Here is a 55596-nt window from a genome sequence, read left to right on the forward strand (position 1 = left end):
GCGCTTTGCCTGGGATGGGCGGTGATAGCTGGTACGATGCGGGAACCGCCCTATGTCACCAGTCTGCGTTTGCCGGTTGCGCCTGAGCTAGTCAACGACCAAGGATTGGTCGGACGCCTGTTGGCCCTGGCTGGAGTGACCGACGCGGTAGTGGTGGCGGAAGAACAAGCCGTCTACATCAAGATCGATACTAAAATCGTCGATCGAGCGCAATTGGAGCGACTGGTAAGCCAAACGCCAGTCGCCGCTTGATCGACAGCCTCACCAGGAGATTCATATGGCCCGTGGCGTCAACAAAGTCATCCTCGTCGGCAACGCCGGCGCCGATCCCGAAACCCGTTACATGCCCAATGGCAACGCGGTGACCAATGTCACCCTCGCCACCAGTGAGAGCTGGAAGGACAAGCAGACCGGCCAACAGCAGGATCGCACCGAGTGGCACCGCGTGGTGTTCTTCGGTCGCCTTGCCGAGATCGCCGGCGAGTACATCCGCAAGGGCTCCCAGGTCTATGTCGAGGGCTCCCTGCGCACTCGCAAGTGGCAGGGGCAGGACGGTCAGGATCGCTATACCACTGAAATCGTGGTCGACATCAATGGCAACATGCAGTTGCTGGGTGGCCGCGGTGGCAATGCCGGTGGTAACGACGAATACAACCAGAGCGCACCTGCGCCCCAGCAGCAGCGTGCTCCCCGTCCGCAGCAGTCGGCACCGCAGTACGACAATGGTGGTAATGGCGGCAACGGCAACAGCCGTCCCCAGCAGCAGCCCAAGCCGCAACAGCAGCCGGCTCAGCAGGACTACGACAGCTTCGATGACGACATTCCCTTCTAAGGGACTCGTCGATCGGGCAAAGAAAAAGGGCAGCCAGTGGCTGCCCTTTCTTTTTGGTGGAGGCGGGGGGATTTGAACCCCCGTCCGCCAGCTCTCCGCTATCGGTTCTACATGCTTAGCCCTGTCTACTGAGTTAACCCATTGCGGCCCGACGGGCAGGGTGCTTTGGGCGAGCTGTATAAGTTTTAGCCGTTACGTCTACAGCGAACTTGGCGGCGATCCTGTTCTATCTGACAGTCGTTTCGGGTTTACAGGCATCCCCTAGCGACTGCTAGCCGCGTTAAGCAGCTAGAGCGTAGTTGTCGTCGTTGGCAACTATAAGTTTGCAGCAGCGAATTTACGAGTTCTGCTACCAGCTCGGCATGCCCCTCAAGTTTCGTTACCGGCGTCGAATCCTAATCGCCCCCAAAACTTGCTGGTCGTTCACTATAGGAATTCCAGCCGTCCTACGCAAGTCATTGTCGACGAAACGTTTTTCGACCGCTCTATCACTTGGCGTCCTTGCGGATGGCGCGCTGGATCTCGCGATCGGAATCGCGCTCGCGTTCGGTGGCGCGCTTGTCGAATTCCTTCTTGCCCTTGGCCAAGGCGATTTCGCATTTGACCAAGTGCTTTTTCCAGTAGAGCGACAGGGCGACGCAGGCGTAACCCTTCTGTTGCACGGCGCCGAACAGCTTGCCCAGCTCACGCTTGTTCAGCAGCAGTTTGCGGGTCCGGGTCGGATCGGCGATGACATGGGTGCTGGCCGTCTGCAGCGGGGTAATGTGGCTGCCGAGCAGCCAGGCTTCGCCGTCCTTGAGCAGGACATAGCTATCAGTCAGCTGCGCCTTGCCGGCTCTCAGGCTCTTGACCTCCCAACCTGCGAGAGAAACACCCGCTTCGAAACGGGTGTCGACGAAGTATTCGTGTAGCGCTTTTTTGTTTTGCGCGATGCTGCCGGGGGAGACTTTCTTTTGCTTGGCCATGATTCCAGGGTACAGCGAGTCGGGGGAAATGTCGCCACGCGCTTGAGCGGGTATGAGCAAACACGGACAATACCGCGGTTCTGGGCCGCGGCAGGCTGGTGCGGGAGTAAATTGCGTGCGCCGCCCTCAAATTCAAGGTCCGACACCGAATTCGCTATTCTACGAGGTTCCGATGAGCACGCACATCCAACGTTCAGCGTTGCTGCCCTATCCAGCTTCAGCGCTCTATGCGCTCGTTAATGACGTGGACCGTTATCCGGAGTTCCTGCCGTGGTGCTCGTCCGCCCAGATCCTTGAGCAGGACGAAGGCCTGATGCGCGCCGGTCTCACTGTGGCCAAGGGTGGCCTCAGCCAGCAGTTCACGACCCGCAATACCCTGGTGCCGGACGAGTCCATCACCATGGATCTGGAGAAGGGGCCCTTTAAGCAGCTGCATGGCGTTTGGTCATTCAAGGCACTGGGCGACAAGGCCTGCAAGATCTCGCTGGATCTTTCCTTCGAATACGACAGCGCCATCGTGCGCGCGACCTTGGGGCCGCTGTTCAATCAGGCGGCCAATACCATGGTGGATGCCTTCTGCCAGCGTGCGCGAGCCCTCTATGGCTGAGCGCCTGCCCATCGAAGTGGCGCTGGCGCTACCGGAACGGCAGTGGCTAGTGAGTGTGCAGCTGGATGAGGGTGCCACGGTCGAGCAGGCGGTGCTGTCTTCGGGGCTGCTTGAGAAATTGCAGCCCGACCAGCGCGCGCAGTGCCAAGTCGGCGTCTTTGGCAAGCGTGTCATCAACCCGTCTGAGCGAAGGCTGGAAAAAGGAGATCGGGTGGAGATCTATCGCCCGCTGCTTGCCGACCCCAAGGAGAGTCGCAAGCGGCGCGCAGAAAAGGCCAGGTCGAAGGCCGGCCTCTAGTCGAGAATCACTGCCCTTCGGTACGGATGCGCTCGGGCGTCGGGACATCGGCCGGACGAGCACTGTCGATCTCTTTCTGGATGCTGTCTTCGGTCGAGCCGGGGATCGCGGGCGTTTCCGGCGCTGCCGCAGGTTCAGTAGGTTGCACCGGCGCAGTGGAGTCCACTGTGGTGCCGCTGTCAGTGCCCATGATCCGTTGTTCGCGACTGGTGCCCGGCATGAAGTCACCAGCCAGGCCGCTCAACTGATTGTCGCCATTGAACACCAGGCTGACACGCTCCTGCTTACGCTGGCCACCGGCGGCCTGCAGGCTGTACAGATAGTCCCAGCGATTGGGATGGAAGGTGTCCTGGATCAGTGGCGAACCCATGATAAACCGGACTTGTTGTCGGGTCATTCCGGGGCGCAACTGGTCTATCATGTCCTGGGTGACGACGTTGCCCTGTTGGATGTCGATCTTGTAAACCCCCGGCAGAGAGCAGCCGGCGAGCATGGCTAGGCCCATCAGAGAGAGCCCGGTCAGCGTTTGCTTGAGGTTTTGCATCGGTGGGAGACTTCCACTATCTTGCTGGGCAACGAAGCACCGATCATACCCGTATTCCCGAGGGCTGCGAAAGCACTCGGCACCGAGAAAGAGCATGGTAGAGAACAACGAACTCCGCAAAGCGGGTCTGAAAGTGACCCTGCCGCGCGTCAAGATATTGCAGATGCTGGACACCACCGAGCAGCGCCACATGAGCGCTGAAGACGTTTACAAGGCGCTGATGGAAGCAGGCGAGGACGTAGGGCTGGCAACGGTCTACCGGGTCCTCACCCAGTTCGAGGCGGCTGGTCTGGTAGTGCGTCATAATTTCGATGGCGGCCATGCCGTGTTCGAGCTGGCTGATACCGGTCATCATGATCACATGGTGGATGTGGATACCGGCGAAGTCATCGAGTTCACCGATGCGTCGATCGAAAAGCGTCAGCGCGAGATTGTTGAAGAGCACGGTTTTGAGCTGGTCGATCACAACCTGGTGCTGTACATCCGTCAGCGCAAGTGAAGATCCAGACATGAAAAAGGCGACCCGGAGTCGCCTTTTTCATGTCTGGTGCTGTGGACGGCTAGCGGCTGACCACCAGCTTGCGGGCGTGGGCGAGGGATTCGCGGGTGAGGTCGACGCCGCCGAGCATGCGCGCCACCTCTTCCACGCGCCGCGCCCGGTCCAGCTTGGCGACCGCAGTGCGCGTCTCGTCGGTGCCGCGCTCCTTGTGCACGAACAGATGCTGGTGACCCTGGGCTGCGACCTGGGGTAGGTGGGTAACCGTCAGCACCTGGCCACGCTCACCCAGTTGCCGCAGCAGTTGGCCGACCACCTCGGCCGTCGGGCCGCCGATACCGACGTCCACCTCGTCGAATACCAGGGTCGGGGTGCGCGAGGTCTGGGCGGTAATGACCTGGATGGCCAGGCTGATACGTGACAGCTCACCACCCGAGGCGACCTTGGCCAGTGGGCGCAGGGGTTGGCCCGGGTTGGCGCTGACGCGAAATTCGACGCCCTCGTTGCCCAGTGGCTGGGGTTCACCGGTACTGCCCGGCGTGAGCGTGATACTGAAGCGGCCGCCCGGCATGCCCAGGCGCTGCATTTCCGTCTCGACCGCTGCTGCGAGCTCTGGCGCGCGCTGCTCGCGCAGGCGACTCAGTTCGCCAGCCTTCTCCTGGTAGTGGCGCTCGAAGGCGGCCAATTCTTCTTGCAAGCGCTCCAGCGCGACATCGTCGGCGTCCAGGGATTGCAGCTCATTGCGCAGTTGGTCGTGCAGCTCCAGCAGGGCTTCGGGCTGCACCCGATGCTTGCGGGCAAGACTGTAGACGCTGTCGAGACGCTCCTGCACGGCCTGTTGGCGCTCCGGATCGGCTTCGAAATGATCGACGAAGCGATTCAATTCATTCATCGCCTCCTCGATCTGGATCTGGGCGGAGGCGAGCAGGTTGCTGGCTTCCTGGATCTGCGCAGGCGGGCGGTCGAAGGCAGTCAGGCGTGCCACGCTGGCATTGAGCGCTGACTGGGCGTTGCCCTGCTCGTTCTCGGTACAGAGGTCCATGGCCTGGCGGCAGGCCAGCAGGATGTGCTCGGCGCTCGCCAGGTCGCTCTGCTCCTGTTCCAGTGCCTGCAGCTCTCCCTCGGCCAGGGCGAGATTGTCGAGTTCTTCCAGCTGATAACTGAGCAACTGGTGGCGAGCGCGCTGTTCGTCACCGTTGCGGGTAAGACGCTCCAGGGTCTGGCGCACCTGGCGCCAGCGCTGGGCGGCGAGCTGGACCTGGCGAACCAGTTCGCCCGCGCCCGCGTATTCGTCCAGCAGCCGGCGATGGGTGTCGAGACCGAGCAGCGACTGGTGTTCGTGCTGGTTGTGGATGTCGATCAGCAGGCCGCCCAGGGTCTTGAGGTCGGCCAGTGGGCAGGGCGAGCCATTGATATAGCCGCGCGAGCGTCCTTCACGGGTGATGACGCGGCGCAGCAGGCAGGGGCCGTCCTGCTCCAGGTCTCGCTCGGCGAGCCACTGGCGCGCCTCGGGGATGTCGGTGGTGTCGAAGCTGGCCAGGACATCGGCCTTGTCGGCACCAGGCCTGACCGCATCGCTGTCGGCGCGGTCGCCAAGGGTGAGGCCGAGGGCGTCGAGCATGATGGACTTGCCGGCGCCGGTTTCGCCGGTGATCACGGTCATGCCGCGCTCGAGGTCGAGGTCGAGGTGTTCGACGATGGCGTAGTTGCGGACGGACAAATGCACCAGCATGCGACGATCTCCGGAGGCGGTTTTCTGGTTGTTTATACAGTGCCTCTCGGGCACTGGCAATCCATACAGCTCTTGAAGCGCCGGCCGGCGGCCCCATATAGGCGCCATCGATCAAGGCGTCGTCCATTAGAGGGCGCGCCCACCGGCATTATCACAGGAGGACTCCATGGCCGACGAACAGAACTCCCAGACTCCCGAGCACGAAGCAGCCGCTCAGGGCGACGTCCAGCACGAGGATCTCGCTGCCCGCGTTGCCACGCTCGAAGAGCAACTCGCCGCTGCCCAGGATCAATCGCTGCGCAGCGTCGCCGACCTGCAGAACGTGCGTCGTCGCGCTGAGCAGGATGTGGAGAAGGCGCACAAGTTCGCGCTGGAAAAATTTGCTGGCGATCTGTTGCCGGTACTCGACAGCCTGGAGCGTGGCCTGGAGCTGTCCAATGCCGCGGACGAAGCCTTGAGGCCCATGCGCGAAGGCATGGAGCTGACCCTGAAGATGCTACAGGACACGCTCAAGCGCTATCAGGTCGAGGCCGTCGATCCCCACGGCGCGCCTTTCAATCCGGAACACCACCAAGCCATGGCCATGGAAGAGAGCGCCACCGCCGAGCCGGGCAGCGTGCTCAAGGTGTTTCAAAAGGGCTATCTGCTCAATGGTCGCCTGCTGCGGCCGGCGATGGTGGTCGTGAGCAAGGCCCCTGCCGCACAGCAGCCGAGCATCGACGAAAAGGCTTGAAATTCTTTCGCTCGGCCCCATCTGGTAGGCAAGCGAACATCAAAGGCCCCCTGAGCGGGCCGCGCGGAATCTGAGATTTCTGGAGAAGACTACATGGGCAAGATTATCGGTATCGACCTGGGGACCACCAACTCCTGCGTCGCGATCCTCGAAAACGGCAACGTCAAGGTACTGGAAAACGCCGAAGGCACCCGTACCACGCCGTCCATCATCGCCTACACCAACGATGGCGAGACCCTGGTTGGCCAGCCGGCCAAGCGCCAGGCGGTGACCAATCCGCAGAACACCCTCTATGCGGTCAAGCGACTGATCGGCCGGCGTTACGAAGAAAACGTCGTGCAGAAAGACATCCAGATGGTCCCTTACAAGATCGTCAAGGCAGACAACGGTGATGCCTGGGTCGAAGCCAAGGGCCAGAAGATGGCGCCGCCGCAGATCTCTGCCGAAGTCCTGAAAAAGATGAAGAAGACCGCCGAGGACTACCTGGGCGAGACCGTCACCGAAGCGGTCATCACCGTGCCGGCCTACTTCAACGACAGCCAGCGCCAGGCCACCAAGGATGCTGGCCGGATCGCCGGTCTGGACGTCAAGCGCATCATCAACGAGCCCACCGCGGCAGCCCTGGCCTATGGCCTGGACAAGGCCAAGGGCGACCACACCGTGATCGTCTATGACCTGGGCGGCGGTACCTTCGATATCTCGGTCATCGAGATCGCCGAGGTCGACGGTGAGCATCAGTTCGAGGTGCTGGCCACCAATGGCGACACCTTCCTGGGTGGTGAAGACTTCGATATCCGCCTGATCGACTACCTCGTCGAAGAATTCAAGAAAGAAAGCGGCATGAACCTCAAGGGCGATCCGCTGGCCATGCAGCGCCTGAAGGAAGCTGCCGAGAAGGCCAAGATCGAACTGTCTTCGGCTACCCAGACCGACGTCAACCTGCCGTACATCACTGCCGATGCCAGCGGTCCCAAGCACCTGAACGTCAAGGTCTCCCGCGCCAAGCTGGAGTCCCTGGTGGAAGAGCTGGTCGAGCGCACCATCGAGCCGTGCCGTACTGCCCTGAAGGATTCCGGCCTGGACGTCTCCGACATCCACGAGGTCATCCTGGTGGGCGGTCAGACCCGCATGCCGCTGGTGCAGAAGCGCGTTGCCGATTTCTTCGGCAAGGAAGCGCGCAAGGACGTCAACCCGGACGAAGCCGTCGCCATCGGTGCCGCCATCCAGGGCGCCGTGCTGGCCGGTGACGTCAAGGACGTGCTGCTGCTGGACGTTACCCCGTTGACCCTGGGCATCGAGACCATGGGTGGCGTGATGACCGCGCTGATCGAGAAGAACACCACCATCCCGACCAAGAAGTCGCAGGTGTTCTCCACTGCCGACGACAACCAGGGCGCCGTGACCATCCACGTGCTGCAGGGCGAGCGCAAGCAGGCCGCGCAGAACAAGTCGCTGGGCAAGTTCGACCTGGCCGAGATCCCGCCGGCGCCGCGTGGCGTGCCGCAGATCGAGGTGACCTTCGACATCGACGCCAACGGTATCCTCAACGTGTCCGCCAAGGACAAGGCCACCGGCAAGCAGCAGTCCATCGTCATCAAGGCATCCTCCGGTCTGTCCGAGGACGAGATTCAGCAGATGGTGCGTGACGCCGAGGCGAATGCCGACGAGGATCGCAAGTTCGAAGAGCTGGCCGCGGCTCGCAACCAGGGTGATGCCCTAGTGCACGGCACTCGCAAGATGCTGACCGAGGCGGGCGACAAGGCCACGGCCGAAGAGAAGAGCACCATCGAGAAGGCCATTGGCGAACTGGAAGTCGCCGTGCGCGGTGACGACAAGGACGCCATCGAAGCCAAGATGAATGCTCTGTCCCAGGCCTCCGCGCCGCTGGCCCAGAAGCTCTACTCCGAGCAGGGCGCTGCGGCAGGTGCCGAAGGCGCCTCGGCCAAGGCGGACGGTGATGCCAAGAAGCCCGGTGACGACGTGGTCGACGCCGAGTTCGAGGAAGTGAAGGACAACAAGTAAGCCCCGTGCTTACCGCACCTGACGGGCTTCGGCCCGTCGGATCCGCCACGCGGGAGCCTGCTCCCGCGTTGGCGTGTCTGGAGGGTGAGAAAATTTAAGGTGCAGAAAGTCTATGGCCAAACGTGATTACTATGAGGTGCTCGGGGTCGAGCGCGGCGCCAGCGAAGCCGAGCTCAAGAAAGCCTACCGACGCCTGGCGATGAAATACCACCCGGATCGCAATCCGGGGGACGCAGCTGCCGAAGAGCAATTCAAGGAGGCCGCGGAGGCCTACGAAGTGCTGTCCGATGCGGGCAAGCGCTCGGCCTACGACCAGTACGGCCATGCTGGCGTCGATCCGAGCATGGGCGGCGGCGGTTTCGGCGGCGCCGCAGGGGGCGCGAACTTCTCCGACATCTTCGGCGACGTCTTCAGCGACTTCTTCGGCGGGCGCGGTGGTGCCGGTGGCCGCGGCGGTCCGCAGCGCGGTGCCGATCTGCGCTATACCCTGGATCTGGACCTCGAAGAGGCAGTGCGCGGGACCACGGTCACCATTCGCGTGCCCACCCTGGTCGAGTGCAAGGTGTGCGACGGCAATGGCGCCAAGCCAGGTACCTCGGCGTCCACCTGCCCCACCTGTGGCGGCATTGGCCAGGTGCGGATGCAGCAAGGTTTCTTCTCGGTGCAGCAAACCTGCCCGCGCTGCCACGGCAGCGGCAAGATCATTCCCGAGCCCTGCACGGCCTGTCATGGCCAGGGTCGCGTGGAAGAGCAGAAGACCCTGTCGGTCAAGGTGCCGGCGGGCGTCGACACGGGCGACCGCATCCGTCTGACCGGCGAAGGCGAAGCCGGGACCCTGGGTGGTCCCAGTGGCGACCTCTACGTGGTGGTCAATGTGCGCGAGCACTCGATCTTCCAGCGTGACGGCAAGCATCTCTATTGCGAGGTGCCGATCAACTTCACCGACGCCGCCCTGGGTGGTGAACTGGAAGTGCCGACCCTGGATGGCCGCGTCAAGCTGAAGATCCCCGAAGGCACTCAGACCGGCAAGATGTTCCGCCTGCGCGGCAAGGGCGTGACGCCCGTGCGTGGAGGTGGCGCTGGCGATCTGATGTGCAAGGTGGTGGTGGAGACCCCAGTCAACCTGAGCCGGCGTCAGCGCGAGCTGCTCGAGGAGTTTCGCAACACCCTGCAGAGCGACAGCTCCCATTCGCCCCGGGCCAGTGGCTGGTTCGACGGCATGAAGCGCTTCTTCGACGACCTCTAAACCGGCAGGGGCGCCGTCGCGAGGCGGCGCCCGGCCAGCAGCCTGGAGCTGATGATGCGACGTATAGCTGTAATGGGCGCCGCGGGGCGCATGGGCAAGACCCTGATCGAAGCGGTCCAGCAGACCCAGGGCGCTGCCGGCCTGACTGCTGCGGTGGATCGTCCCGAGAGCAGCCTGGTGGGTGCCGATGCCGGCGAACTCGCCGGCATCGGCCGTAACGGAGTGATGCTGTCGGGTGACCTGGCGCGGGTGCTAGATGACTTCGATGTCGTCATCGACTTCACCCATCCCAATGTGACCCTGCAGAATCTGGCGCTCTGCCGCAAGGCCAGAAAGGCCATGGTGATCGGCACCACCGGCTTTACCGCCGAGCAGAAGCTGACCCTGCTGGAAGCGAGCAAGGAAATCCCCATCGTCTTCGCCGCCAACTTCAGCGTTGGCGTCAATCTCTGCCTCAAGCTGCTGGATACCGCTGCCCGGGTACTGGGTGACGAGGTCGATATCGAGATCATCGAGGCGCATCACCGGCACAAGGTCGATGCGCCCTCAGGTACCGCCCTGCGCATGGGCGAGGTCGTGGCTCAGGCGCTGGGGCGTGATCTGGAGGAGGTCGCCGTCTATGGCCGGGAAGGCCAGACCGGTGCGCGGGATCGCCAGACCATCGGCTTCGCCACCGTGCGTGCCGGGGACGTGGTGGGCGATCACACGGTATTGTTCGCCAGCGAAGGCGAGCGGGTCGAGATCACCCACAAGGCGTCCAGTCGCATGACCTTCGCCAAGGGCGCGGTGCGTGCAGCCCTGTGGCTGAAGGACAAACAGCCAGCGCTATATGACATGCAGGACGTACTGGAGTTGCGCTGATCAGCTCGCAGGGGTGCAAGCCGTGATCAATTCGTGTACAATGCAGCTTTAGTGTATCCACTAAAAGCTAGCGCAGAATGAAATCACAACATTAAAACGGGATGACTCTTCGAGATGTCATCCCGTTTTTTTGCACCCTGCGTTTGCCCGCCAAGGCTTGATTTTCGGAGGTCTTCTTGACTAAGCCAGCCATACTCGCACTTGCCGATGGCAGCATCTTTCGCGGTGAATCCATCGGTGCCGACGGCCACACGGTCGGCGAAGTGGTGTTCAACACCGCCATGACCGGCTACCAGGAAATCCTGACCGATCCTTCCTATGCGAAGCAGATCGTCACCCTGACCTATCCGCACATCGGCAATACCGGCACCACGCCGCAGGATGGCGAGGCCGCTCAGGTCTGGGCTGCCGGGCTGATCATCCGCGACCTGCCGCTGCTGGCCAGCAACTGGCGTAACAAGCAGTCGCTGCCCGACTATCTCAAGGAAAACGGCACCATCGCCATTGCCGGGATCGACACCCGTCGACTGACCCGCATTCTCCGCGAGAAGGGCGCTCAGGATGGCTGCATCCTGACCGGCGAAGACGCCACCGAAGAGCGTGCCCTGGAATTGGCTCGTGCCTTCCCTGGCCTCAAGGGCATGGACCTGGCCAAGGAAGTCAGCGTCAAGGAACGCTACGAGTGGCGCTCCAGCGTCTGGTCGCTGGAAACCGACAGTCACGCCGAGATCCCCACCGAGCAGCTGCCCTACCACGTGGTGGCCTTCGACTATGGCGTCAAGCTGAACATCCTGCGCATGCTGGTGGCCCGCGGCTGCCGCATCACCGTGCTGCCGGCCCAGACCCCGGCCAGCGAAGCCCTGGCGCTGCAGCCCGACGGCATCTTCCTGGCCAACGGCCCGGGCGATCCCGAGCCCTGCGACTACGCCATCAAGGCGATCCAGGATGTTCTGGAGACCGAGATTCCGGTATTCGGCATCTGCCTGGGCCATCAGCTGCTGGCTCTGGCCTCCGGCGCCAAGACGGTGAAGATGCCCAACGGTCACCACGGCGCCAACCATCCGGTGCAGGATCTCGACAGCGGCGTGGTGATGATCACCAGCCAGAACCACGGTTTTGCCGTGGACGAGGCCAGCCTGCCGGCCAATGTGCGTGCCACCCACAAGTCGCTGTTCGACGGCACCCTGCAGGGCATCGAGCGTACCGACAAGGTCGCTTTCAGCTTCCAGGGTCACCCCGAGGCGAGCCCTGGCCCGCACGACGTGGCACCGCTGTTCGACAAGTTCATCCAGGCCATGGCCGCGCGCCGCTAAGGTTAGAGGAGGGTAGAGCCCATGCTGGCGAATCTGGGTGTCATCGACTTCTGGACCTATGTGGTCGGGACCCTGTTCGTCATCCTGTTGCCCGGTCCCAACTCCTTCTTCGTGCTCGCCACCAGCGCCCAGCGCGGCATCCGCAGCGGTTACCAGGCGGCTTCCGCCGTGTTCCTTGGTGACGCCGTGCTGATGCTGCTCTCGGCTCTGGGCGTCGCCTCGCTGCTCAAGGCCGAGCCGCTGTTCTTCCAGGTCCTCAAGTATCTGGGTGCGGCCTACCTGTTCTACCTCGGCTGGGGCATGTTGCGCGGCGGACTCAAGTCCTGGCGCAGCCCGGCCCAGGGCCAGGCCGAGGCGACCCTGCGCGAAGACGTCCATCAGCCGTTCCGCAAGGCGCTGCTGCTGAGCCTGTCGAATCCGAAGGCGATCCTGTTCTTCGTCTCCTTCTTCATCCAGTTCGTGGACCCCGGTTACGCCCATCCGGCGCTGTCCTTCCTGGTGCTGGGCGCGGTACTGGAAGCGATCAGCTTCTGCTACCTGTCGTTCCTGATTTTCTGCGGCGTTCGCCTGGCGGCCTGGTTCCGTCAGCGGCGTCGCCTCAGCGCAGGCGCCACCGGCGGCGTCGGCGCCCTGTTCGTTGGTTTCGGTGTGAAGTTGGCCACCGCGACCCTGACCTGATTACCTGCATTCGAGAAGCCCATGCCTAAGCGTACAGACATCAAGAGCATCCTGATCCTCGGAGCCGGCCCCATCGTCATCGGCCAGGCCTGCGAGTTCGACTATTCCGGCGCCCAGGCCTGCAAGGCCCTGCGCGAGGAAGGCTTCCGCGTCATCCTGGTGAACTCCAACCCGGCCACCATCATGACCGACCCCTCCATGGCCGATGCCACCTACATCGAGCCGATCAAGTGGGCGACGGTGGCCAAGATCATCGAGAAGGAGCGTCCCGACGCTCTGCTGCCGACCATGGGTGGCCAGACCGCGCTGAACTGCGCCCTGGACCTGGAGCGTCACGGCGTGCTGGAGAAATTCGGCGTCGAGATGATCGGTGCCAACGCCGACACCATCGACAAGGCCGAGGATCGCTCGCGCTTCGACAAGGCCATGAAGGACATCGGCCTGGCCTGCCCGGTCTCGGGTATCGCCCACAGCATGGAAGAAGCCTACGGCGTGCTGGAGAAGGTCGGCTTCCCCTGCATCATCCGTCCGTCCTTCACCATGGGCGGCACCGGTGGTGGCATCGCCTACAACCGCGAAGAGTTCGAGGAGATCTGCAACCGTGGTCTGGACCTGTCGCCGACCAACGAGCTGCTGATCGACGAATCCCTGATCGGCTGGAAGGAATACGAGATGGAGGTGGTCCGCGACAAGAAGGACAACTGCATCATCGTCTGCTCCATCGAGAACTTCGATCCCATGGGCGTGCACACCGGTGACTCCATCACCGTGGCTCCGGCTCAGACCCTGACCGACAAGGAATACCAGATCATGCGCAACGCCTCCCTGGCGGTGCTGCGCGAGATCGGCGTCGAGACCGGCGGCTCCAACGTCCAGTTCGGCATCTGCCCGAACACCGGGCGCATGGTGGTGATCGAGATGAACCCGCGGGTGTCCCGCTCCTCGGCGCTGGCCTCCAAGGCCACCGGCTTCCCCATCGCCAAGATCGCCGCCAAGCTGGCGGTCGGCTACACCCTGGACGAGCTGCAGAACGACATCACCGGCGGGCGTACCCCGGCGTCCTTCGAGCCGGCCATCGACTACGTGGTCACCAAGATCCCGCGCTTCGCCTTCGAGAAATTCCCCAAGGCCGACGCCCGCTTGACCACTCAGATGAAATCCGTGGGCGAGGTCATGTCCATCGGTCGTACCTTCCAGGAGTCCCTGCAGAAAGCCCTGCGCGGCCTGGAAGTGGGCGTGGTCGGCTTTGATCCCAAGCTGGATCCGGCCGATCCCGAGGCAGACAGCACCCTCAAGCGTGAGCTGACCGTGCCGGGCGCCGACCGCATCTGGTACATCGGCGATGCCTTCCGTCAGGGCTACAGCCTGGACAAGGTCTTCGAACTGACTCGTATCGATCCCTGGTTCCTGGTACAGATCGAAGACCTGATCAAGGACGAGGAGCGCATCAAGACCCTGGGTCTGGCCGATCTCGACTACGACCTGATGCGCAAGCTCAAGCGCAAGGGCTTCTCCGACGCGCGCCTGGCCAAGCTGCTCGGCGTCACCGAGAAGAACCTGCGTGCCCATCGCCACAAGCTCAAGGTGCTGCCGGTATACAAGCGGGTGGACACCTGTGCTGCCGAATTCGCCACCGACACCGCCTACCTCTACTCCACCTACGAGGAAGAGTGCGAGGCCAAGCCCAGCGGTCGCGACAAGATCATGATCCTGGGCGGCGGTCCCAACCGCATCGGCCAGGGCATCGAGTTCGACTACTGCTGTGTGCACGCGGCCCTGGCCATGCGTGAAGACGGCTATGAAACCATCATGGTCAACTGCAACCCGGAAACCGTCTCCACCGATTACGACACCTCCGACCGCCTGTTCTTCGAGCCGGTGACCCTGGAGGACGTGCTGGAGATCGTCCGTGTCGAGCAGCCCAGGGGCGTCATCGTCCAATACGGCGGCCAGACCCCGCTCAAGCTCTGCCGGGCCCTGGAAGAGGCTGGCGTGCCCATCATCGGCACCAGCCCCGATGCCATCGACCGCGCCGAAGATCGCGAGCGCTTCCAGCAGATGGTGCAGCGCCTGAATCTGCGCCAGCCGGCCAACGCCACCGCGCGCAGCGAAGACGAGGCCCTGGCCCTCTCCAAGAACATCGGTTATCCGATGGTGGTTCGTCCCTCCTACGTACTGGGCGGCCGGGCGATGGAAATCGTCTACCAGGAAGAAGAACTCAAGCGCTACATGCGCGAAGCGGTGAAGGTGTCCAACGACAGTCCGGTGCTGCTCGACCACTTCCTCAACTGCGCCATCGAGGTGGATGTGGATGCGGTGTGCGACGGCCAGACCGTGGTGATCGGCGCCATCATGCAGCACATCGAACAGGCCGGCGTGCACTCCGGTGACTCCGCCTGCTCGCTACCGCCGTATTCGCTGCCCAAGCACATCCAGGACGAGATCCGCGAGCAGGTCAAGAAGATGGCTCTGGAACTCGGCGTGGTCGGTCTGATGAACGTGCAGATGGCCGTGCAGGGCGAGGACATCTACGTCATCGAGGTCAACCCGCGCGCCTCCCGTACCGTGCCCTTCGTCTCCAAGTGCATCGGCGAGTCCCTGGCCAAGGTGGCCGCCCGCGTCATGGCCGGCAAGACCCTGGCCGAGGTCGGCTTCACCCAGGAAATCATCCCGCCGTTCTTCAGCGTCAAGGAAGCGGTGTTCCCCTTCAACAAGTTCCCCGGCGTGGACCCCATCCTCGGCCCAGAAATGAAATCCACTGGCGAGGTGATGGGCGTGGGCGACAGCTTCGGCGAAGCCTTCGCCAAGGCCCAGCTGGGCGCCAACGAGATCCTGCCGAACTCCGGTTGCGCCTTCATCAGCGTACGGGACGACGACAAGCCCGAAGCCGTGCAGGTTGCTCGTGATCTGGTCGGCCTCGGCTTCGAAGTCGTCGCCACTGCAGGTACCGCGCGGGTGATCGAGGCGGCTGGTCTGCCGGTACGTCGCGTGAACAAGGTGACCGAGGGTCGCCCTCACGTGGTCGACATGATCAAGAACGACGAAGTCACCCTGATCATCAACACCACCGAAGGCCGGCAGTCCATCGCTGATTCCTATTCAATCCGCCGCAACGCGCTGCAGCACAAGCTCTGCTGCACCACTACCATTGCCGGCGGCCAGGCCATTTGCGAAGCTTTGAAATTCGGCGCCGAAAAGACCGTGCGCCGGCTGCAAGATCTGCATGCAGGAGTTAAGGCATGACCAAGTACCCCATGACCGTCCAGGGTGCTCGCGCCCTGGAAGACGAACTCAAACACCTCAAGACCGAGCTGCGTCCGCAGATCACCCAGGCCATCGCCGAAGCGCGTGAGCTGGGTGATCTCAAGGAGAACGCCGAATACCATGCTGCCCGCGAACAGCAGGGCATGGTAGAGGCGCGGATCCGCGATATCGAAGGCCGGTTGCAGAACGCCCAGGTGATCGACGTAGCTGCCCTGCCGCACACCGGCAAGGTCATCTTCGGTACCACCGTAGAGATTGCCAACACCGAGACCGACGAGACGGTGACCTACCAGATCGTCGGCGACGATGAGGCTGATATCAAGCAGAGCAAGCTGTCGGTGGGTTCGCCCATCGCCCGCGCGCTGATCGGCAAGGAAGAAGGGGACGTGGTGCTGGTGAAGACCCCGGGCGGCGATGTCGAATACGAAATTGTCGCCGTCCGTCACGTCTGATCACCGCACCGGAGGCTGGCTCGCCAGGCTGCTCGCGGCAGCCTGGCAGCTGGCCCAGGTGTTCTGGGTCGGCCCGCTGGTCGCCCTGCACCTGTGCATCCCTGTGGCGCTCGCCCAGGCGGGCTGGGCGCCGCTGCTGATCCAGTCCGGGCGCGAAGAATTGCTGCGCATGATGCTCAGCGCTGCAGCCGGGGGGGTCTTTACCCAGGTCGTGGTGCTGGTGTGGTGGGCCGGCTTCAGCGCGCTGTGGCGCGATCTGCGCGGTCAGCTGCTGCTGGCCAGTGCGCTAGCCGTGGTGCTGCAGAACGAACTGGCGCGCTTCTGGACCGGACCGACCGCCCTGGCCGGCTACCTGGTCCTGTTGCTTTGCGGTCTGATCCTGGTGCTGCAACCTGTTCCCGGGCGTGCGCCCGGGGCTCAAGCGGTATAGCGCACCACGTTGGACAGGTTGCGATTCTGTTCGCGGGCCTTGCGATAGATCAGGGCCATCTTGCCAATCACCTGCACCAGCTCGGCCTTGCTCGACGCGCACAGTTCGTCGATCAGGGCCCGGCGGTCTTCGCGTTCGGTGACGGCCAGCTTGATCTTGATCAGTTCATGGTCGTTCAGGGCGCGTTCGAGTTCACCCAATACGCCTTCGCTCAGGCCGTTCTCGCTGATGGTGACCACCGGCTTGAGTTGATGACCGATCGCCTTGAACCGCTTTTTATGCTCGTTGTTGAGCGCCATAATTCACCCCAGATAAAAGCCGAGCAGTTTATCCCAGCTGTCCGGTGCCGCCCAGCGATACAAGAAAACTTACCGTGGCCTGCGCTCAGTCCAGCGTGCATGGGCTCAGGGAACACACGGGCAACGCCTGCGTCAAGCAGGCTCGGAAGGGCGGCTGGTCAATCGCCGGAAAATTTGTGCCATCGCTTGCGAGAGACTGCCGGATGTGACATTGCCGCCGTCGCTGGCAGTGCCGGATCCGTCTGATTTACAGGGGCGATTGATGGCTATCCGCGAGGCCTTGTTATTTTCAGCAGAGCCCCCATATGAATGGCCTTGATGTGGTAGGCCAGTCCAGGGCTGTCTATCCTGGTGCGCTGGCCATGAGCCTCGTGCGCCGGGTTGGTGTCCGGGTAGGCTGTCTGATCAGGGTCTTCCAGCGAGAAGGCTGCACGAATTTCCTCAAAGAGGGGCGTGGAAGCTTCGCTGTGGAGGTCAGGTGCGCTCTTTTCGCTTCGCGGGACGTGTCGCTCCAGCAGTATCTATTGGGTCGCGGTTTCAAGGGCGATTGAGAGAATTGATGGCCGCAACATCTGCCTTGCCCTAGAGTCAAAGGCAGAAGACTCATATAGCGTTACAGACGATGTCTGCCGTGGGCCAGGCTTTGTGTAGTAACTTACCGGTCACTGCCGGTTTCGCTTCGAACGGTTTACCCACGAAACCGGCGCAGAGGGTAGTCAATTGAACGACATGGCAAAGAATCTGATCCTGTGGCTGATCATCGCCGCGGTGCTCGTCACCGTGATGAACAACTTCTCCAGCCCCAACGAACCCCAGACGCTCAACTACTCCGACTTCATCCAGCAGGTGAAGGACGGGCAGATCGAGAGCGTGACCGTGGATGGCTATGTCATCACCGGCAAGCATCGCGATGGCGACCCCTTCAAGACCATCCGTCCAGCGATTCAGGACAATGGCCTGATCGGCGACCTGGTCAACAACAGCGTCACCATCACCGGCAAACAGCCCGAGCAGCAGAGCATCTGGACTCAGTTGCTGGTGGCCAGCTTCCCGATCCTGGTGATCATCGCCGTCTTCATGTTCTTCATGCGCCAGATGCAGGGAGGTGCCGGCGGTCGCGGTGGTCCCATGAGCTTTGGCAAGAGCAAGGCGCGCCTGTTGTCGGAAGACCAGGTCAAGACCACCTTCGCCGACGTCGCCGGTTGCGACGAAGCCAAGGAAGAGGTCACCGAGCTGGTTGAATTCCTGCGCGACCCGGGCAAGTTCCAGCGCCTGGGTGGACGTATTCCCCGTGGCGTGCTGATGGTCGGTTCGCCCGGTACCGGCAAGACCTTGCTGGCCAAGGCTGTTGCCGGTGAGGCCAAGGTACCCTTCTTCACTATTTCCGGTTCGGACTTCGTCGAGATGTTCGTCGGTGTCGGAGCCAGTCGCGTACGCGACATGTTCGACCAGGCCAAGAAGCACGCTCCCTGCATCATCTTCATCGACGAGATCGATGCGGTCGGTCGCCATCGTGGCAACGGCATGGGCGGTGGTCATGACGAACGCGAGCAGACCCTGAACCAGCTGCTGGTGGAAATGGATGGCTTTGAAATGAACGATGGCATCATCGTCATTGCTGCTACCAACCGTCCCGATGTCCTCGACCCTGCCTTGCTGCGCCCCGGTCGTTTCGACCGCCAGGTCGTGGTCGGGCTGCCCGACATCCGCGGTCGCGAGCAGATCCTCAAGGTGCACATGCGCAAGGTGCCGGTCGGTGATCGCGTCGATGCTAGCGTGATTGCTCGGGGTACTCCGGGTTTCTCCGGTGCCGACCTGGCCAACCTGGTCAACGAAGCTTCCCTGTTCGCCGCCCGTGCCAACAAGCGCATCGTCGACATGCGTGAGTTCGAGCTGGCCAAGGACAAGATCATGATGGGCGCCGAGCGCAAGACCATGGTCATGTCCGAGAAGGAGAAGCGTAATACCGCTTACCACGAAGCCGGTCATGCCATCGTCGGTCGCTTGGTGCCCGAGCACGACCCGGTCTACAAGGTCTCCATCATTCCTCGCGGCCGTGCCCTGGGCGTGACCATGTTCCTCCCTGAGGAAGATCGTTACAGCCTGTCCAAGCGGGCGCTGGAAAGCCAGATCTGCTCGCTGTTTGGTGGCCGTATCGCCGAGGAAATGACCCTGGGGTTCGAAGGTGTCACCACGGGTGCCTCCAACGACATCATGAGAGCGACTTCCCTGGCGCGTAACATGGTGACCAAGTGGGGCCTGTCCGAGAAGCTCGGTCCGCTGCTGTACGGTGAGGAAGAGAACGAAGGCTACCTGGGTCGTTCCGGTGGCGGTGGTGGTGGCAACATGTCGGGCGAGACTGCCAAGCAGATCGACGTCGAGATCCGCCGCATCATCGACGACTGCTACAACACCGCCAAGCGTCTGCTCGACGAGAATCGTGACAAGCTCGAACTCATGGCTGATGCTTTGATGAAGTACGAGACCATCGATTCCGATCAGATCGACGACATCATGGCTGGCAAGGTCCCGCGTGAACCGCGCGACTGGCACGATCGCGGTGGTCCGACCGGGGATGCGCCCGCATCGCCGCAGAGTGGCAGCGACCGTCCTGAGACGCCCATCGGTGGTCCGGCTGGAGAACACTGAAACACCCATGTTCAATCCGTTTCCTTCGACCCGATTGCCTTGCGGCAATCGGGTTCTTGTTTTTGACACGCCCAAAGTCATGGGCATCCTCAACGTCACCCCTGACTCCTTTTCTGATGGCGGCCGTTACACGGCAGTGGAAAGTGCCCTGCGTCATGCGGAAGCAATGGTGGCGGCCGGTGCGGCCATCATCGATGTAGGGGGTGAGTCCACCCGGCCAGGGGCCCCAGCGGTATCCGAGGCTCAAGAGCTTGATCGGGTAATTCCGGTGGTTCAGGCGATCGCTCGGGAGCTGGATGTCGTTATTTCCCTGGATACCTCCGCGCCAGCGGTCATGCGCGAAGGCGCTCTGGCCGGTGCTGGCCTGATCAACGATGTGCGCTCGCTGAAGCGTCCTGGCGCCCTTGAGGCGGCTGCCGCTACCGGCCTGGCGGTTTGCCTGATGCACATGCGTGGCGAGCCAAGCACCATGCAGCAGGCGCCCGTCTATACCGACGTCACGGGGGAGGTCGGTGCCTTTCTCGGCGAGCAGATCGCACGTTGCGAGATGGCTGGCATCGCTCGCGAGCGTCTGGTGCTGGATCCGGGGTACGGCTTTGCCAAGACCCTGGAACACAACCTCGAACTGTTTAAGCGGCAAACCGAATTGCTCGCCTTTGGGCTACCCTTGCTGGTGGGTGTCTCGCGCAAGAGCATGATCGGCGCGGTCACTGGACGGCCCGTGGAGGGCCGCCTGGCGGGTGGGCTGGCGCTGGCGGCCCTGGCGCTGACCAAGGGGGCCCAGATCCTGAGGGTTCATGATGTGGCGGAAACAGTGGACGTGGTGAAGATGATCACTGCGGTCGAAGGCTTCAGGCAGGAACAGAACTGATGGCAAGAAAGTATTTCGGAACCGATGGCATTCGCGGCAAGGTCGGGACCTATCCCATTACGCCGGATTTCATGCTCAAGCTGGGCTGGGCGGCGGGCATCGCCTTTCGCAGCCGCGGCGGCTGTCGGGTGCTGGTCGGCAAGGACACGCGCAACTCGGGCTACATGTTCGAGTCGGCGCTGGAGGCCGGTCTGTCCGCCGCCGGTGCGGACGTCATGCTGCTCGGTCCCATGCCGACACCGGGTATCGCCTATCTGACGCGAACCTTTCAGGCCAGCGCCGGCATTGTCATCAGTGCTTCGCACAATCCTTACTACGACAACGGCATCAAGTTCTTTTCCGGCGCCGGCACCAAGCTGCCCGATGAGCTCGAGACCATGATCGAGGAGCTGCTCGATACTCCGATGACCGTGGTCGACTCGGCGCGGATTGGCAAGGTCTCGCGCATCAACGATGCGGCCGGTCGCTACATCGAGTTCTGCAAGAGCAGCGTACCGACCGGTACCAGCTTCGCTGGGATGAAGATCGTGCTGGATTGCGCCAACGGTGCGACCTACAAGATCGCGCCCAGCGTCTTCCGTGAGCTCGGTGCGGACGTCAGCGTGCTGGGCGTGCAGCCAGATGGGCTCAACATCAACAAGGACTGCGGCTCCACTCACCTGGAGGGCCTGCAGCAAGCGGTGCTCGACCAGCACGCCGACATCGGCATCGCCTTCGACGGCGACGGTGATCGGGTCCTGATGGTGGATCACACCGGGGCGGCAGTGGATGGCGACGAGCTGCTCTATCTGATCGCGCGCGATCTCAAGCGCCGTGGTCGCCTCGAGGGTGGGGTGGTGGGTACCCTGATGAGCAATCTCGGTCTCGAGCTGGGGCTGGCCGATCTGGATATCCCCTTCGTGCGGGCCAAGGTCGGCGATCGCTATGTGATGGCCGAGCTGCTGGAGCGCAATTGGGTGTTGGGCGGTGAGAACTCCGGGCACGTGGTCTGCTGCCAGTACACCACCACTGGTGACGCTACCATCGCCGCGCTGCAGGTGCTGATCGCCTTGCGCAATGCCGGTCAGACCCTGGCCCAGGCACGCATGGCGCTGCGCAAGTGTCCGCAGGTGTTGATCAACGTAAGATTCGGTGGCGGCCAGGATCCTCTGGAGAATCCGCGGGTCAAGCAGGCCAGCGCAGAGGTGACCGAGAAAATGGCCGGCAAGGGACGGGTGCTGCTGCGTAAATCCGGTACCGAGCCGTTGGTCAGAGTCATGGTCGAAGGCGAAAACGAACGTGAGGTTCGTGCCCATGCCGAAGCGCTCGCTCAATTGATAACTGAGGTATGTGCTTGATTTGCTTGCATGCCTGTTTTCGATTGAGTAACATCTGCGCCCACTTCGCTCCCTGAGGTAAAACGCATGCGTCGTTCCCTGGTTGCCGGTAACTGGAAAATGCATGGCTCGCTGCAGAGCGTGTCCGCATTGGTCGCAGGCTTGAAAGGGTTGGACGGCGTGTCTGGTGTCGATGTCGTGGTGATTCCGACATTGGTGCATCTGCCGGGGGTGGCTGAAGGTTTGGCGGCGACGTCGCTGATGGTGGGGGCTCAGACCTGTGCTCCCGTCGCTGGCGAGAAGGCCCTTACTGGCGAGGTATCCTCGACGCAGTTGGTGGAATTCGGTTGCCGTTACGTATTGGTGGGGCATTCCGAGCGGCGTGCCCTGCTGAACGAGGATGACGAGGTGGTGGCGAAGAAATTCGCGGCCATCCAGGAGGGCGGGATGATTCCCGTGCTCTGCGTCGGTGAAACCCGTGAAGAGCGGGAGGCCGAGCGTACTCTGGACGTGGTCGGTGGCCAGCTGAAGGCGGTCATCGACGCAGTTGGAGTCGCGGCTTTCACCCGTGCCGTGGTGGCCTATGAGCCTGTTTGGGCGATAGGTACCGGGCTCACGGCGACGCCGGAGCAGGCGCAAGAGGTTCATGCGGCGATTCGCGCCCTGGTGCGTGAGGCCGATGCTGAAGTCGCTGAAGGGCTTCAGCTGCTGTATGGCGGTAGTGTCAAAGCCGCCAATGCTGCCGAGTTGTTCGGCATGCCGGATATCGATGGGGGGCTGGTGGGTGGTGCCTCCCTGAATGCTGAAGAGTTCAGTGCGATTTGCCGCGCTGCAGGACGTGGATAATGTTGGAAACTGCAGTTGTAGTGATCCACTTGCTGATGGCGCTTGGCCTGATCGTGCTGGTGTTGATGCAGCAGGGCAAGGGTGCTGAAGCAGGTGCATCCTTTGGTGCGGGTGCCTCGGGTACCGTTTTTGGTAGTCAAGGTTCTGCTACCTTTCTGAGTCGTTTTACTGCTATACTAGCTGCGGTTTTTTTCGCGACTAGTCTGGGTCTGGGGTATTACGCCAAAGACCGTGCGCTGGGTCTGCGTGAAGTGGGTCTTCCCACTCAGCCAGTCCAGCAGGCTCCTCAGCCGAAGCAGGATGGTAACGATGTTCCCCTAAGCCAGCCGCGTGCTGCTCAAGGCGGTACTTCCGGGGACGTGCCCCAGGAGTCCAAGTAGGTTTCAAAGGTTTCATGCCGAAGTGGTGGAATTGGTAGACACGCTATCTTGAGGGGGTAGTGGCCACAGGCTGTATGGGTTCGAGTCCCATCTTCGGCACCAAATAGCAAAGACGTCCAACAGGACGCGGCGAGAGAGTAGGTTGACTCTTATGGTAGAGTTGAATATAATCTCGCTCCAGCTTTGACGCGGGGTGGAGCAGTCTGGTAGCTCGTCGGGCTCATAACCCGAAGGTCGTTGGTTCAAATCCAGCCCCCGCAACCAGTTTTTTAAAGCCCCTTTATAGGGGCTTTTTGTTGGCTGGACAGTTCGGGTCGCGCTTTCTTGCGCAGACCTCTTAGGGATGGGCGTAATGCCCATTTTTTATTCTCAAAAAACGCGAGGCAACCAGGTGTCGAGCAAGCTAGAACAGTTGCAGGCCTTGCTGGCCCCCGTCATCGAGGCGCTTGGCTATGTCTGCTGGGGTGTCGAGTACATCTCCCAAGGGCGGCATTCGCTACTGCGTGTCTACATCGATCATCCCAATGGCATTCTCGTAGAAGACTGCGAGAAGGTCAGCCGCCAAGTCAGTGGCGTACTCGATGTGGAAGATCCCATCACCAATGAATACACCCTCGAGGTGTCTTCCCCCGGTATGGATAGGCCCCTGTTCACGCTGGAGCAATTCGCTGCCCATGCCGGTGAGCAGATAAAGGTCAAACTTCGGTCGCCCTTCGACGGGCGACGTAATTTCCAGGGTTTGCTGCGCGGTGTGGAAGACCAGGATGTCGTGGTGCAGGTGGACGAGCATGAGTATCTGCTACCCATCGAGATGATCGACAAGGCCAACGTCGTTCCCCGTTTCGAGTGATTTGAGCGCGAGACCGCGGATCCCAAGGATTGCGAATACGAGGCGTAAGATGAGCAAAGAAGTTCTGCTGGTAGTGGAATCTGTTTCGAACGAGAAGGGTGTTCCACCCGGCGTCATCTTCGAGGCACTGGAGTTGGCTCTCGCCACGGCTACCAAGAAACGCTACGAAGAAGATGTGGATCTGCGGGTGTCGATCAACAGACACAACGGCAGCTACGAGACCTTCCGCCGCTGGACCGTGGTGGAAGACGAAGACTATCAGCTGCCCGATTCGCATCTGACGGTGGAAGACGCCCAGGAAGAGCATCCTGGGGTCAAGGCCGGTGAAGTGATCGAAGAGAAGATCGAGTCCATCGAATTCGGTCGGATCGCTGCCCAGACCGCCAAGCAGGTGATCGTGCAGAAGGTGCGCGAGGCCGAGCGGGCTCAGGTGGTGGACGCCTATCGCGAGAAGGTCGGCGAGATCATCTCGGGAACCGTCAAGAAGGTCACCCGTGACAGCGTGATCGTCGACCTGGGCAACAATGCCGAGGCGCTGCTTCCGCGTGAGCACATCATTCCCCGTGAGACCTTCCGCATGGGCGTGCGTCTGCGCGCCCTGCTCAAGGAGATCCGTACGGAAAACCGCGGTCCGCAACTGATGCTGTCGCGTACCGATCCGCAGATGCTGATCGAGCTGTTCCGCATCGAAGTACCGGAAATCTCCGAGCAGCTGATCGATGTCATGGCAGCCGCTCGGGATCCGGGCTCGCGGGCCAAGATCGCCGTTCGCTCCAAGGACAAGCGCATCGATCCGCAGGGCGCCTGTATCGGCATGCGTGGTTCGCGTGTCCAGGCGGTATCCGGTGAACTGGGTGGCGAGCGTGTCGACATCGTCCTCTGGGATGACAATCCGGCGCAGTTCGTCATCAACGCCATGGCTCCGGCCGAAGTCGCCTCGATCATCGTCGACGAAGACAGCCGTACCATGGACATCGCCGTCGCCGAGGATAACCTGGCCCAGGCGATCGGCCGTGGCGGCCAGAACGTGCGCCTGGCCAGTCAGCTGACCGGTTGGACGCTCAACGTGATGACCGAAGCGGACATCAACGCCAAGCAACAGGCCGAGACCGGCGACATCATCCAGCGCTTCATCGACGAGCTGGATGTCGACGAGGAACTGGCGCAGGTGCTGGTGGAAGAAGGCTTCACTTCCCTCGAGGAAGTGGCCTACGTGCCCATGGAAGAGATGCTCAACATCGATGGCTTCGACGAAGACATCGTCAACGAGCTGCGTACCCGGGCCAAGGATCGCCTGCTTACCCGGGCCATCGCAACGGAAGAACAGAAGAGCCCCAGCGAAGATCTGCTGACCCTCGACGGCATGGATCCCCAGCTCGCCAGCGCGCTGGCCCAGCGTGGCGTGGTCAATCGCGAAGAGCTCGCCGAGCAGTCGATCGACGACCTGCTCGACATCAACGGCATGACCGAAGAGCGTGCCGGCAAGCTGATCATGGCTGCCCGTGCCCATTGGTTCGAGTAAGCGGCGCAGTCTGAGGAGAGAAGTGCATGACGCAAGTCACGGTGAAAGAACTGGCCCAAACGGTCAATACGCCGGTGGAACGTCTGCTACAGCAGATGCGCGAGGCAGGTCTGACGCATAGCAGCGCCGAGCAATTGGTGAGCGATGCGGAGAAGCAGGCGCTGCTGACGCACCTGAAGGGGACTGCGCAGCTCGACGAGCCAAGCAAGATCACCCTGCAGCGCAAGACCCAGACCACACTGAAAGTGGCCGGCAGCAAGACCGTCAGTGTCGAAGTCCGCAAGAAGAAAACCTTCGTCAAGCGCAGCCCTGCCGAGCTTGAAGCCGAGCAGCGCCGCGAGCAGGAAGCCCAGCGTGCCGCTGAAGAGGCTGCCGCCCAGGCGCGCGCCGAGGAAGAAGCCCAGCGTGCTGCTGAAGAAGCTGCACGTCAGCAGGCCGAAGCCGCTGCCCAGGTGGAGCAGGCGCAGGCCGTCGCTACCGAAGCCGCAGCCCCGGCTGCGCCGGAAGCACCTGCCGTGGTGGCCGAGCAGCAGCCCGCTGCCGAAGCTGCCACCGAGGCCAAGAAGGCCGATCCGGCTGGCGAGCGCAAGCGCGAAGAACCGCGTCGTCCCGTGCATCCTGCCCCGAGCAGCAAGCGCGAAGAAGACGAGCGTCGTGAGCGCAAGAATGCCCAGCATCGCCCGTCGATCAAGGACAAGGTCGCAGCTCCTCGTACCGTGCGCAGTGGCGACGACGAGGAAGAGGGCTTTGGCCGGCGTGGCGGTCGCGGTGGCAAGTCGCGACTCAAGAAGCGAAACCAACACGGGTTCCAGAGCCCGACAGGACCTGTAGTGCGCGAAGTCAATCTAGGTGAGACCATCACCGTCTCTGAGCTAGCTCAGCAGATGTCGGTGAAGGCCGCCGAAGTCATCAAGTTCATGTTCAAGATGGGGTCTCCCGCCACCATCAACCAGGTGCTCGACCGCGAGACGGCGCAGCTGGTGGCCGAAGAGCTGGGCCACAAGGTCAAGCTGGTCAACGAGAACGCCCTGGAAGACCAGTTGGCCGAATCCCTCAAGTTCGAGGGTGGCAAGGCCCTGCACCGTGCGCCGGTAGTGACCGTCATGGGTCACGTCGACCACGGTAAGACCTCGCTGCTGGACTACATCCGTCGCGCCAAGGTCGCGTCGGGCGAAGCCGGTGGCATCACCCAGCACATCGGTGCCTACCACGTGGAAACTGAGCGTGGCATGGTGACCTTCCTGGATACCCCTGGTCACGCCGCGTTCACCGCGATGCGTGCCCGTGGTGCCAAGGCCACCGACATCGTCATCCTGGTCGTCGCGGCCGATGACGGCGTCATGCCGCAGACCGAGGAAGCCATCCAGCACGCCAAGGCGGCAGGTGTCCCCATCGTCGTGGCGGTCAACAAGATCGACAAGCCCGATGCCGATCCGGATCGCGTCAAGCACGATCTGGCCGGTCGTCAGGTCATCCCGGAAGAGTGGGGCGGCGATACCCAGTTCGTGCACGTCTCGGCCAAGGCCGGTACCGGTGTGGACGAGCTGCTCGAAGCCATCCTGCTGCAGGCCGAAGTCCTGGAGCTGACCGCTACGCCGGAAGCACCCGGTCGCGGTGTGGTCATCGAGTCGCGCCTGGACAAGGGCCGTGGTCCGGTCGCTACCGTGCTGGTACAGAACGGTACCCTGCGGCAGGGCGACATGGCCCTGGTCGGCGTCAACTTCGGTCGCATCCGTGCCATGCTCGACGAGAACGGCAAGCCGATCAAGGAAGCCGGCCCGTCCATTCCGGTCGAGATCCTTGGTCTGGACGGTACCCCGGATGCCGGTGATGAACTCACCGTGCTGACCGACGAGAAGAAGGCCCGGGAAGTGGCGCTGTTCCGTCAGGGCAAGTTCCGCGAGGTCAAGCTGGCTCGCGCCCATGCCGGCAAGCTCGAGAACATCTTCGAGAACATGGGCCAGGACGAGAAGAAGACCCTCAACATCGTGCTCAAGTCCGATGTGCGCGGCTCCCTCGAGGCGCTGCAGGGTTCGCTGTCCGGTCTGGGCAACGACGAAGTCCAGGTACGTGTAGTCGGCGGTGGCGTCGGTGGTATCACCGAGAGCGATGCCAACCTGGCGCTGGCGTCCAATGCCGTGCTGTTCGGCTTCAACGTCCGGGCCGATGCCGGGGCGCGGAAGATCGTCGAGCAGGAAGGCCTCGACATGCGCTACTACAACGTCATCTACGACATCATCGAAGATGTGAAGAAGGCGCTGACCGGCATGCTGGGCAGTGACGTCCGGGAGAACATCCTGGGTATCGCTGAAGTACGTGACGTCTTCCGTTCGCCCAAGTTCGGCGCCGTCGCCGGCTGCATGGTCACCGAGGGCATGGTGCACCGCAACCGTCCGATCCGCGTCCTGCGCGAAGACGTGGTCATCTTCGAAGGCGAGCTGGAATCCCTGCGTCGCTTCAAGGATGACGTGGCCGAAGTGCGTGCCGGCATGGAATGCGGTATCGGCGTGAAGAGCTACAACGACGTCCGCGTCGGCGACAAGATCGAAGTGTTCGAGAAGGTTCAGGTCGCCCGTTCGCTGTAACGGCGAGACTGCACCAGGACGGCAGGTCGCGGACCTGGCAGAACCCTGCCAGGTCCGGACTTGCCGTTCGCGTTTCCAAGGTTCATGGCTGGCAGGCCTGACGTCTGCGGCCTTTTGTACGAGAGTTTCGACATGGCCAAAGAATTCAGCCGTACCCAGCGTATCGGTGATCAGATACAGCGCGAACTGGCGCTGTTGATCCATCGCGAAATCAAAGATCCACGGCTGGGTATGGTGACCATCACCGGCGTGGACGTGGCCCGGGATCTGTCCCATGCCAAGGTGCACATCACCGTGCTGGGCAAGGACGATGACCCCGAGGCGATCAAGCAGAATATCGCCATCCTCAAGGATGCCTCCGGCTTCCTGCGGCAGCAGTTGGGTCGGGCGATGAAGTTGCGGACCGTTCCGCAACTGGGTTTCCAGTATGACGAGAGCATCCGTCGCGGCGCCCAGCTGTCGGCGCTGATCGAGCGGGCGGTCGCCGAAGATCGTCGGCAGGACGGGGAGGAGTAGGGTGGCCCAGGTCAAGCGTATTCGCCGGCAGGTGCATGGCGTGCTGGTGCTGGACAAGCCGCGCGGCTTTTCCTCCAATGCCGCCCTGCAAAAGGTCCGCTGGCTGCTCAACGCCGAGAAGGCGGGCCATACCGGCAGTCTGGATCCCCTGGCTACCGGTGTGCTGCCGCTGTGCTTCGGCGAAGCGACCAAGTTTTCCCAGTACCTGCTGGACGCCGACAAGGGTTACAGCACCGTGGCGCAGCTGGGCGTCACCACCACCACCGGCGACGCCGAGGGTGAGGTGTTGGAGCGACGGACGGTCGATGTCGATGAAGCAGCCATCCAGGCGGCGCTGCCGGCGTTTCGCGGCCAGATAGAGCAGATTCCGCCGATGTACTCGGCGCTCAAGCGCGACGGTCAGCCGCTCTACAAGTTGGCGCGTGCCGGGGAAGTAGTGGAGCGCGAGGCGCGTTCTGTTACTATTGCCCGTCTGGAACTCCTGGCGTTGCAGGAAGATCGCGCGACGCTGGAAGTGGCCTGCAGCAAGGGGACCTATGTGCGCACCCTGGTCGAAGACCTCGGCGCCCGTCTCGGTTGCGGGGCCCATGTGGCTGAGTTGCGACGTACCCAGGCTGGTCCCTTTGGCCTCGTGCAGGCCATCAGCCTGGACGAGCTGGAGGCGGCCCATGCCGAAGGCGGTGCCGAAGCGCTGGATCGCTTCCTGCTGCCGGTCGACAGCGGCCTCGAACATTGGCCGCTGGTGCAGTTGACTCAGCACAGCGCCTATTATTGGTTGCACGGTCAGCCCGTTCGGGCAGCCAATGCACCGAAATTCGGTTTGATGCGGGTGCAGGACGACCAAGGTCGTTTCATCGGCATCGGCGAGATAGATGACGAGGGGCAGGTTGCTCCCCGTAGACTGATTCGGTCCTAGACCGATACCGAGGGTGGCTGTCAGCAGGCACGGTTACACCTCTTTCCTTAAGCACGGGATCCATCCCGGCCTGTTCCTCAGAGGAGCCCTATCATGGCACTGAGCGTTGAAGACAAAGCCCAGATCGTAAACGAGTTCAAGCAAAGCGAAGGCGATACCGGTTCGCCGGAAGTGCAGGTTGCCCTGCTGTCCGCCAACATCGACAAGCTGCAAGGTCACTTCAAGGCCAACGGCAAAGACCACCACAGCCGTCGTGGTCTGATCCGCATGGTCAACCAGCGTCGTAAGCTGCTGGACTACCTGAAGTCCAAGGATACCTCTCGTTACAGCGCACTGATCGCTCGCCTGGGCCTGCGTCGTTAATACGATGCAGACCTGCTGCAAGCAGTCTGAAGCTGGAGGTCGGCTCGCGCCGGCCTCCGGCTTTTTTGCTTGAGAGGCCGACAGAATCGGCTTGCGTCACCCGGAGATCAGCGAGGGTCCGAATCCCTCTGGTCGCCTCGATTTCCCCCAAGGCAATAAAGAGAAGGAAAGACTGTGAATCCAGTAATCAAGCAATTCAAGTTCGGTGAGCAGACCTTCACCCTGGAAACCGGCCGCATCGCGCGCCAGGCGACCGGTGCGGTGCTGGTCTCCACCGATGACGTCAGCGTACTGGTCACCGTGGTCGGTGCCAAGCAGCCCGCCGTTGGCAAGGACTTCTTCCCGCTGTCCGTGCACTACCAGGAAAAGACCTACGCCGCTGGCCGCATCCCCGGTGGTTACTTCAAGCGTGAAGGCCGTCCTTCCGAGAAGGAAACCCTGACCTCGCGCCTGATCGATCGCCCGATCCGTCCGCTGTTCCCCGAAGGCTTCCTGAACGAAGTCCAGGTGGTCTGCACCGTGGTCAGCACCAACAAGAAGTCCGATCCGGACATCGCCGCCATGATCGGCACCTCCGCCGCCCTGGCCATTTCCGGCATTCCCTTCGCCGGCCCCATCGCCGCTGCCCGCGTGGGCTACCACACCGAGCTGGGCTACCTGCTGAACCCCAGCTACGAGCAGCTGCAGAGCTCCAGCCTGGACATGGTCGTGGCCGGTACCCGTGACGCCGTGCTGATGGTCGAATCCGAAGCCGACGAGCTGACCGAAGACCAGATGCTGGGCGGCGTGCTGTTCGCCCACGAAGAATTCCAGGTGGCCATCGAGGCCATCAGCCAGTTCGCTGCCGAAGCCGGCAAGCCGACCTGGAACTGGCAGGCGCCTGCCGAGAACACCGCCCTGATCGAAGCCGTCAAGGCCGAGGTCGGCGAGGCCGTGTCCCGTGCCTACACCATCACCATCAAGCAGGATCGCTATGCGGCCCTGGGTGCCCTGCGCGATCAGGCCATCGCCAAGCTGGCCGGTGAGAACGGTCAGTACAGCGAAGCCGAGGTCAAGGAGACCTTCGGTCTGCTGGAATACCGCACCGTGCGCCAAAACATCGTCGACGGCAAGCCGCGTATCGACGGTCGCGACACCCGCACCGTACGCCCGCTGCAGATCGAAGTCGGTCCGCTGAAGAAGACCCATGGTTCGGCCCTGTTTACCCGTGGCGAAACCCAGGCGCTGGTCACCGCGACCCTGGGCACCGCCCGTGACTCGCAGCTGCTGGACACCCTGGAAGGCGAGCGCCGCGACAGCTTCATGCTGCACTACAACTTCCCGCCCTTCTCGGTCGGCGAGTGCGGTCGCATGGGTAGCCCGGGCCGCCGCGAGATCGGTCACGGCCGTCTGGCCCGTCGTGGCATCCAGGCCATGCTGCCGACCCAGGAAGCCTTCCCCTACAGCATCCGCGTGGTCTCCGAGATCACCGAGTCCAACGGCTCCAGCTCCATGGCGTCGGTGTGCGGTGCCTCCCTGGCGCTGATGGACGCCGGTGTGCCGGTCAAGGCGCCGGTTGCCGGTATCGCCATGGGTCTGGTCAAGGAAGGCGAGAAGTTCGCCGTTCTGACCGACATCCTGGGTGACGAAGATCACCTGGGCGACATGGACTTCAAGGTGGCCGGTACCGCCAAGGGCGTCACCGCCCTGCAGATGGACATCAAGATCAACGGTATCACCGAAGAGATCATGGAAATCGCTCTGGAGCAGGCGCTGGAAGCGCGTCTGAACATCCTGGGTCAGATGAACCAGGTGATCTCCGAGTCGCGTGCCGAGCTGTCCGAAAACGCCCCGACCATGCTGGCGATGAAGATCGACCAGGACAAGATCCGCGACGTGATCGGCAAGGGTGGCGCCACCATCCGTGGTATCTGCGAAGAGACCAAGGCGTCGATCGACATCGAAGACGACGGCACCATCAAGATCTACGGCGAGACCCGCGAAGCCGCTGAAGCTGCCAAGCAGCGTGTCCTGGGCATCACCGCCGAGGCCGAGATCGGCAAGATCTACGTCGGCAAGGTGGAGCGCATCGTCGACTTCGGCGCCTTCGTCAGCATCCTGCCGGGCAAGGACGGTCTGGTGCACATCTCGCAGCTGAGCGATCAGCGTATCGAGAAGGTCACCGACGTGCTGAAGGAAGGTCAGGAAGTGAAGGTGCTGGTGCTGGACGTGGACAACCGCGGTCGCATCAAGCTGTCGATCAAGGACGTGGCGGCGGCGGAAGCCTCCGGCGTCTAAGACGACCCTGAGTAAAAAACCCGGCCTCGGCCGGGTTTTTTTATGGTTGGTGAACACAGGTGGTAGATTGGGTTGAGCGCAGTGAAGCCCAACATGACAACGCAGGCCAGCCTCCACTGCTTGAAAGCGGCGTGGAGCCAGGGACTGTTGGGCTTCGCTGTGCTCAGCCGCAACCTACGGGCACTACGCCTTCTCACGAATCCATTCGATGAAGCTGCGCACCTTGGGCACCTCGGCCATCTGTTCAGGATAGGCCAGCCAGTAGGCGTGGGGGCTGGCGAGGCGGTGGGGCCAGGCGAGCACCAGGCGGCCGGAAGCCAGTTCTTCGGCGACGAGGAATTCCGGCAGCAGGGCCACCCCGCAACCTTCCTGGGCGGCGCGGGCACAGAGGGTGAAGGTGTCGAAGCGCGGACCGTGATGGCTGTGCACTTCCTCCCGACCCAGGCTGGCGTACCAGTCGTGCCAGGATTCAGGGCGGGTGGTGTTCTGCAGCAGGACGAAGTCCACCAGTTGCTCGGGTCCGGCGATGCCTTCGGCGGGCAGCAGATCCGGTGCGCAGACCGCGACCATGTGCTCGTGCAGCAGCAGTTCGCATTCGGCACCCGGCCAGCTGCCGTGACCATAGAACAGCGCCACGTCGTGGCGGGGGTCGCGGAAATCCACCGGTTCCAGGGCGCTGGAGACATCCAGGTGGATGTTGGGAAAGCGCAGGCGCCAGCCCTTCAGCCGCGGGACCAGCCAGCGCTCGCCAAAGGTCGGTGGGGTGGCCACGCGCAGCACCTCGGTCTCGCCGCCATAGGATCTCAGGTAGCGCGCCGACATCTCCAACTGGTTGAGGATCTTGTCCACCTCGGCCAGGTAGAGGGCACCGGCCGGGGTGAGTTGGAGGCGGCGCCGGACCCGGCGAAACAGGCTGTGCTGCAGGAGATCCTCCAGCTGAGCGACCTGTTTGCTGACGGCACTCTGGGTCAGCGCCAGTTCGTCGGCCGCGCGGGTAAAGCTCAGATGACGGGCCACCGCCTCGAAGCACTGCATGGCGGTGATGGACGGCAGGTGGCGACGTTGCATGAGCGGACTCGCGGCATGAAAAAAGGGAATGATATGCCGAGCAAAGGTCGGTTGTCCGGCGCCGCTGGCCTGACCATACTCAGGGACGATTTCCTTTCTGCGGAGACCTCAGCATGAGCAAGGCCCTGTTGGAACGCCTCGGCGTTTCTGCCCAGCACTACACCCAAGGCGAGCATCGGGTGCATTCCCCCATCGACGGTAGCCAACTGGGCAGCGTCGCCCTGGAAAGCGCCGCCGAGGTGGAGCAGAAGATCTCCCGCGCCGACCGTGCCTTCCAGGCCTGGCGCGCGGTGCCGGCGCCGCGTCGTGGCGAACTGGTGCGGCTGCTCGGCGAAGAGCTGCGCGCGCACAAGGCCGATCTCGGCGAACTGGTGTCCTGGGAAGCCGGCAAGATCACCCAGGAAGGCCTGGGCGAAGTCCAGGAGATGATCGACATCTGCGACTTCGCCGTTGGCCTGTCGCGCCAGCTCTATGGTCTGACCATCGCCTCCGAGCGTCCGGGTCACCACATGCGCGAAAGCTGGCAGCCGCTGGGTGTGGTCGGCATCATCAGTGCCTTCAACTTCCCAGTGGCGGTCTGGTCCTGGAACGCCGCCCTGGCCCTGGTCTGCGGCAATCCGGTGATCTGGAAGCCTTCGGAAAAGACCCCGTTGACCGCGCTGGCCTGCCAGGCGCTGTTCGAGAAGGCCCTGGCGCGCTTCGGCGATGCCCCCGCCGATCTCAGCCAGGTCATCGTCGGCGACCGCGCCGCCGGTGAGGCCCTGGTGGACGATCCGCGGGTGGCGCTGGTGAGCGCCACGGGTAGCACCCGCATGGGTCGCGAGGTAGGACCGCGGGTTGCGGCGCGCTTCGGCCGCAGCATCCTCGAACTGGGCGGCAACAATGCCATGATCCTCGCGCCGAGTGCCGATCTGGACATGGCCGTACGTGCCATCCTGTTCAGCGCCGTGGGCACTGCCGGCCAGCGCTGCACCACCCTGCGCCGCCTGATCGCCCATCGTTCGGTCAAGGACGAGATCGTCGCCCGGTTGAAGACCGCCTATGCCAAAGTCCGCATCGGCCATCCGCTGGAAGGCAACCTAATCGGTCCGCTGATCGATGCGGCCAGCTTCCAGGCCATGCAGGGTGCGCTGGAACAGGCGCGTGGTGAGGGCGGGGTGGTCTACGGCGGTGAGCGTCAGCTGGCTGAGCAGTATCCCGAGGCCTACTACGTGGCCCCGGCCATCGTCGAGATGCCCGAGCAGAGCGAGGCGGTACGCCACGAGACCTTCGCCCCCATTCTCTATGTGCTGACCTACGACGATTTCGACGAGGCGGTAGCGCTGAACAACGCCGTGCCCCAGGGCCTGTCGTCCTGCATCTTCACCACCGACGTGCGTGAGGCCGAGGCCTTCATGTCGGCGACTGGCAGCGACTGCGGCATCGCCAACGTCAATATCGGGCCTAGCGGTGCCGAGATCGGTGGCGCCTTCGGTGGCGAGAAGGAAACCGGTGGCGGTCGCGAATCGGGCTCCGACGCCTGGAAGGCCTACATGCGCCGCCAGACCAACACCGTCAACTACTCCCGCGAACTGCCGCTGGCCCAGGGCATCGTGTTCGACTGAGTGGATCCGCCAGGAGCGCCGAGAATGCAGTTGCGTGAGGAGTGCCTGTGGGAGCGGCTGTATCCGGCGATGCCCGGAGCGCCGCTGCAAGGCGAGCGTGACACCGAGGTCTGCGTCATCGGCGGTGGCTACACCGGCCTGTCCACCGGGCTGCACCTGGCCCAGGCCGGGCGGCGGGTGGTGGTACTGGAGGCCCATGGCGTCGGCCATGGCGGCTCCGGGCGCAATGTCGGGCTGGTCAATGCCGGCATGTGGATCCCGCCGGACGAGGCGGTGGCGACCCTGGGACAGGAGGTTGGGGAGCGCTTGCTGGGGGTGATGGGCGATGCGCCGAGTCAGGTGTTCGGTCTCATCGAGCGCTATGGCATCGACTGCCAGCCACGCCGCGCCGGCACCCTGCACATGGCGCACAGCGCCAAGGGCCTGGCCGATCTGGGGCAACGTGCCGAGCAATGGCAACGGCGCGGTGCGCGGGTCGAGTTAATGGAAGGCGAGGCCTGCTACAGCGCCTGCGGCACGCGCGATATCAGCGGGGCCCTGCTCGATCACCGCGCCGGTACCCTGGTGCCCATGGGCTACGCTTTGGGACTGGCCAGGGCGCTGCGCCAGGAGGGCGGCGAGCTGTTCGAGCAGGGCGCGGTGCAGCGCCTGCAGCGCGTGGGTGATCGCTGGCAGGTGGAAACCTCCCAGGGGCGGGTCACCGCCGACCAGGTTGTGATCGCTTCCAACGCCTACACCGAAGGCGAATGGACCCGTCTGCGCAAGCAGTTCTTTCCTGGCTACTACTATCAGGTGGCGTCCCAGCCTCTCGGGGCGGAAGCGGACTTCATCCTGCCTCAGGGGCGTGGATCCTGGGATACCCGGACGGTGCTCAGCAGCATCCGTCGCGATGCCGATGGCCGCCTGCTCCTGGGTAGCCTCGGCAACATGGCAGGACGCCCGGCCGGTTTCATCCGCGCCTGGGCCGACCGCATCCAGCGGCACTATTTCCCCTCGCTCGAGCGGGTGGAATGGGAGTGCACCTGGACGGGCCAGATCGGTTTCACCCCCGATCACCTGATGCGGCTGTTCGAGCCGGCACCGGGGTTGCTCGCGGTGACCGGCTACAACGGTCGCGGAGTCACCACGGGCACGGTGGTGGGGCAGGCCTTTGCCCGCTATCTGTGCAGTGGCGATCGGCAGGACCTGCCCATGCCGCTGGCTTCGCTGGATTCCAACCCGGTAGGACAGTGGCGCAGCCTGATGTACGAGGCTGGCTTTACCCTCTATCACGCGGGGCAGTGCCTGCGCGTGGTGCTCTAAAGACCTTGCAGCCCGCCCGGCAACCGCTCTGGTCGGGCCCCTCAAGCGGCCGATTTGCGCATCCCAACCTGTGCAAGTCGGCCGTTTTTCTTTTGCTGTTTCGTTGATCTGGCCAATAGCCGGAACCGATTGATTCGCCTCGTTACGTCCGAAACAGACCATGGTTACTTTGGTGGCGCAGGATGGGGGCGATGTTACGTTTTGGTGCGAAACAGGTGCAACCGGGTTGCTATCTGGTAACAAACCTCTGCCTTTTACCCGTTCTACTGCTACCGCTGCAGGTCTTTATCCCGACTAATATCCTGACTAAGACGAAAGTCTAAAACGGCGACGGGTCCACTGGTTGCGGCCTTCGCCGTGGCAGGCCAGGACATTTCGCTCGCTGTCGTACCGGCAAATGGCCTTTGCGCCAGGGACACAGCTGAGTGATGGCATAGGCTTTGCTCTGGCGAGAGAGCCAACCACCCTCTGGAGCAAACCTCCCATGTCGAAGATTTACAGAAAAGGCATTCTGGCTCTCGCTATCGGTTCTGCGTTCACTCTCTCCTCCCTGGCGCATGCCGACATCGTGATCGGTGTCGCGGGTCCCTATACCGGGGCCAGTGCCGCCTACGGCGAGCAGTTCTGGAAGGGCGCTACCCAGGCGGCGGAGGACATCAATGCCGCCGGTGGCATCAATGGCGAGAAGATCAAGCTGGTGCAGGGCGACGATGCCTGCGAGCCCAAGCAGGCCGTGGCCGTGGCCAACCGCCTGGTAGACTCCGAGAAGGTCAAGGCCGTGATCGGCCACTTCTGCTCCTCCAACACCATGCCTGCCTCGGAAATCTACGACGAAGCCGGCATCATTTCCATCACCCCCGCGTCCACCAACCCCAAGATCACCGAGCGCGGCCTGACGGGCGTGTTCCGCATGTGCGGGCGTGACGACCAGCAGGGCATCGTGGCCGGCGACTACATCGTCGATACCCTCAAGGCCAAGAAGGTCGCCATCATCCACGACAAGGACACCTACGGTCAGGGCCTGGCCGACGCGACCAAGGCGCAGCTCAACAAGCGCGGCGTGAAAGAGGTGCTCTACGAGGGTCTGACTCGCGGCGAGAAGGACTTCAACTCCCTGGTCACCAAGATCCGCGCCTCGGGTGCCGACGTGGTCTACTTCGGCGGTCTGCACCCCGAGGCCGGTCCTCTGGTCCGCCAGATGCGTGAGCAGGGTGTGACCGCCAAGTTCGTTTCCGGCGACGGCATCGTTTCCCTGGATCTGGTCACCACCGCCGGTGGTCCCCAGTACACCAAGGGCGTGCTGATGACCTTCGGTGCCGATCCGCTGAAGAATCCGGCTGGCAAGACCGTAGTGGAAACGCTGCGCAAGTCCGGTTACGAGCCCGAGGGCTACACCCTCTACTCCTATGCCTCGCTGCAGGCCGTGGCCGCTGCCTTCAACGGTATCAAGGGCACCGATGGCACCAAGGCCGCCGAGTGGCTGAAGGCCCACAGCGTCAACACCGTGCTGGGTGAGAAGAGCTGGGACAGCAAGGGTGACCTCAAGGTCTCCGACTACGTGATGTACGAATGGGACGACAAGGGCAAGTACAACCAACTGCCCTGATCCTCGCGTGAACCCGCCGGCCGCCCTCTCGTCTCCGCCCCAGGACGAGGCGGTGGCTGGCGGCCCTCGTCATCCATCCAGCGCGAGACTGCAAACGTGGACGGTATCTTCCTGCAACAACTGGTCAACGGCCTGACCCTGGGCTCGGTCTACGGACTCATCGCCATCGGCTACACCATGGTCTATGGCATCATCGGCATGATCAACTTCGCCCACGGCGACGTATACATGGTGTCGGCCTATCTCGCCGCCATCGGCATCGCCCTGCTGAGCGTGTTCGGCCTGCATTCCTTCCCCGTGCTGATCCTTGGCACCCTGATCTTCACCGTGGTGGTCACCTCCGTGTACGGCTGGGCCATCGAGCGCATCGCCTACAAGCCGCTGCGCAACTCCACACGGCTGGCACCGCTGATCTCGGCCATCGGCATGTCGCTGATCCTGCAGAACTACGTGCAGCTCGCCCAGGGCGCGCGCCAGCAGGGCGTACCGACGCTGCTCGACGGCGCCCTGCGCCTGCACATCGGCGAAGGCTTCGTGATCATCACCTACACCAAGATCTTCATCATCGTGGCCTCCATCATCGGCATGGGCCTGCTCACCTACGTGATCCAGAAGACCACCCTGGGCCGCATGTGCCGGGCCACCCAGCAGGATCGCAAGATGGCGCAGATCCTCGGCATCAACACCGACCGGGTGATCTCCTACGTCTTCATCATCGGCGCGGCCATGGCGGCACTGGCCGGGGTACTCATCACCCTCAACTACGGCACCTTCGACTTCTATGCCGGCTTCATCATCGGTATCAAGGCCTTTACCGCGGCGGTGCTCGGCGGCATCGGCTCACTGCCCGGCGCCATGCTCGGCGGCATCATCCTCGGCATCTCCGAAGCCCAGTTCGCCAGCCTGGTGAACTCGGACTACAAGGACGTCTTCAGCTTCTCGCTGCTGGTGGCGATCCTGATCTTTAGGCCCCAGGGGCTGCTCGGCAAACCCCAGGTCACGAAGGTGTGAATCCATGAGTCAGACGTCTTCCTCCTTCGATCTCAAGGTCGTACTGCGCGACACCCTCATGGTCGGCCTGGTCTCGCTGATCCTGTTCGGCCCCATCGTCGGCATCGTGCTCGACGGCTATGGCTACAACGTCCAGCCCGGGCGTGTCGGCATCATGGTCGCGGTGGTCATGGCCGGTCGCTTCCTGCTCAGCCTGTTCAGCCAGACCGCCAAGGGCCGCGACTGGATCGAGTCCTTCAAACGCAACGACGGCGGCGTCCATGTGCTGCCGCCGGGGCACAAGTCCAACCTCAGGTTCATCCTGCCCATCATCATCCTGTTGGCCATCGCCTTTCCCTTCCTGGCTACCAAGTACTGGCTGACGGTGATCATCCTCTGCCTCATCTACGTGCTGCTGGGCCTGGGCCTGAACATCGTGGTGGGGCTGGCGGGGCTGCTCGACCTGGGTTACGTCGGCTTCTATGCCATCGGCGCCTATGGCCTGGCGCTGGGTTACCAGTACCTGGGTCTGGGCTTCTGGACCATGCTGCCGCTTGCAGCGGTGCTGGCCGCGGTGGCAGGGGCGATACTGGGATTCCCGGTCTTGCGCATGCACGGGGACTACCTGGCCATCGTCACCCTTGGCTTCGGCGAGATCATCCGGCTGGTGCTCAACAACTGGCTGGAAGTGACCAAGGGCCCCAACGGCATCGCCGCGCCCTCGCCGACCTTCTTCGGCATCGAGTTCGGGCGCCGGGCGAAGGAGGGCGGGGTGCCCATCCATGAGCTGCTGGGCATCAGCTACAACCCCAACGCGACGATGATCTTCATCTATACCGTGCTGTTCCTGGTGGTGCTGCTGGTGCTCTACATCAAGCACCGCCTGACCCGTATGCCGGTCGGTCGCGCCTGGGAAGCCCTGCGCGAGGACGAGATCGCCTGCCGCGCCATGGGTCTGAACCATGTGCTGGTCAAGCTCTCGGCGTTCATGATCGGTGCGTCCACCGCGGGCCTCGCTGGCGTGTTCTTCGCCACCTACCAGGGCTTCATCAACCCGGCTTCGTTCAACTTCTTCGAGTCGGTGCTGGTACTGGCCATCGTGGTGCTGGGCGGCTTGGGCTCCACCGTCGGCGTGGTGGTCTCGGCTTTCGTCATGACCCTGCTGTTCGAGCTGCTGCGCGAATTCGGCGACATCCGCATGCTGGTATTCGGCGTGCTCATGGTGGTGATGATGATGTGGCGGCCGCGCGGCCTGATCCGTATCGCCCGCAGTGGCTTCGCGATTCGCAAGGGAGTGGCGCCGTGAGCGATAACATTCTGACCGTCAACGGTCTGGGCATGAGATTCGGGGGCATCAAGGCGCTTTCGGACGTGTCCTTCGAGATCAAACGCCAGTCCATTACCGCGCTGATCGGCCCCAACGGGGCCGGCAAGACCACGGTGTTCAACTGCCTGACCGGCTTCTACAAGGCCACCGATGGCGAAATCCGCCTGGACACCGCCGATGGTCGCTCGACCCGCGTCGGCAAGATCATGGGCGAACGCTTCCAGGCGGCCGACTTCGTCAATCCGGTGCAGTTCGGCAGCCGGCTCTGGTACAAGATGTTCGGCGGCACCCACCTGGTGAATCGCGCCGGTCTCGCCCGCACCTTCCAGAACATCCGCCTGTTCAAGGAAATGTCGGTGGTGGAGAACCTGCTGGTGGCGCAGCACATGCAGTGCAACCGCAATCTCATCACCGGCATCCTCAATACCCCCGGCTATCGCCGCGCCGAAGAAAAGGCGCTGGACACGGCCTTCTACTGGCTGGAGGTGGTGGACCTGGTGGACCACGCCAACCGCCTGGCCGGCGAACTCTCCTACGGCCAGCAGCGTCGCCTGGAAATCGCCCGGGCCATGTGCACCCGCCCGGAGATCGTCTGCCTGGACGAGCCGGCCGCCGGCCTCAACCCGGCCGAGACCGAGGCCCTGGCCGGGATGATCCGCCTGTTGCGCGACCAGCACCGCATCACCGTGGTGCTGATCGAGCATGACATGGGCATGGTGATGAACATCTCCGACCACATCGTGGTACTGGACCATGGCCAGGTCATCGCCCGCGGCCTGCCGGCCGATATCCGCAACGATCCCAAGGTCATCGCCGCCTACCTCGGCGCCGAAGAAGAGGAGGTGGCATGACCACGCCGATCCTGGAATTTCGCAACGTCGACGTCTTCTACGGGCCGATCCAGGCCCTGAAGAGCGTCTCTCTGTCCATCAACGAAGGCGAGACGGTGAGCCTGATCGGCTCCAACGGTGCCGGCAAGTCCACCCTGCTGATGTCCATCTTCAGCCAACCCCAGGCGCGCAACGGGCAGATCCTCTATCGCGGCGAGGACATCACCCGCAAGAACGCCCACTACGTGGCCTCCAACGGTATCGCCCAATCGCCGGAGGGGCGCCACGTGTTCCCCGACATGACGGTAGAGGAGAATCTGCTGATGGGCACCATTCCCATCGGCACCCGCTGGGTGGACGAGGACATGCAGCGCATGTTCGAGCTCTTCCCGCGCCTCAAGGAGCGCCGTAACCAGCGCGCCATGACCATGTCCGGAGGCGAGCAGCAGATGCTGGCCATCGCCCGGGCGCTGATGGCGCGACCCAAGCTGCTCTTGCTCGACGAGCCCAGCCTGGGCCTGGCGCCCATCGTGGTGAAGCAGATCTTCCAGATCCTGCGCGAGCTGGCGAAGAGCGGCATGACCATCTTCCTGGTGGAGCAGAACGCCAACCATGCCCTGCGCCTGTCCGACCGCGCCTATGTGATGGTCACGGGCGAAATCCGCATGACCGGTAGCGGCCAGGAGTTGCTGGCCAATCCCCAGGTGCGGGAAGCCTATCTAGGCGGCCACTAGCGGTGGACGCGGTCCGCGGTCGCGCTCTGGTCGCGGGCCATGCCCGGGGACGTCTGGCCTGGGCGTCCCTGGGCCTGAGTTTCTGGGGTGGCGTCGATCCGGCCAGCGGCCGGGTGATCGATCGCCACCATCCCCTGCACGGTCTGGAGCTGGCCGGGCGCATCCTGGCCATCCCCAGCGGACGTGGCTCCTGTACCGGCAGCGCCGTGCTCCTAGAGCTGTTGCTGGCGGGACGCGGGCCGGCGGCCTTGCTGCTGGCCGAGCCGGACGAGATCCTCAGCCTCGGCGCCATCGTCGCGGAGGAATTGTTCGGCTGTTCCCTGCCGGTGGTCAGCCTGGGCGCCAAGGCCTTTGCGGCCCTGGCCGAGCAGGACGAGATCGCGGTAGCCGATGACTGGGTCGGAACGCCGGATAGCTACTTTCCCGAAATGGAACCGCCTGACATCGCCGAGCTCCAGCTGAGCGTGACCGACCAGGCGATGCTGGATGGCGCCCAGGGCAAGGCCGTCCAGGCGGCCATGAAGATCCTGGTACGCATGGCACAGCTGCAGGGCGCCCGCGAACTGCTCGACATCACCCAGGCGCACATCGACGGCTGTATCTACACCGGCCCGGCCAGTCTGGCCTTTGCCCAGCGGCTGGTGGAGTGGGGCGGTCGGGTGCGGGTGCCCACCAGTCTCAATGCGGTGTCCGTGGACCAGCGTCGTTGGCGTGAGCAGGGCGTCGACCCGGCGCTGGGCGAGCCGGCCAGTGCCCTGGCCGAGGCCTATGTAGCCCTGGGCTGCCGTCCCACCTTTACCTGCGCGCCCTATCTGCTGGACAGTGCTCCCGCGCTGGGCGAGCAGGTGGTCTGGGCCGAATCCAACGCCGTGGTCTTCGCCAACAGCGTGCTGGGCGCGCGCACCCAGAAGTACGCCGACTTCCTCGATATCTGCACCGCCCTGACCGGGCGGGCGCCGCTGGCCGGCTGCCACCTGGACAGCGGCCGCCGCGCGGGCAAGGTGTTCCGGGTCAGCGTACCTGCGGGCCATGACGACGCCTTCTATCCGCTGCTCGGTTACTGGATCGGCCTGCGCTCACCCACCGGGATCCCCGCGGTGCTAGGTCTGGAAGACGCCCGGCCCAGTCGCGACGATCTCAAGGCCTTTGGCGCCGCCTTCGCCACTACCTCGGCAGCACCGCTGTTCCACCTGGTTGGGGTGACGCCCGAGGCGCCGACCCTGGCTGCGGTGGCCGCGCCTGAACTGGAAATCGAAGACATAGGCCTGGCCGACTTGCGCCAGGCCTGGGCCGAGCTGGATAGTGTCTCCACGCGCGAGGTGCAGTTGGTGGCCTTGGGCAACCCCCATTTTTCCGCCGAGGAATGCCAGCAGCTGGCCAATCTCTGCCGCGGCCGGCACCGGCATCCCCAGGTGGCCCTGGTCATCACCCTGGGTCGCGAGGTGCGCGCCGCCGCCGAGCGCAGTGGTGCCCTGGCCCAGCTGGAGGTCTTTGGTGCCCAACTGGTGGGCGATACCTGCTGGTGCATGCTCGGCGAACCCCTGGTGCCGCCTCATGCTCGCACCCTGCTGACCAACTCCGGCAAGTTCGCCCACTACGGTCCGGGCCTCACCGGTCGCGAGCTGCGCTTTGCCGGCCTGGCTGCCTGTGTGGAGGCGGCCTGCACGGGCCTGGCACCGCCAGGACCACCCGACTGGCTCGCGCCGGTGGACATATCCACCTAGCCACGAGGCCGAGTTCTGTGCATGAAATCCGTGGATCGTCCTGTGGATAAGCTCGGCATAGCCGGTCGCGAGGCCCAGGGTGTCTGGCCTGGCAGGCACTGCTCAAAAAATCACCAGTGCAAAAAAACTGTTGGCTACCAAGGCGTTATGGCTGATCGGTCGGATTCCAGCCGATCTGGGTATTCGCCTGACCAATGTCCCTGAGCTATCGTGAGCCTCGGCCAAAATCCCCTCGCAGAAGGAATCTTTCATGTCTTCGATCTTCATTACCGGTGCCACTTCCGGTTTCGGCGCCGCCACCGCTCGCCGCTTCGCCAAGGACGGCTGGTCGATCGTCATCACCGGCCGCCGCGAGGATCGCCTGCACGCCCTGGCCGAGGAATTGTCCGGTCAAGCCAAGGTGCTGCCGCTGGTGCTGGACGTCCAGGATCGCGCCGCCGTGGAAGCCGCGGTCGCCGGCCTGCCCGAGGAATTCAACCAGCTGCGCGCCCTGGTCAACAATGCCGGTCTGGCGTTGGGCAACACTCCGGCGCAGAGCTGCGACCTGGATGACTGGGACACCATGGTCGATACCAACATCAAGGGCATGCTCTATTGCACCCGCCTGTTGCTGCCGCGGCTGATCGCCCATGGCGCCGGCGCCGGCATCGTCAACCTGGGCTCGGTCGCGGGCGACTATCCCTATCCGGGCAGCCACGTCTATGGCGCCACCAAGGCCTTCCTCAAGCAGTTCAGCCTGAGCTTAAGATCGGACCTGCTGGGCACTGGGGTACGGGTGACCAACATTGAGCCGGGCCTGTCGGAAAGCGAATTCTCGGTGGTGCGTTTTGGGGGTGACAAAGCCAAGGCCGATGCCGTCTATGCGGGCACCGAACCGCTGACGCCCGATGACATCGCCGAATCCATCCACTGGGCGCTGAACCAGCCCAAGCACGTGAACATCAACCGTATCCAGCTGATGGCGACCTGCCAGGCGTTCAACAACTTCAACATCCACCGCAAGAGTTAAGGGCGCTCGCTAGAGCACCTTCACTGCCCGGCCGATGAACTGGATCGGCCCGGTGGGTCGACCGGTGGGCGAGCCGCCCTGGTCTTCCAGGGTGAGTTCGAACAACTGGTTGGCTTCCAGCGGCGGCAGCCGGTCCAGCGGTACCTGCAGAGTACGCCCAGGCTGGACCAGACCTAGAGATACCGGGCTCTGCCAGGCATCGGCCTTGGTCCAAAATTGCAGGGTCTTGCCGCTCGGCACGGCATCGCGCCCCAGCGGAATCAGCTGCAGGTCATGGGCGCTGGCAGTCTGGATCACCCAGCCGGGCGTGCGATCGCTGGGCGCCGCCAGCACCACCAGGTAGCTTGGCGTGGGTACCGGGCGCAGCAGTAGCAGCACCGCGAGCACCAGGCTGGCGGCCAGCCCTGCCGCACTCAGACCCTGCCAGAGCGCCAGCCGTTGCCACAGCGACTCGCGCCGGATGACGACCCGGGTGTCGGCCTCACGCAGACTGCGCTCGATGCGCGGCCACAGATTCGCGCCGGGCTCGACGGGTGGCACCCGCTCGGCCAGCGGCTGCAGGCGCGCCTCCCAGCGCGCCACGGCGGCGGCCAGCAGGGCGTCCGTCGCCAGCGCAAGCTCCACGCGACGACGCTCTTCGGCGTCCAGGGTACCGAGCACGTATTCGCCGGCCAGGCGTTCGCGTTCTTCGTCCGGGGGCAGGGTGGTGTCGCTGTTCATGTCATGCACTCCCTGAGCGCCTTGAGACCACGCGTGATCCAGCTCTTCACCGTGCCTAGGGGTGCCTGCAGGCGCTGGGCGATCTCGCCATGGGAGCAGCCGTCCAGGTAGGCGGCCAGGATGGCCTCCCGCCGCGGCGCTTCCAGGTTCTGCAGGCAGCCCTCCAGGCGGCTGCCGTCGGCTTCTCGCGCCGGATCGGCAGACTCGGCCAGGGGTTCCCAGTCATCCCCCAGGGGCACCAGGCGCTGCCGATCACGCAAGGCGTTGAGCGCCAGATTGCGGGCCACGCTGCACATCCAGCCGCGGGCCGAACCGCGCTCCGGGGCGAAACTGGCGGCGCCGCGCCAGATGCGCAGAAAGGCGTCGTGGAGGATGTCTTCGGCCAGCCCGCGATCGCGCACCAGGCGCAGGACGATACCCAGCAACAGCGGCGCCTCGTTCTGGTAGAGCCGCTGCAGGGCGGCACGCTCTCCCCGGGCACAGGCGGCGAGCAGGACGGCTGGATCGGGGGAACGTTCGGTCACGAGGGTGCGCGCCAGGCTGGGGACGCCAGGGTGGCGACCGGATCAGCCGAGCCTAGCCGATCCGCTCCTGGCTGTCCCCTGGACCTCAGCCCTTCTTCCAGAACAGATAGTCGGCCTGGTAGTTCACGGTCTGCTGTTCGCCCTTGTTGGCCGAGGTGCAGGCCTTGGCCGGCGCGACGCCACCCTTAAGCGCGGTGCGCTGGATGTAGGTGGTGCCCTGGAAGGCGCCCTTGCCCTCGGCGGGCGCGGCCTCCACCAGCTGATAGGGCAGGTTGCCGGCGCCGGCGGGAGCGATGGCCAGTTGCTTGCCGACCACCTTGGAGCCGTCGGCGGCTTCCCAGGTGGCCGGCGGACCGTAGTAGCGCCCCACCTGCTTGCCCTGGCGATCATGCAGGTCGGCCTTGGGGCCGACAAAGAACCACTCGGTCTGGCCGGGCATGTCCTTCTTGTCGCGGCATTCGTAGACGATGGTGCCCTTGCCCACGGTTTCCAGCATCAGGCTGTTGCCGGCGGGCACGCGGACGGCCTCGGGCAACTCGCCCTGGGCCAGCAGCGGGGTGCTCAGCAGGGCGGTCAGGACCAGGATGCTGCAACGGCTGGAGGTGTTGTTCATGCGCTTGCTCCGGATTGAGAGGGGGCACAGTCGGTTGGACTGTAGGTGCTATACCCGGCAGCCGGCGCTTTGGATGCAGCTGTCATGAAAAATCTTCAATTCATCGGCATAGTCGCGACCGCCTCCTAACCGAACCGCTCTGTTCTGGGGTTCCTGTCAGCCTGCCGTCAGCCTGGTTTCAGCGATCCCTAAGGTTGTTCGGCGATAGTGGCGCCGGGTCGCGAGCCCGTCCTTCCCTGCCTGCCGGAGTCCTGCCGCGTGTCGTCCATCCCGAGCCCGGCGCGTCTGCGCCTCGAAAGCCTGGCGCTGTGCCTGCTGGCGGTGCTGCTGTTCACCCTGGGGCTGTGGGAGCAGCCCTTCATCGGCTTCGACGGCCGCTTCGCGCTGTTCGCCCAGGAGATGTTTCGTCACGGGGCCAGTGCCTTCCCGACCAGCTACGGACAGCCCTATCCGGATTATCCCGCGACCTCGACGCTGCTGATCGACGTCTTCGCCCAGCTGTTCGGCGAGGTCAATCGCCTGGCCACGGTGATTCCCACCGCGCTGACCTCGGCGGCCATTGTCGGCCTGCTCTATCGCCTGCTGGCCGAGCGGTCCCGCGCCTGGGGCCTGCTGGCGGTACTGGTGCTGCTGCTCACCAATGGCTTTCTGGCCAAGGCCCGCTCCATCTGCCTGGACCAGTTCGTCACCCTGGCCGCGCTGGGGTGTTTCTATCTGCTGTGGAGCGCTGATCAGCGCGGCCTGCCGCGGCGGCGCGTCTTGGTTTTCTGCTGCATGGCGGCAGGCTTCGCAGTACGCGGTCCGTTGGGGTTGATCGAGCCCTGCGGGGTAGTCTGTCTCTACTGGCTGTTGCAGGGTGACTGGCGGCGCAGCCTTGGCTATGGTCTGGTCGGGGCCCTGGTGCTGGCGCTGTGCAGCGCGGTACTGTTGGGGCTGGCCTGGCGTACCGGTGGCACGGTGTTCGTCGAAGACGTGATCCGCATGCAGGTCTCCGGGCGGATGGATGACACCGACGGCGCCGGCTATCCCTGGTGGTACTTCCTGCAGCTGGGCCTCTATCGCTATGCGCCGGCCTTTCCCCTGGCGCTGTTCGCCCTGCCGACGCTGAGGCGTCACTGGCGGCTGCGCCATGCGCAGGCGGACAGCCGCCTGCTGATCCAGCTGGCCGGCTTCGCCGTGCTGATCGTGGTGGCCCTGTCGATACCCACCTTCAAGAAACCCTATTACATCCTGCCGGCCATTCCGGCCTGCGCCGCCCTCGGCGCCTGGGTGCTGCTGCAGGGACAGGGTGCCCTGGCCTGGGTACGGCGCCTGTTCCTGCCGCTGCTGGTGGTTTTCCCAGTGCTGCTCGGAGTGCTGGTCAAGCTGCAGCAACCCCGGCTCCAGGCCGCGGGTTGGTGGCCGCCGCTGGACATGCGGCTGCTGCTCGGCGCCTTCGGCATTCTGGCGCTGTTCGCCCTGGTCGCCGCCTGGCGTGAACGGGGTGCCTTCCGCCTGGGCATGCCGCTCGCCGCGGCGGCGCTGGCACAATGGCTGCTGATCGTTCTGGCGCTGGATCCGATGCAGGCGCTGCGCTACGACACCCGCGCCTTCGTCACGCGTCTGGAGAGTCTGCGTCAGGGGGAGCCGGGCCAGCTGGTGTTCTTTGGCCTGGGCCAGGACACCAAGGCCTTCCGTTACCTGATGAACCTCGACTACGACGCGCCCCTGCCGACCTTCATCGACATCGGCCAACCCGGGCAGTTGGCCCAGGTTGCGCGCCCCGCCTATGTGCTGCTCGACGCCGACAGCCAGGCGGCCCTGGCGAGTACTCCGCTGGCCAGCCGCCGACCGGTGCTGGAAGGCCGCTTCAACGACAATCGCTGGCAGGCCTACTACCTGCCCTGAGGCCGCTGTGATGACCGATTCGCCCGATTTCCATCGTCGCCGGCTGTGCCTGGCGCTGGCCGGTCTGCCGCTATTGGCCGCGTGCAAGCCGACCCAGCGCTATGGCCTGCCAGAGCACCGCGCCCACTGGTTCGAGCGCCACAGCTTCACGCCGCTCAGGCCATTGCCGTCGCGTACCAGTTTTGTTCTGGGCGTGCTGCCCGATACTCAGTACTACAGCGAGAACAACCACGAGATGCAGCCCGACGGCCGGCGCATAGAGCGTTATGGCCACCTAGGCTATTCGCCGGCACTGGCCTTTCATGCCCAGACCCATTGGCTGGCGCACAACGCCGCGGCGCTGAACCTGCCGTTCGTGGTGCACCTGGGCGATCTGGTGGAAAACGCCGAGCAGCGTGGCGAATGGGCCCTGGCCAGTCACGCCATGGCACGGCTGGAGCAGGCCGGGGTGCCCTACAGCGTCATGACCGGTGATCACGATGTCGTCGAACTCTACACCGAGGATCGCCTGCGCGACGGTCGCGAGCTCTTCACCCAGTATTTCGGTCGCGAGCGGGCGGCACGCCAGGCCACTTTTCTCGAGCGCGATGTCACCGGCCTCAACGAGGCCCATCGCTTCTCGGCGCTCGGCCAGGGCTTTCTGTTGCTGACGCTGGACTGGTGCCCCTCGGAGCAGAGCCTGGACTGGGCCCAGGGGGTGCTGGATCGTTATCCGCACCTGCCGACCATCCTCGCGTCGCACAACATCATCGACCTGGTGAACGGTCAGGCGGTGCTCTCCACTCGGCGCAACGACACCGGGGTGCGGCTGTGGAACCGCTTGATCCGTCGTAACGACCAGATCTTCCTCACCCTCAATGGCCACAACCACGGCAGCGCCCACCTGCGGCTGGTCAACGACTTCGGCCATCCGGTGGATCTCCTGCTGGTCAACTATCAGACCGAATACGCCGGCGGCAACGGCCTGCTGCGGCTGCTGGAGCTGGATCTGGCGCGCGGGCGGCTGGAGGCCTTCACCTATTCGCCCTGGGTCGCCTATCGCCAGCAGAGCGGCGACCTGCCCGTGCGTCTGGGCAGCGATCCACGCGATACCTACTCTGCCGAGGTGCTGGCGCCCCTGGCCTCGCCGCAGTTCGATAACAGATTCGTGCTCGAGGTGGACTTCGCCAAGCGCTTCGCCGGCTTTGGCGGTTATACCGCGCAGGTGCCGGCGGTGGCGGAAGAAGGCGTGCTGGCGCGGTTGCGCCAGCAGTTGGGGATCGCCTGACGGATCAGGCGGCGAGCAGCCAACCACCGGCCACGGCGGTGGCGATGCCGGCGAGTCGCACCAGCGGCGTGGCCGCCTGGGGCAGGTAGCGCACCACGGCATAGCCCAGGCCATGCAGGGCGGCGGTCGCGGTGACGAAGCCCAGAGCGTAGGCCCAGGGATTGCCCATCTCCGGCAATTCCAGGCCGTGGGCCACGCCGTGGAAGAGGGCGAAGGCGGCGGTCAGGCCAACGGCAGCGGCGACCGGCGGCCGGGCGGCCAGCGCCACCAGCAGTCCCAGCGCCAGCACCGAGGCGGCGATGCCGGTCTCCATGAAGGGAATCTCCAGGCCAGTGAAGCCCAGCAGGCCGCCGATCAGCATGGTGCCGACGAAGGTGCAGGGCAGCGCCAGGCGCGCCTTGCCCTGTTGCTGGGCGGCCCAGAGACCCACGGCGAGCATGGCCAGCAGGTGGTCGAGACCGGTCAGGGGATGCAGCACCCCGGCGGCCAGGCCGTTCTCGGCGTGCCCGGGGTGAGCGAAGGCCAGGGCCGGTGCGAGTAGCAGGGCAGCGGTGGCGAGGATCTTGGCGTGTCTCATGGGAGCTCCTTGGGGGTGAAATCCTGGGTTCAGGCAGCGGTCAGCAGACCCTGTTTCTCGATGAAGGCAATGATGTCCTCAAGGCCCAGGCCGGTCTTCTGGTTGCTGAAGACGAAGGGCTTGTCGCCGCGCATCTTGCGGGTATCGCGATCCATCACTTCCAGGGAGGCACCGACCTGTTCGGCCAGGTCGATCTTGTTGATCACCAGCAGATCCGACTTGCAGATGCCGGGGCCGCCCTTGCGCGGCAGCTTGTCGCCGGCCGAGACGTCGATGACATAGAGCGTGAGGTCCGACAGCTCCGGGCTGAAGGTGGCGGAGAGGTTGTCGCCTCCGGATTCCACCAGGATCAGATCCAGCCCGGGAAAGCGCCGGTTGAGCTGGTCGACCGCTTCCAGGTTGATGGAGGCGTCTTCGCGGATGGCGGTGTGCGGACAGCCGCCGGTTTCCACGCCGAGGATGCGCTCGGGCGCCAGGGCCTCGTTGCGCACCAGGAAGTCGGCATCCTCGCGGGTGTAGATGTCGTTGGTCACCACCGCCAGGTTGTAGCGCTCGCGCAGGGCGCGGCAGAGGGCCAGGGTGAGGGCGGTCTTGCCGGAGCCGACCGGTCCGCCGATACCGACGCGCAGGGGTTGGGTAGTCATCAGAGGATCTCCTAGGAACGGAACAGGCGGCTGTACTGCCGCTCGTGGGCCATGCTGCTGAGGGCAAGGCCGAAAGGGGCGCCGCCCCAGGCCGCTTCGGGCAGGGCGGTAGCCTGCTCGGTCGCGGTGGCCAGGGTCGGCAGCAGCAGGGAGGTGAGGCGTTGGGCGGCTTGCTGGCCGAGCGGCAGGGTCTTCATCAGCACCGCCAGCTGGTTTTCCAGCCAGGTCCACAGCCAGGCTTCCAGGGCGGCCTGGGGCGTGATCGCCCAGGCGCGGGCGGCCAGCGCCCAGCCCAAGGCAAAGGTCGGTGGCAACTCGCTCAGCAGGCGCCGACTGGCATCATCCAGCTCCGGCAGGCCGAGCAGCAGCTGCCCCAGGGAATAGCCGGTCTGGCGGCTTTCCAGCTGGAATTCCGCGGTCTCGCGACTGGCGCGGTGCCGGTCGGCTAGTTCGCTCAGCCTCGTCCAGTCCGCCGCAGCCGCGGCTTCGCAGTGGGCCAGCAGCAGGGGTGCTTCGAAGCGCGCCAGGTTGAGTTCGAGGCTGTCGCGCAGCCAGACCTCGGCCTCCGCCGCGGTGCGGATCAGGCCGCTGTCGATGGCCAGCTCCAGGCCTTGGGAGTAGCTGTAGCCGCCGATGGGTAGCTGAGGGCTGGCCAGGCGCAACAGGGCGAAGGGCGGATTCACGTACGCACGCCGAAATGGTGCAGCTTGGGTGCGTAGTTGAAGCCCTCTTCGCCATGGCGCGAGTGATGATGACCGCCACCGTAGGCGCCATGCTCGGGCTGGAAGCCGGCCTCGATCTCGCTGACCTGGGCACCCAGCTGTTCCAGCATGGCCTTGAGCACATAATCGTCCAGCAGCCGCAGCCAGCCATCGCCGATCTGCAAGGCCACATGACGATTGCCCAGATGATAGGCGGCGCGAGTCAGCTCGAAGGCGCTGGCGCAGGTCACGTGCAGCAGCTTTTCCGGGCGTGCGACGATTCGTACGATGCGGCCGTCGCGGGCTTCCAGACAGTCGCCATCGGCCAGCGGCGGTTGCCCGCGCTCAAGAAACAGGCCGACGTCTTCGCCGGCGCTGGTCATGGCTCTCAGGCGACTCTTGCTGCGAGCGTCGTAGGTGAGGTGCAGTTCGGCGTCCCAGGTGTCCCGGGGGGCGCAACGGTGGTGAACGACCAGCATGGCAGGGCTCTTGGCAGTTTTGCCCAGCTCTACAGCAAGTGGCCTGCCAAACCCGTTGATTCGCCTGGTTCTGGGGCACTCGACGTGGCCACTGTACTCAGTTTGCGCCGATTTGGTGCGCCATGGCGCTGGCCAGCAGACCGATGCCCTCCTTTGGGGCGTCAGTGCGCTCGGGGCGCCGCCAGTGCTTGCTGCCGATCAGGATCAGCTTGAGCTGCTGCACCATCTTTGCCGCCGGCCACAGATGACGCGGCGTGGCAGCGGGTGGCGGATCGATCAGCTCCGGCAGGGTGGCGAATACCGTCTTCACCACCAGATCGGCCAGGACGTCGATCTGCGACGGCGTCAGGTGCGGTAGACGGCCCAGGGCGAGCAGGTCGCGGGCCAGGTCCTGGGTGATGCGTTGACGCAGGTCGGCGATCGCCTGGCGCACCGCCAGGGAGCCGCCGTATTGTTCGCGGGCGAGAAAGAGGAACTGGTCGCGGTTGTCGCCCACCGCACGGAGAAAGATCTCCACCGAGGCCTCGATCATGCCGCGCTGCTGCAGTTCGTGATGCCGCACCTGGCGCAGGGCCGCGCGAAAGGTGTCGCCCACTTCGGCCACCAGTGCCAGGCCAAAGGCTTCCATGTCGGCGAAATGGCGATAGAACCCCGCCGGAACGATACCGGCCTGGCGACTCACCTCGCGCAGGCTGAGGCTGCCGAAGCCACGGCCGCTGTTCATCAGCAGGCGCGCCGACTCCAGCAGCGCCTGGCGCGTTTGCAGCTTCTGCTGGGCACGAATCGACATGGGAGCTATCCAGAAGGCGAGGCGGCACTGTAGCAAAGGATGCCCTTGCTGACTGCAAGGCTTTTGGCCGACCGCCGGGTGGTAGTCTCTGGCCCGAGTCTTGCCATGAGCGCACCATGAATCTCGACAACCGTATCAAGTTCCGGCATCTGCTGTGCTTTCTGGAGATCGCCCAGCAGCGCAGCTTCGCCAAGGCGGCCGATGCCATCGCCGTGTCCCAGCCGGCCATTTCCAAGACCATGCGCGAACTCGAGGAGATCCTCGAGGTGCGCCTGTTCGAGCGCGGCAAGGGCGAGGTGGTGCCGACCGAGGCGGGCCTGCTGTTCCTGCGCCATGCCGGTCCCTGCGTCCAGGCGCTGCGCGAGGGGATGCAGCTGGTGCGCGGCGGCGAGGCCGGCGGCCTGGTGCGGGTCGGGGTCCTGTCGACGGTGGAAAGCCAGGTCCTGCCCGAGGTCCTGGCACGCTTGCACGCTCGCCATCGGCAACTCATCGTCAATGTCGCCACCGGACCCAGCGCCTACCTGTTGGGCCAGCTGCGGGTCGGCGATCTGGATCTGGTGGTCGGCCGCATGACCGACAGCCCCGACATCCACGGCCTGGATTTCGAGCACCTCTATACCGAGGCCCTGACCCTGGTGGTCCGTCCGGGGCATCCGCTGAGCCAGGCCCTGCCGGCGGACCTCGCGACTCTGGCGCGCTATCCCCTGGTGTTGCCGCTGCCCGGCACCACCATCCGCCGCCACGCCGAGAGTCTCTTCGTGCAGTGCGGCATCCCGCTCAGCCCCCAGCGACTGGAAACGCTGTCGCCGACGCTGAGCCGCCAGTATGTCCGCCAGAGCGATGCCCTGTGGGTCGCCCCGCTGGATGCGGTGCGTCGCGACCTGGCCACCGGCGAACTGGTCGAGGTGCAACTCGGGGTTCGGGAAGCCGGTGGCTCGGTGGGCATCTGCCGCAACGGCAGCCAGTCCATGTCCCTGGCTACCCAGAGATTCTGTGATGTCTTGCGTGAGGTTGCGGGTGAGCTGACCCATAACCCATAGGTTATGTGGGGAGGCGCAGCTTTCAATTCAGCCAGATAGCCCAGTGGTCCACACTGGGCTCAGCCAGATCCTGGCCCCGATCCTTCCGTGGAGCATTCCAATGCATAACAAGCCCCACGACGTACGCTACGTCGCCCGTGATCGCACCTGGCATCCCCAGGCCTATACGCCTGCCTACAAATCCTCGATTCCGCGCTCGCCGCGCCAGGCGTTGGTGAGCCTGCAACATCAGACGGCGTCCGAGCGCACCGGCCCGGACTTCTCGCGGCTGCCTCTGGGGCCGCATGACAACGACCTGCTGCTCAACTTCGGCACCGGCCAATTGCCCCAGGGCGAGCGTATCGTGCTGTTCGGTACCCTGCGTGACCAGTTCGGCAAGCCTGTGCCCAATTCCCTGGTGGAGATCTGGCAGGCCAATGCCGGTGGCCGCTATCGGCACAAGAACGACGTCTACCTGGCGCCCCTGGACCCCAACTTCGGTGGCGTTGGCCGCACCCGTACCGACAGCCAGGGCAACTACGTCTTCCGCACCGTCCGCCCCGGTCCCTATCCCTGGCGCAACGGCAGCAACGACTGGCGCCCGGCGCACATCCACGTCTCGGTCATGGGTCCGGCCATCGCCACCCGGCTGATCACCCAGCTGTACTTCGAGGGCGATCCGCTGATCCCGCTGTGCCCCATCGTCAAGTCCATCGCCGATCCTGACGCCGTGCAGACCCTCATCGCCCGCCTGGACATGAGCATGGCCAACCCCATGGATTGCCTGGCCTACCGTTTCGACATCGTCACCCGCGGCGCGCGGCAGACGTTCTTCGAACATCACTGAGGACGCGCGAGATGACGCCCAACTATCAAGCTCTGCTGCCGGAAACCCCCTCCCAGACCGCCGGCCCCTATGTGCATATCGGCCTGGCCCTGGCGGCCGCCGGTATCCCTACTCGCGACGTCGAGATCTGGAACGAATTGGCCAAGCCCGGCGCCCCTGGCGAGCACATCCTGCTCACCGGCCAGGTGTTCGACGGCAACGGCAACCTGGTGCGTGACTCCTTCCTGGAGTTCTGGCAGGCCGATCATGAAGGTCAGTACGACCCGGTCTACGACGTCGAGAAGGCCTTCAACGGCTTCGGCCGCACCGCCACCACCTTCGACGCCGGCGACTGGACGCTCCACACCATCAAACCTGGCCAAGTCGCCGACCAGCGCGGCCAGCCCATGGCCCCGCACATCAACGTCACCCTGTTCGCGCGCGGCATCAACATCCACCTGCAGACCCGGCTCTACTTCGACGACGAAGCCGAGGCCAATGCCCGCTGCCCGGTCTACAACCTGCCGGAGCCGGAGCGCCGGGCTACCCTGCTGGCGCGCCGTTGCGAGATCGATGGCCGCCTGGCCTATCGCTTCGACATCCACCTGCAGGGGCCGCAGGAAACCGTCTTCTTCGATATCTAGCGTTGCAGACAGCAAAAAGCCCTGCCAAGGCAGGGCTTTTTCATGGGCGCGATCCGCAGGTCAGATGCGGTAGGTGGTCTTGGTCATGACCTTGGACATCAGGCTCATGCCGTATTTGACCGGCGTGGGAAAGCGCCAGCCACCGGCCGCCAGGGCGTGCTCGGCATGCTGTTCCTCATCGATGCGCATCTGCTCCAGCACCGCCCGCGACTTGGCGTCGGCTGCCGGCAGCTTTTCCAGGTGCTCATCCAGATGGCGGCAGACCTGGTCCTCGGTGGCGGCGACGAAGCCCAGGCTCAGGCGATCGCTGATCAATCCGGCACCGGCGCCGATCCCGAAGGACAGGCCATAGAACAGCGGATTGAGCAGGCTGGGTCGCTCACCCAGGGCGCGGATGCGCTGTTCGCACCAGGCCAGGTGGTCGATCTCTTCGTCCGCCGAACGCTCCATTTCCTCCCGGACTTCCGGCAGCTTGGCGGTCAGCGCCTGGCCCTGGTACAGCGCCTGGGCACAGACCTCGCCCGTGTGGTTGATGCGCATGAGGCCGGCTGCGTGGCGCCGCTCCTCGTCGCTGAGCTCGGCATCCTTGAGCGGAATGGCCGGCGAGCTGCGCGTGGGAGCGCCGCTGAAGGGTGTCAGGGTACGCAGGGCGGTATCGGCCTGGATCAGCAGCCGATCGAGCGGGGAGTAGAGGCGCTTGGAGCGCATGGTGATCTCCTTGGCGGGCGAGGGAAGGGCAGGGCGATACTCATCCCGGCGGCCAGGTCATCTGCCGCTTGCCCAGCACATGCATATGGATGTGATAGACCGTCTGGCCACCCAGGGCGTTGCAATTCATCGCCACGCGG

The 55596-nt window shown here is 64.0% G+C and carries 55 protein-coding genes, 2 tRNA genes and 1 other RNA gene (2 of these 58 cut by a window edge); 42 read left to right on the forward strand and 16 right to left on the reverse strand.

From position 1 onward, the window contains the following. Positions 1–252 carry the end of an MFS transporter gene (locus ACWPW1_RS02905; protein WP_059313353.1) on the forward strand. The gene continues 1137 nt to the left of window position 1, outside the view, so only the last 252 of its 1389 coding nucleotides appear in the window; its start codon lies beyond the left edge, outside the window; its stop codon occupies positions 250–252. A 25-nt stretch (positions 253–277) separates the two neighbouring features. Next, positions 278–832, forward strand: coding sequence for a single-stranded DNA-binding protein (gene ssb / locus ACWPW1_RS02910; RefSeq protein WP_059313354.1), 555 nt, complete (start codon positions 278–280; stop codon positions 830–832). 54 nt (positions 833–886) lie between these two features. On the opposite strand, the gene ssrA is transcribed toward ssb, so the two are convergent. After that, positions 887–1239, reverse strand: a transfer-messenger RNA (tmRNA) gene (gene ssrA, locus ACWPW1_RS02915). A gap of 81 nt (positions 1240–1320) precedes the next feature. Further along, positions 1321–1797 carry an SsrA-binding protein SmpB gene (gene smpB, locus ACWPW1_RS02920; protein WP_007162671.1) on the reverse strand — a complete coding sequence of 159 codons (477 nt, stop codon included), beginning with the start codon at positions 1795–1797 and terminating at the stop codon, positions 1321–1323. Positions 1798–1969: 172 nt separating this feature from the next. Between smpB and ACWPW1_RS02925 the strand changes: the two genes are divergently transcribed. Both ACWPW1_RS02925 and ACWPW1_RS02930 read left to right on the forward strand, forming a co-directional pair. Next, positions 1970–2404 (forward strand): type II toxin-antitoxin system RatA family toxin, encoded by a 435-nt coding sequence (locus ACWPW1_RS02925; protein ID WP_017640639.1) that lies wholly within the window; start codon positions 1970–1972, stop codon positions 2402–2404. Further along, positions 2397–2702 carry an RnfH family protein gene (locus tag ACWPW1_RS02930; RefSeq protein ID WP_454252318.1) on the forward strand — a complete coding sequence of 102 codons (306 nt, stop codon included), beginning with the start codon at positions 2397–2399 and terminating at the stop codon, positions 2700–2702. The genes ACWPW1_RS02925 and ACWPW1_RS02930 overlap by 8 nt, the downstream gene beginning before the upstream one ends. A 7-nt stretch (positions 2703–2709) precedes the next feature. Here the strand turns inward: ACWPW1_RS02930 and ACWPW1_RS02935 are convergent, their stop codons facing one another. Continuing rightward, positions 2710–3246 carry an outer membrane protein assembly factor BamE gene (locus tag ACWPW1_RS02935; RefSeq protein ID WP_454252319.1) on the reverse strand — a complete coding sequence of 179 codons (537 nt, stop codon included), beginning with the start codon at positions 3244–3246 and terminating at the stop codon, positions 2710–2712. A 94-nt stretch (positions 3247–3340) separates the two neighbouring features. Here ACWPW1_RS02935 and fur point away from each other — a divergent pair, with 94 nt between their 5' ends. Beyond that, the gene (fur, locus tag ACWPW1_RS02940; RefSeq protein ID WP_007162667.1) at positions 3341–3745 is read left to right on the forward strand and encodes a ferric iron uptake transcriptional regulator; all 405 of its coding nucleotides are present in this window, start codon (positions 3341–3343) and stop codon (positions 3743–3745) included. 61 nt (positions 3746–3806) lie between these two features. Here fur and recN read toward each other — a convergent pair whose 3' ends face one another. After that, the gene (gene recN / locus ACWPW1_RS02945) at positions 3807–5474 is read right to left on the reverse strand and encodes a DNA repair protein RecN (RefSeq protein WP_059313357.1); all 1668 of its coding nucleotides are present in this window, start codon (positions 5472–5474) and stop codon (positions 3807–3809) included. A 166-nt stretch (positions 5475–5640) separates the two neighbouring features. On the opposite strand from recN, the gene grpE reads away from it, so the two are divergent. The 9 genes from grpE to ACWPW1_RS02990 all read left to right on the forward strand — a co-directional run bounded on the left by grpE (position 5641) and on the right by ACWPW1_RS02990 (position 16473). Next, a complete protein-coding gene (gene grpE / locus ACWPW1_RS02950) occupies positions 5641–6207 on the forward strand; it encodes a nucleotide exchange factor GrpE (RefSeq protein WP_059313358.1) in 567 nt (188 codons plus the stop codon). 93 nt (positions 6208–6300) lie between these two features. After that, a complete protein-coding gene (gene dnaK / locus ACWPW1_RS02955) occupies positions 6301–8229 on the forward strand; it encodes a molecular chaperone DnaK (RefSeq protein ID WP_059313359.1) in 1929 nt (642 codons plus the stop codon). Positions 8230–8341: 112 nt separating this feature from the next. Then, on the forward strand, positions 8342–9475 hold the full coding sequence (gene dnaJ, locus ACWPW1_RS02960) for a molecular chaperone DnaJ (protein ID WP_059313360.1): 1134 nt from the start codon (positions 8342–8344) through the stop codon (positions 9473–9475). A gap of 54 nt (positions 9476–9529) precedes the next feature. Beyond that, positions 9530–10336, forward strand: coding sequence for a 4-hydroxy-tetrahydrodipicolinate reductase (gene dapB / locus ACWPW1_RS02965; protein ID WP_173148572.1), 807 nt, complete (start codon positions 9530–9532; stop codon positions 10334–10336). 176 nt (positions 10337–10512) lie between these two features. Continuing rightward, on the forward strand, positions 10513–11649 hold the full coding sequence (gene carA / locus ACWPW1_RS02970) for a glutamine-hydrolyzing carbamoyl-phosphate synthase small subunit (protein ID WP_454252320.1): 1137 nt from the start codon (positions 10513–10515) through the stop codon (positions 11647–11649). Between the two features lie 21 nt (positions 11650–11670). After that, positions 11671–12327 carry a leucine efflux protein LeuE gene (gene leuE / locus ACWPW1_RS02975; protein ID WP_059313363.1) on the forward strand — a complete coding sequence of 219 codons (657 nt, stop codon included), beginning with the start codon at positions 11671–11673 and terminating at the stop codon, positions 12325–12327. Between the two features lie 21 nt (positions 12328–12348). Further along, on the forward strand, positions 12349–15570 hold the full coding sequence (carB, locus tag ACWPW1_RS02980) for a carbamoyl-phosphate synthase large subunit (protein WP_454252321.1): 3222 nt from the start codon (positions 12349–12351) through the stop codon (positions 15568–15570). Next, positions 15567–16043: a transcription elongation factor GreA gene (greA, locus tag ACWPW1_RS02985; protein ID WP_059313365.1), complete on the forward strand. Its 477-nt coding sequence runs from the start codon at positions 15567–15569 to the stop codon at positions 16041–16043. The genes carB and greA overlap by 4 nt, the downstream gene beginning before the upstream one ends. Then, positions 16021–16473 carry a hypothetical protein gene (locus ACWPW1_RS02990; RefSeq protein WP_454252322.1) on the forward strand — a complete coding sequence of 151 codons (453 nt, stop codon included), beginning with the start codon at positions 16021–16023 and terminating at the stop codon, positions 16471–16473. Before greA ends, ACWPW1_RS02990 begins: the two co-directional genes overlap by 23 nt. Here ACWPW1_RS02990 and yhbY read toward each other — a convergent pair. Then, a complete protein-coding gene (yhbY, locus tag ACWPW1_RS02995; protein ID WP_059313366.1) occupies positions 16461–16772 on the reverse strand; it encodes a ribosome assembly RNA-binding protein YhbY in 312 nt (103 codons plus the stop codon). The genes ACWPW1_RS02990 and yhbY overlap by 13 nt on opposite strands. A 729-nt stretch (positions 16773–17501) precedes the next feature. Between yhbY and ftsH the strand changes: the two genes are divergently transcribed. The 14 genes from ftsH (at position 17502) to pnp (ending at position 31863) form a co-directional block, all read left to right on the forward strand. Then, positions 17502–19421 (forward strand): ATP-dependent zinc metalloprotease FtsH, encoded by a 1920-nt coding sequence (ftsH, locus tag ACWPW1_RS03000; RefSeq protein WP_059313368.1) that lies wholly within the window; start codon positions 17502–17504, stop codon positions 19419–19421. 7 nt (positions 19422–19428) lie between these two features. Continuing rightward, complete coding sequence (gene folP, locus ACWPW1_RS03005; RefSeq protein ID WP_454252323.1) at positions 19429–20292, forward strand: dihydropteroate synthase; 864 nt, start codon at positions 19429–19431, stop codon at positions 20290–20292. Continuing rightward, a complete protein-coding gene (glmM, locus tag ACWPW1_RS03010) occupies positions 20292–21629 on the forward strand; it encodes a phosphoglucosamine mutase (RefSeq protein ID WP_454252324.1) in 1338 nt (445 codons plus the stop codon). Before folP ends, glmM begins: the two co-directional genes overlap by 1 nt. Before the next feature lie 66 nt (positions 21630–21695). Continuing rightward, a complete protein-coding gene (gene tpiA, locus ACWPW1_RS03015) occupies positions 21696–22454 on the forward strand; it encodes a triose-phosphate isomerase (RefSeq protein WP_454252325.1) in 759 nt (252 codons plus the stop codon). Next, entirely contained in the window at positions 22454–22834 is a 381-nt protein-coding gene (gene secG, locus ACWPW1_RS03020; RefSeq protein WP_133863044.1) for a preprotein translocase subunit SecG, read from the forward strand. The genes tpiA and secG overlap by 1 nt, the downstream gene beginning before the upstream one ends. A gap of 16 nt (positions 22835–22850) precedes the next feature. After that, a tRNA-Leu gene (locus tag ACWPW1_RS03025) sits at positions 22851–22936 on the forward strand. Positions 22937–23021: 85 nt separating this feature from the next. Continuing rightward, positions 23022–23098: transfer RNA gene (locus ACWPW1_RS03030), tRNA-Met, on the forward strand. A gap of 127 nt (positions 23099–23225) precedes the next feature. Further along, positions 23226–23684, forward strand: a complete 459-nt coding sequence (gene rimP / locus ACWPW1_RS03035) for a ribosome maturation factor RimP (protein ID WP_059316809.1) — start codon at positions 23226–23228, stop codon at positions 23682–23684. A 49-nt stretch (positions 23685–23733) separates the two neighbouring features. Beyond that, positions 23734–25206, forward strand: coding sequence for a transcription termination factor NusA (gene nusA / locus ACWPW1_RS03040; protein ID WP_007162649.1), 1473 nt, complete (start codon positions 23734–23736; stop codon positions 25204–25206). 26 nt (positions 25207–25232) lie between these two features. Beyond that, a complete protein-coding gene (gene infB / locus ACWPW1_RS03045; protein WP_271653750.1) occupies positions 25233–27791 on the forward strand; it encodes a translation initiation factor IF-2 in 2559 nt (852 codons plus the stop codon). A 132-nt stretch (positions 27792–27923) separates the two neighbouring features. Continuing rightward, positions 27924–28307, forward strand: a complete 384-nt coding sequence (gene rbfA, locus ACWPW1_RS03050; RefSeq protein WP_133863047.1) for a 30S ribosome-binding factor RbfA — start codon at positions 27924–27926, stop codon at positions 28305–28307. A gap of 1 nt (position 28308) precedes the next feature. Beyond that, positions 28309–29223: a tRNA pseudouridine(55) synthase TruB gene (truB, locus tag ACWPW1_RS03055; protein ID WP_059313373.1), complete on the forward strand. Its 915-nt coding sequence runs from the start codon at positions 28309–28311 to the stop codon at positions 29221–29223. Between the two features lie 93 nt (positions 29224–29316). After that, entirely contained in the window at positions 29317–29586 is a 270-nt protein-coding gene (gene rpsO, locus ACWPW1_RS03060; RefSeq protein ID WP_007162645.1) for a 30S ribosomal protein S15, read from the forward strand. Positions 29587–29760: 174 nt separating this feature from the next. After that, positions 29761–31863 (forward strand): polyribonucleotide nucleotidyltransferase, encoded by a 2103-nt coding sequence (gene pnp / locus ACWPW1_RS03065; protein WP_059313374.1) that lies wholly within the window; start codon positions 29761–29763, stop codon positions 31861–31863. A gap of 183 nt (positions 31864–32046) precedes the next feature. Here pnp and ACWPW1_RS03070 read toward each other — a convergent pair whose 3' ends face one another. After that, positions 32047–32931: a LysR substrate-binding domain-containing protein gene (locus ACWPW1_RS03070; protein WP_007162643.1), complete on the reverse strand. Its 885-nt coding sequence runs from the start codon at positions 32929–32931 to the stop codon at positions 32047–32049. A 113-nt stretch (positions 32932–33044) separates the two neighbouring features. Here ACWPW1_RS03070 and amaB point away from each other — a divergent pair, with 113 nt between their 5' ends. The 9 genes from amaB to ACWPW1_RS03115 all read left to right on the forward strand — a co-directional run bounded on the left by amaB (position 33045) and on the right by ACWPW1_RS03115 (position 44057). Beyond that, positions 33045–34535 carry an L-piperidine-6-carboxylate dehydrogenase gene (amaB, locus tag ACWPW1_RS03075; RefSeq protein WP_059313376.1) on the forward strand — a complete coding sequence of 497 codons (1491 nt, stop codon included), beginning with the start codon at positions 33045–33047 and terminating at the stop codon, positions 34533–34535. 24 nt (positions 34536–34559) lie between these two features. Further along, positions 34560–35837, forward strand: coding sequence for an L-pipecolate oxidase (gene amaA / locus ACWPW1_RS03080; RefSeq protein ID WP_454252326.1), 1278 nt, complete (start codon positions 34560–34562; stop codon positions 35835–35837). 484 nt (positions 35838–36321) lie between these two features. Further along, positions 36322–37443 (forward strand): branched-chain amino acid ABC transporter substrate-binding protein, encoded by a 1122-nt coding sequence (locus tag ACWPW1_RS03085; RefSeq protein WP_059313378.1) that lies wholly within the window; start codon positions 36322–36324, stop codon positions 37441–37443. A 96-nt stretch (positions 37444–37539) separates the two neighbouring features. Further along, positions 37540–38454 (forward strand): ABC transporter permease subunit, encoded by a 915-nt coding sequence (locus tag ACWPW1_RS03090; protein ID WP_017640614.1) that lies wholly within the window; start codon positions 37540–37542, stop codon positions 38452–38454. Between the two features lie 4 nt (positions 38455–38458). Beyond that, a complete protein-coding gene (livM, locus tag ACWPW1_RS03095) occupies positions 38459–39739 on the forward strand; it encodes a high-affinity branched-chain amino acid ABC transporter permease LivM (protein WP_059313380.1) in 1281 nt (426 codons plus the stop codon). Then, the gene (locus tag ACWPW1_RS03100; protein WP_059313381.1) at positions 39736–40611 is read left to right on the forward strand and encodes an ABC transporter ATP-binding protein; all 876 of its coding nucleotides are present in this window, start codon (positions 39736–39738) and stop codon (positions 40609–40611) included. The genes livM and ACWPW1_RS03100 overlap by 4 nt, the downstream gene beginning before the upstream one ends. Further along, entirely contained in the window at positions 40608–41324 is a 717-nt protein-coding gene (locus ACWPW1_RS03105) for an ABC transporter ATP-binding protein (RefSeq protein ID WP_059313382.1), read from the forward strand. Before ACWPW1_RS03100 ends, ACWPW1_RS03105 begins: the two co-directional genes overlap by 4 nt. A gap of 2 nt (positions 41325–41326) precedes the next feature. Beyond that, positions 41327–43048, forward strand: a complete 1722-nt coding sequence (lhpI, locus tag ACWPW1_RS03110) for a cis-3-hydroxy-L-proline dehydratase (RefSeq protein WP_454252327.1) — start codon at positions 41327–41329, stop codon at positions 43046–43048. 250 nt (positions 43049–43298) lie between these two features. Further along, entirely contained in the window at positions 43299–44057 is a 759-nt protein-coding gene (locus ACWPW1_RS03115; protein WP_271653755.1) for an SDR family oxidoreductase, read from the forward strand. Positions 44058–44066: 9 nt separating this feature from the next. Here the strand turns inward: ACWPW1_RS03115 and ACWPW1_RS03120 are convergent, their stop codons facing one another. The 3 genes from ACWPW1_RS03120 to ACWPW1_RS03130 all read right to left on the reverse strand — a co-directional run bounded on the left by ACWPW1_RS03120 (position 44067) and on the right by ACWPW1_RS03130 (position 45914). Then, entirely contained in the window at positions 44067–44777 is a 711-nt protein-coding gene (locus ACWPW1_RS03120; RefSeq protein ID WP_059313385.1) for an anti-sigma factor, read from the reverse strand. Beyond that, the gene (locus tag ACWPW1_RS03125) at positions 44774–45301 is read right to left on the reverse strand and encodes a sigma-70 family RNA polymerase sigma factor (RefSeq protein ID WP_313648117.1); all 528 of its coding nucleotides are present in this window, start codon (positions 45299–45301) and stop codon (positions 44774–44776) included. Before ACWPW1_RS03125 ends, ACWPW1_RS03120 begins: the two co-directional genes overlap by 4 nt. An 85-nt stretch (positions 45302–45386) precedes the next feature. Then, complete coding sequence (locus tag ACWPW1_RS03130) at positions 45387–45914, reverse strand: DUF3455 domain-containing protein (RefSeq protein ID WP_059313387.1); 528 nt, start codon at positions 45912–45914, stop codon at positions 45387–45389. 258 nt (positions 45915–46172) lie between these two features. On the opposite strand from ACWPW1_RS03130, the gene ACWPW1_RS03135 reads away from it, so the two are divergent. Together ACWPW1_RS03135 and ACWPW1_RS03140 are read left to right on the forward strand one after the other, a co-directional pair. After that, complete coding sequence (locus ACWPW1_RS03135; RefSeq protein ID WP_454252328.1) at positions 46173–47801, forward strand: ArnT family glycosyltransferase; 1629 nt, start codon at positions 46173–46175, stop codon at positions 47799–47801. Positions 47802–47811: 10 nt separating this feature from the next. Next, complete coding sequence (locus ACWPW1_RS03140; RefSeq protein ID WP_454252329.1) at positions 47812–49068, forward strand: metallophosphoesterase; 1257 nt, start codon at positions 47812–47814, stop codon at positions 49066–49068. 4 nt (positions 49069–49072) lie between these two features. Here ACWPW1_RS03140 and ACWPW1_RS03145 read toward each other — a convergent pair whose 3' ends face one another. The 5 genes from ACWPW1_RS03145 to ACWPW1_RS03165 all read right to left on the reverse strand — a co-directional run bounded on the left by ACWPW1_RS03145 (position 49073) and on the right by ACWPW1_RS03165 (position 52259). Further along, on the reverse strand, positions 49073–49645 hold the full coding sequence (locus tag ACWPW1_RS03145; RefSeq protein WP_434775675.1) for a HupE/UreJ family protein: 573 nt from the start codon (positions 49643–49645) through the stop codon (positions 49073–49075). A gap of 29 nt (positions 49646–49674) precedes the next feature. Continuing rightward, positions 49675–50289, reverse strand: a complete 615-nt coding sequence (gene ureG, locus ACWPW1_RS03150; protein WP_059313391.1) for an urease accessory protein UreG — start codon at positions 50287–50289, stop codon at positions 49675–49677. Between the two features lie 11 nt (positions 50290–50300). Then, complete coding sequence (locus ACWPW1_RS03155; protein ID WP_323149848.1) at positions 50301–50972, reverse strand: urease accessory protein UreF; 672 nt, start codon at positions 50970–50972, stop codon at positions 50301–50303. Continuing rightward, the gene (gene ureE / locus ACWPW1_RS03160) at positions 50969–51469 is read right to left on the reverse strand and encodes an urease accessory protein UreE (protein ID WP_434775677.1); all 501 of its coding nucleotides are present in this window, start codon (positions 51467–51469) and stop codon (positions 50969–50971) included. Before ureE ends, ACWPW1_RS03155 begins: the two co-directional genes overlap by 4 nt. 97 nt (positions 51470–51566) lie before the next feature. After that, entirely contained in the window at positions 51567–52259 is a 693-nt protein-coding gene (locus tag ACWPW1_RS03165) for a TetR family transcriptional regulator (protein ID WP_454252330.1), read from the reverse strand. Between the two features lie 116 nt (positions 52260–52375). Between ACWPW1_RS03165 and pcaQ the strand changes: the two genes are divergently transcribed. The 3 genes from pcaQ to pcaG all read left to right on the forward strand — a co-directional run bounded on the left by pcaQ (position 52376) and on the right by pcaG (position 54748). After that, a complete protein-coding gene (gene pcaQ / locus ACWPW1_RS03170) occupies positions 52376–53299 on the forward strand; it encodes a pca operon transcription factor PcaQ (protein ID WP_059313395.1) in 924 nt (307 codons plus the stop codon). 100 nt (positions 53300–53399) lie between these two features. Then, complete coding sequence (gene pcaH / locus ACWPW1_RS03175) at positions 53400–54125, forward strand: protocatechuate 3,4-dioxygenase subunit beta (protein ID WP_313648122.1); 726 nt, start codon at positions 53400–53402, stop codon at positions 54123–54125. 11 nt (positions 54126–54136) lie between these two features. Further along, complete coding sequence (gene pcaG / locus ACWPW1_RS03180; protein WP_271653762.1) at positions 54137–54748, forward strand: protocatechuate 3,4-dioxygenase subunit alpha; 612 nt, start codon at positions 54137–54139, stop codon at positions 54746–54748. Positions 54749–54808: 60 nt separating this feature from the next. Here pcaG and coq7 read toward each other — a convergent pair whose 3' ends face one another. After that, a complete protein-coding gene (gene coq7, locus ACWPW1_RS03185; RefSeq protein WP_059313398.1) occupies positions 54809–55456 on the reverse strand; it encodes a 2-polyprenyl-3-methyl-6-methoxy-1,4-benzoquinone monooxygenase in 648 nt (215 codons plus the stop codon). A gap of 40 nt (positions 55457–55496) precedes the next feature. Continuing rightward, positions 55497–55596 carry the end of a histidine triad nucleotide-binding protein gene (locus tag ACWPW1_RS03190; protein WP_017642985.1) on the reverse strand. The gene runs 242 nt beyond the window's last position, so the window shows 100 of its 342 coding nt (coding positions 243–342); its start codon lies off the right edge, out of view; it ends in the stop codon at positions 55497–55499.

It is taken from the genome of Pseudomonas sp. Marseille-Q7302, from assembly GCF_965111925.1.

Bases quoted from the DNA above. Each gene is read 5' to 3' on its own strand.
- yhbY (WP_059313366.1), bottom strand. From the start codon at position 16,772: ATGGCGCTCAACAACGAGCATAAAAAGCGGTTCAAGGCGATCGGTCAT.
- ACWPW1_RS03130 (WP_059313387.1), bottom strand. From the start codon at position 45,914: ATGAACAACACCTCCAGCCGTTGCAGCATCCTGGTCCTGACCGCCCTG.
- ureG (WP_059313391.1), bottom strand. From the start codon at position 50,289: ATGACTACCCAACCCCTGCGCGTCGGTATCGGCGGACCGGTCGGCTCC.
- pcaH (WP_313648122.1), top strand. From the start codon at position 53,400: ATGCATAACAAGCCCCACGACGTACGCTACGTCGCCCGTGATCGCACC.
- fur (WP_007162667.1), top strand. From the start codon at position 3,341: ATGGTAGAGAACAACGAACTCCGCAAAGCGGGTCTGAAAGTGACCCTG.
- amaA (WP_454252326.1), top strand. From the start codon at position 34,560: ATGCAGTTGCGTGAGGAGTGCCTGTGGGAGCGGCTGTATCCGGCGATG.
- pcaQ (WP_059313395.1), top strand. From the start codon at position 52,376: ATGAATCTCGACAACCGTATCAAGTTCCGGCATCTGCTGTGCTTTCTG.
- ftsH (WP_059313368.1), top strand. From the start codon at position 17,502: ATGGCAAAGAATCTGATCCTGTGGCTGATCATCGCCGCGGTGCTCGTC.
- coq7 (WP_059313398.1), bottom strand. From the start codon at position 55,456: ATGCGCTCCAAGCGCCTCTACTCCCCGCTCGATCGGCTGCTGATCCAG.
- ACWPW1_RS03120 (WP_059313385.1), bottom strand. From the start codon at position 44,777: ATGAACAGCGACACCACCCTGCCCCCGGACGAAGAACGCGAACGCCTG.
- dapB (WP_173148572.1), top strand. From the start codon at position 9,530: ATGCGACGTATAGCTGTAATGGGCGCCGCGGGGCGCATGGGCAAGACC.
- carB (WP_454252321.1), top strand. From the start codon at position 12,349: ATGCCTAAGCGTACAGACATCAAGAGCATCCTGATCCTCGGAGCCGGC.
- livM (WP_059313380.1), top strand. From the start codon at position 38,459: ATGAGTCAGACGTCTTCCTCCTTCGATCTCAAGGTCGTACTGCGCGAC.
- tpiA (WP_454252325.1), top strand. From the start codon at position 21,696: ATGCGTCGTTCCCTGGTTGCCGGTAACTGGAAAATGCATGGCTCGCTG.
- pcaG (WP_271653762.1), top strand. From the start codon at position 54,137: ATGACGCCCAACTATCAAGCTCTGCTGCCGGAAACCCCCTCCCAGACC.
- secG (WP_133863044.1), top strand. From the start codon at position 22,454: ATGTTGGAAACTGCAGTTGTAGTGATCCACTTGCTGATGGCGCTTGGC.
- rbfA (WP_133863047.1), top strand. From the start codon at position 27,924: ATGGCCAAAGAATTCAGCCGTACCCAGCGTATCGGTGATCAGATACAG.
- greA (WP_059313365.1), top strand. From the start codon at position 15,567: ATGACCAAGTACCCCATGACCGTCCAGGGTGCTCGCGCCCTGGAAGAC.
- amaB (WP_059313376.1), top strand. From the start codon at position 33,045: ATGAGCAAGGCCCTGTTGGAACGCCTCGGCGTTTCTGCCCAGCACTAC.
- ACWPW1_RS03085 (WP_059313378.1), top strand. From the start codon at position 36,322: ATGTCGAAGATTTACAGAAAAGGCATTCTGGCTCTCGCTATCGGTTCT.
- grpE (WP_059313358.1), top strand. From the start codon at position 5,641: ATGGCCGACGAACAGAACTCCCAGACTCCCGAGCACGAAGCAGCCGCT.
- smpB (WP_007162671.1), bottom strand. From the start codon at position 1,797: ATGGCCAAGCAAAAGAAAGTCTCCCCCGGCAGCATCGCGCAAAACAAA.
- recN (WP_059313357.1), bottom strand. From the start codon at position 5,474: ATGCTGGTGCATTTGTCCGTCCGCAACTACGCCATCGTCGAACACCTC.
- ACWPW1_RS02935 (WP_454252319.1), bottom strand. From the start codon at position 3,246: ATGCAAAACCTCAAGCAAACGCTGACCGGGCTCTCTCTGATGGGCCTA.
- glmM (WP_454252324.1), top strand. From the start codon at position 20,292: ATGGCAAGAAAGTATTTCGGAACCGATGGCATTCGCGGCAAGGTCGGG.
- ACWPW1_RS03105 (WP_059313382.1), top strand. From the start codon at position 40,608: ATGACCACGCCGATCCTGGAATTTCGCAACGTCGACGTCTTCTACGGG.
- ACWPW1_RS03070 (WP_007162643.1), bottom strand. From the start codon at position 32,931: ATGCAACGTCGCCACCTGCCGTCCATCACCGCCATGCAGTGCTTCGAG.
- dnaK (WP_059313359.1), top strand. From the start codon at position 6,301: ATGGGCAAGATTATCGGTATCGACCTGGGGACCACCAACTCCTGCGTC.
- ACWPW1_RS03145 (WP_434775675.1), bottom strand. From the start codon at position 49,645: ATGAGACACGCCAAGATCCTCGCCACCGCTGCCCTGCTACTCGCACCG.
- ACWPW1_RS03165 (WP_454252330.1), bottom strand. From the start codon at position 52,259: ATGTCGATTCGTGCCCAGCAGAAGCTGCAAACGCGCCAGGCGCTGCTG.
- leuE (WP_059313363.1), top strand. From the start codon at position 11,671: ATGCTGGCGAATCTGGGTGTCATCGACTTCTGGACCTATGTGGTCGGG.
- ACWPW1_RS02930 (WP_454252318.1), top strand. From the start codon at position 2,397: ATGGCTGAGCGCCTGCCCATCGAAGTGGCGCTGGCGCTACCGGAACGG.
- ssb (WP_059313354.1), top strand. From the start codon at position 278: ATGGCCCGTGGCGTCAACAAAGTCATCCTCGTCGGCAACGCCGGCGCC.
- dnaJ (WP_059313360.1), top strand. From the start codon at position 8,342: ATGGCCAAACGTGATTACTATGAGGTGCTCGGGGTCGAGCGCGGCGCC.
- rpsO (WP_007162645.1), top strand. From the start codon at position 29,317: ATGGCACTGAGCGTTGAAGACAAAGCCCAGATCGTAAACGAGTTCAAG.
- ACWPW1_RS02925 (WP_017640639.1), top strand. From the start codon at position 1,970: ATGAGCACGCACATCCAACGTTCAGCGTTGCTGCCCTATCCAGCTTCA.
- nusA (WP_007162649.1), top strand. From the start codon at position 23,734: ATGAGCAAAGAAGTTCTGCTGGTAGTGGAATCTGTTTCGAACGAGAAG.
- ACWPW1_RS03140 (WP_454252329.1), top strand. From the start codon at position 47,812: ATGACCGATTCGCCCGATTTCCATCGTCGCCGGCTGTGCCTGGCGCTG.
- ACWPW1_RS03115 (WP_271653755.1), top strand. From the start codon at position 43,299: ATGTCTTCGATCTTCATTACCGGTGCCACTTCCGGTTTCGGCGCCGCC.
- infB (WP_271653750.1), top strand. From the start codon at position 25,233: ATGACGCAAGTCACGGTGAAAGAACTGGCCCAAACGGTCAATACGCCG.
- folP (WP_454252323.1), top strand. From the start codon at position 19,429: ATGTTCAATCCGTTTCCTTCGACCCGATTGCCTTGCGGCAATCGGGTT.
- ureE (WP_434775677.1), bottom strand. From the start codon at position 51,469: ATGCTGGTCGTTCACCACCGTTGCGCCCCCCGGGACACCTGGGACGCC.